The sequence below is a fragment of the Chitinophaga horti genome (genome assembly GCF_022867795.2).
GTDB classification, from domain to species: Bacteria; Bacteroidota; Bacteroidia; order Chitinophagales; family Chitinophagaceae; genus Chitinophaga; species Chitinophaga horti.
On the sequence record NZ_CP107006.1, the window covers coordinates 173,015 to 230,685 of the forward strand.

The window sequence follows — 57,671 nt, forward strand, 5'->3', positions numbered from 1 at the left end:
CCAACGAGTAACTCCGCACCTTCCTCCAAACCGAGGCGGATGTATTGTTGCACCCTTTCGTATTGTTTAAGGCTTACCATAGGGCCAACTGCGGTTTCTTCTTTAGCAGGATCACCTACCTTGATGTTTTCGACGGTGGTTTTAACCAGTGCTTTAACGGCTTCGAGGTGTTTTTCGGGTACGAGCAGGCGGGTAGCAGCAATGCAGGCCTGGCCGCTGTTGTTATAGGCTGCGGCAATAGCGAGTGGGATAGCTTTTTCGAGGTCGGCGTCGTCGAGTAATATATTGGGTGACTTGCCGCCCAATTCGAGCGTTACCCGTTTCAGCGTAGCCGTTGCGTCGCGGGCAATGGTTTTACCTATTACAGTCGATCCTGTGAAGGAGATCTTCGCAATATCGGGGTGGCGGGTCAGTTCGGCGCCTACTACAGGGCCCAGACCATTTACAATGTTAAAGGCGCCCGCTGGCAGACCCGCTTCGTGTAAGGCTTCCATCACGATCTGGGTTTGTTGGGCGCTCATTTCGCTGGGTTTGATGACCGAGGTAACACCTGCGGCCACGGCGGCAGACAACTTGCTGGTGATAAAACCTGCATTACTGTTCCACGGGGTGATGATGCCCGCCACGCCCACAGATTCGAGGCGTACGCGCGACTGCCCCACGGTGCGTTCAAATTCGAAGTGCTGCAGGGTGTTAATCATTTCCCGGGGATTGTTGATCGCCATATTGATGCTCGCCCTGGTGAATTGCAGCGTGCCGCCGTATTCGTTTACCATGGCGTCAATCAGTTGCTCGCGGCGTTTCGCCAGGGCCTCATGCATTTGCTGCAACCAGGTAATACGCTGCGCTTTCGTGCTGCGGCTGAAGCCTGGCCATGCAGCTTTGGCGAAGGCGATGGCGGCACGGGTATCTTCTTCATTGCCTAGTACTACGGTGCCGGTCTGCTCGTTCGTAGCAGGATTGTAAAGTTTAAAAGTGTCGGTGCCCTGCGGTGTCACAAACTGTCCGTTGATGTAAATCTTATCGATCGTTTTCATAATCATCTTGTTTTGTTACAACAAAGCTACCGCCAATACGCCCCTCGCTGGTTTGTTGAAAGATCCAATCTTACTTTGTTAAAAAGTTCAAAAAAAGACGAAACACTGCTGACATACTGTTGTCATTAGCCGGTATTTACTTTGTATCAACAAAACACACCACACCATGATACAGGAAATACCTACCCCCGCTGTTGCACAGGCTTCTATTGCCACTGCCATGAAAAATTATGCGAACTATAATTTCTGGGCCGCCAGCACCCTGGTGAAATGGCTGCGCACGAAACCTGCGTATTTGCTCGAACAGGAAGTCGCCTCCAGCTTTCCCAGTATTCGCTCAACGCTGGTACACATGTGGCAAACGCAGTGTTATTGGCTGGCCATGATCAAACGTGAAGCCCCATTCATTCCGGAGGAATTTACCGGCGACATTCTCGAAGCGATCGTTGATCAGTCAGAAGAACTGGCTTATTACATCGACAGTCTGGATACGGAAGATATTGAAGCTAGTAACCTCGTAGTAAACCCCTGGTTCGAATGTGACTTTCAGAACTTTGAATACATCATACAGGTGGTGAACCACAGCACTTATCATCGTGGACAGGTGATCTCGATCGGCAGACAGCTTGGGTTTACAGATGCGCCGATGACGGATTACAACTTTTATAACGTGTATGGGAAGTAGCGAACGGTCGCTGAAGGGAGTGACACAACGGCGGTTGAGAAAAGTTCCATCGTTGGCTACAAAAAAAGGGACCGACCCAAAGGCCGGTCCCACAAGGTATGCAGTTAACAGGTTATGCGTTATTCAGCGGGCACTTATCAGTTACGGAGAAGCCTACCGCTTTTACACCATACCATGGGAAGGTGGTGGAGCTGTTGAGGATGACGCGGGTGCGCGCAGCCAGGCTCACGGTATAACCGCAATTGTCCATGGCGCTTACATCCACACTCCATGCAGCGTTTTCGTCACCATTATCATTTATGTCGCCCAGGTTGCCAATGTCGCCGGCGTTAGGCAACGCATCGTAATAACGGCTGGCCGGATCAGGCACGGTGCCGTTCGTATGCGATGCCGGCTGCAGATCGAGCGACCAGAGGGCAAAGTAAGGATGTACGGCGCGCAGGTGACCGTTTACAGTATGATTGGTAGCAGTTTTGTCGTAGCAATGACAGTCGCCGCCATCTATCACCAGGTCGAGGTCTTTGGTTATATCTACCGCTAGGTTCGCAGTGGTGCTGATGCTCATTGGTTCGTTGTTAACGATCACCGAGAAGGTGTCTGCCACTTGCTCCAGGCCTAACGCATCTGTATAGGTGAAACGAATGGTGTAAGCGCCGTCCGCCAGTCCGCCGGTACTCCAGCCACCCAGGTAATGAGTTTGGTTATACAGGCCGATAGCCGGATTTTCTTTGTAGATAAACCAGCCATCCGCGGGCGTTTGGGTATCTGCATATTCCAGGTTCGGATCGGGCGTAAAGTCGATCATCTGGAAGGTTTCGGCGGTGGAGACAGACGCATAGGTGCTGTCGGCCGCCCCGAATTTTTTGTACTCCAGCTTATACTTGATAATACCGTTAAAGCCGTTGCGGTTAATAATACCGTTAAAGCTGATCCAACCGCCGTACGGACGGTTGTTCTGCATGGTCGGATTGCTGGTGTCGGCATTTACCAGGAAGCTTACCGGGTCTATAAGGTCGCGGTCCACACTGCCTACGTGTGTCAGTTCCGCTTCTACGCGTGCCGCCTGGGCCGGACGAATCTGCACTACGGCATCTACGCGGTTGCCCCAGGTGTTAAGAGCGTTAGGGTCGGTGGTAGATGGGAGTGATTGCCAGGAAAGTACTGCGCGAATGCGTATCACATTAGGAGTTACGCAGCTCTTCAGGCGCTGGTGCAGGCTAATGGGAAGGTCCACATTGTAATACAGGCCGTCGGCAGGGATGTTGCCAATGTCATGCACTTTAATGCTGGCCGTACCGAGGTACTGATCAAAAGAACCATTGTTGTCCCAATCGGCCCAGAAAGCCACATGCTCCTGCGAACCCTGGGTGCAAAGATCACCGCTGAAACCACTGTTCTTCTTGATTTTGATGACGGCCCCGAGCGTATCCAGCGGCGTGTTGAGTCCTACACACATCAATTCTTCAAAAGTCACATCCGCTTGCCCGACAGGTTTGATCAGGAAGTCTGCGATAGACTTGATATCCACCTGCAACTTTTGAATTTCTGCAAGATTGTAGCTGGTCAGGCTTTTAAACTTGATGCCATTTTTGATCGACGGCGCTACCGCGGAGAAGAAGGTGCGATGATCCGGCACCTTCGCTCTCTGGTAGGCTGCATGTAGTGTTTGAATGGGCGGAAGGGGCGGCGTAGGTATATTAACTTCTGCTTTTAAATTGATGTTTTTGAGGAAGTCGGGCAGTTCTTTTACCTGCAACGCATCAAAAATATCTTTCCAGATGATGAGTCTTTTTCGTTTCAGCTGGATGTCGGCATTCAGCACATTGCCGTAATGCGGCGTATCGTTGGGGTTAGTGGATGGAATGCTGTTCCATGACAATACTGCCCGTACGGTGGGAATAACAGCAGTGTCGCAATTTAGAAAGCGACGATATTTTTCATCATCAATAAACAAGTGGGTCATGTACTTTAACGGATGTTGCGGGCCTGCGGGCACTTCTGAAATGTCGGCCACTTTAAAGCTGGAGTAGCCCATATCCTGGAACCCGTTGCCATCTTTAAAATCGACGAAGAAACGTACGTACTCTTTGGAGCCATTCGTACATAAACCGCCGCTATAACCCACGGCTTGTTTAATGCTGACGATGGCTTCCAGTTTTGCTTTCTCCGGGTTGTAGCCCACGCAGGTAATTTCTTCCCAGTGTGTGATCGACTGCGCTGCTGCAGCTTTCAGGAAGAAGCGATTAAGTAAAAAAGTCTGCCTCGTGTTGAGTAGTTCAGACAGTTGTCCCGCCGAAAGATTGGGGATCTTCAGTTTTTCCATGGTGTTGGAGTTTTGAGGTTATCGTAATAAAACAAGCGCTCCTGTCTTGACTCAGTTTTTGGGGCGACAGGAAAAAAATCTGCTAAATAAAGGAAACGAACATTTTGGGGATTAATCTTCGCTAAGCTGCTGTTAGTATGCCATGCTCTCGAAGCACAAAGGTAGGGATTAGTTTGATATGGCAATGCGTATTTTTACGCAATTTCAAGCCCAGTAGGCTTCTCCTGTGGTTTACCGCAGTTTGTATGTTGTCACTTTTTTATCGAAAAGTTGATTACTTTGAGATCATCTCCAACTGCAAAGCCGTGTGTACATCCATGTTTTTGCAAATGACACGGGATAAAATGAAACTATGATCACTCAAAAAAGCATTCGCCTGTATGGCTCTTTTGCCCGCTACTTTGCCGTAGTATCATTCGTGCTCGCATGTACGAGTGCTTACAGCCTCTGGAAGTTCGGGACCGGTACAATTCCCTGGCTCGTATGGATAAAAGTGATGGTAATGGCGCTGGTTGTTTTTTTTACCAACGGCAATAAAAAGAAGCAATTCTATTACTACAGGAACCTCGGCCAATCCATCACCAGACTATGGGTCATATGTTTAAGCGTGGATATGCTGCTCTTCATCCTCTTACTCATTTTTATAAACGCCATCCGATGAAACATACCTTACAGGCAGATAGTATTTTCTTTGAGGTAAGCGGCCGCAATATTCTTAAAGGTGGATGGATGATGGCGGAGACGGGGAGTATCGTAGCGTTGTTCGGCCGGAATGGTTGTGGCAAAAGCAGCCTGCTGAACGTTATATATGGCAGCCTCACGGCCGAAAGCGGCACGACGAGGATAGACGGGCAGTATCTTAAAGTGCCCTATCAACACCCGCACCTGCTGCGCTATTTGCCGGCTTACAGTTTTACGCCGCCCGGATTAACCGTACGCCGCGTGCTGGCTGATTACGGAATAACGCAAGCATTACTGCTCAGAGAGTTCCCAGAATTTACGGACCGCCTGCAACAGCGCGTCGGCAGTTTTTCTTCCGGTGAGCGCCGCCTGCTGGAAATATTGCTCGTGGTTATGTCCAACAGCGCTTTTGTGATGCTCGATGAACCATTTCTTTATCTGTCGCCTATTCATGCAGAAAAAGTACTACAGCTGATACAAAGCCGAAAAGCGCAAACGGGATTTATTATCACCGATCATCAGTATGAATTGCTCTTCCCGGCAGCGGATACAAAAATGGTATTGGTAAACGGGCAGATGAGCGTCGTGCATACGCCGGCGGACCTGGAGGCCAGTGGGTACATTAAGCTATAAAAAAAGAGCAGGCTTAAATGGCCTGCTCTCTAAGTTATCAGAACTTTCTTTCATCCAGCTCTTCATCGAGTTTCAGCATATCAATGCCTTTGTCAAGCCACGCCGGGGCGGGTTTGCCCTTCAGGTGGTGGTCGAAGAACTCCATCATACGAACGGCGTAGTCCTTACGATTTTCGGTTTTAGCGATACCGTGGTTCTCGCCTTTGTACTGTATCATTACCACCGGTTTTTTCAGTCGGCGCAGGGCGTTGTAAAATTCAATGCCCTGGGTAAAATCGACGGCGCCGTCCTTATCGTTATGCAGGATCAGCATCGGTGTATTTACCTTTTTTACGTGATAGATAGGAGAGTTGCGCAGGTACGAATCCCAGTTTTCCCATGGCGCGCCTTTGAAACGGCCTTGCGAAGCTTCGAATATCGCCATATTACCGCCACCGCTGTTCCAGTAGATCAGGTCGTACATGCTCACCATGTTGGTAAGCGCGGCGCCGGCTGCTGCTGCTTTAAACATATTGGTTTGGGTAGACAGGAAGGCTGTCTGGTAACCGCCCCAGCTATGACCGGTAATGCCCATACGCTCTTCGTCGATCACGCCGGTTTTGATAGCCGCTTTCACAGCCGGCAACACACACCATACAGCGCTCATACCCGGATCATCCATTTTGTACACGATATCCGGAATAAACACTGCGTAACCATTGCTGGTGTACATACCCGGGTGCCAGCCGCCACCAGGGAAGCCGGGATCGGAGAAGTTATGGCGCGTTTGTGATAATTTCTCATAATAATACACCATCGTCGGGTACTTTTTACCCTGCACATAACCGGCTGGCAAAAACAGGGTACCCTGCAGTGTATCACCTTTGTCAGAAACATAGTCAACCAGTTGCGTACCTGCACTCCAGGCGTATTTGCCGAGGTCTGGCGCGTTTTTCGTGATCTGCACCACATCTTTCAGCAATGCATCACCCGCGAAAAATTCGGTTGGTGTGCTGAACGTTTCTTTGGTATACATGTATACATCGGCGTTCTTCGCTTTTGACAAGCCGGAAATAAATGCATCGTCCCAGTTAAGCACGGTTGCGCCGGATTTGCCCGCCTGCAAACGAACAATGCCGCTTTTTTTCGTCCACTCGCCATATTGGCGGAAGTAGATCGGCTTTTTAAGATCGATGCCTTTTTCTTCGGGGTCGAGTACAAACCGGCCCTGGTAACGGATTTTCTGACTGCGACCATTACCTGTAAGGTTAATTGCATTGCCTTTGCCATTGGCCGGCACCTGCCATACGTCCCACAGGTCCTGGATGAGCAGGTATTTGTTGTCGCTACTCCAGTCCACCACCGGTGTAAGTGGTTTCACTACATTGTGATCGTCTTCTGTATTTACAAAAGAAGTAGGAATGCTAGCGGTGATGTTGGTGTTCGTTTTAGCTACCATGTCGTAGACATAGTAGTGACCATCCTTACCGTATACAAACTTCTGCCCGTCCGGTGAGCCCTGCGGTACGCTTGAGTAAGAAGGGATGTAGAACTTGTCGAACAGTTTTTCTCGCGCGCCTGTTTTCAGGTCTACGATGTAGATATCCACATAGTTCTGGCCGTCCAGGTTCTGGTCCAGTTCATACGCACGACCGTCTACCGCGTACGCATACACTTGTTTCGGGAAGGCGGTGATGGATTTGATAGAGCTGTCGTTGTACTGTACGAACTTTTTGGCTGCGAGGTCGAAGCCGGCGAGATCGGTATAGTTTTTATCGGTGCTGCCAGTCACCTGCTGGCGGCTTTGCAGGCGTTTATCGCTGCCATGCCAGATCACCATGTCCGGCTTAGGAATGTCGTCCTTGTTGGCCGTAGCGGGTGCTACAGGTGATTTGGTCGTATCCAGTTTAGCGATCGCTTTCTTCAGATCGTCGAGCGATTTGATGCTGGTATCGCTTTTCAGCTTGCTGAGGCGCGCCAGTTCTGCTTCTGCAGATGGTTTGGCCGGTTTCGCTTTGCCGGAAGTATCGGCTTTGGCAGGTTCTTTCTTCGCCAGCTCCAGTGGGGCGATGCCGAAGAACACACGGTCAAGGGCTTCTGCAAACACCGGTTTGCGGTTGGCACTGATGGTTTTGCCTTTAGGGAAGTTCAGCGAATCCTTTAGTGGATCATAGATGGTAACCGAGGGTGTACCGGTGAATTGTTTTACCGCTACTACGGCACCTTTCTCCGTTTTGTATTTCTCGTCCTTCACCATTTTCAAAAGCGTAAAGCCGTCGCCGTCGCGCGTCCAGCCGAGGGATTTGTAGCTGGCTTTGTCGTTGTCCAGTACGGAGGTGCTGCGATTAGCCACGGTGTAAAGGTATACGCCGTTGCCCGCTTGTCCGGCTGCGTCGATGGTGTAGGCCAGCAGGTCGCCTTGTTTATTGAACTGGAACTCGCTTACGTTACCAATGTTCTGGCTTTTACCGCTGGACAGTTCCACGATCAGCAGGTCGCTGCCTTGCGGGGCGTCGGGGCCGCTGCGTTCTTTCGCCATATTGATCACGATATGGCTGCTGGTTTTACCGTTAAAACTGAAGTTACCAGCTTTTTCGAAGGTAGTTTTTTTGCCGGAGGAAAGTTCTACGATGTGTAGTTTGTCGAACAGCATTTTACCGGGCGTTTTGCTTGCGGCTCTTCTTTCCTTGAAAGAAACGGCTTCTTTGTAAGCGAGCCATTTGCCATCTTCCGAAAAGCTGAACTGCGGCATTGCCTGGTTACCAATGGCATACTGTTTTTGCGCAGTGTCCTTCACGCGTTTCACAAACAGTTCACCATCGCCTTCCCTGGTGGTGAGCGCGTAGGCAGCCCATTTACCATCGGCAGAAAGTGTGACGGTGCCAGGGTTTACGGAGCGCCAGGAGGAAACGTCCTTCCAGCTCATAGCCTTCGGCGTTCTGGCGCTGTCGGGTTTGGATTGTGCCATAACGGCTGTTTGCGCCAGCAGGGCCAGTGCGAGCGTAAACATGTTTTTTCTTACTCTCATAAGTTTAAATAATGGTGGATTGGGTAGTTAGCATATTTAGTTGAAGGTACTGAAAAGCCGCTGTACTGTCAATATTGCCAAATAAACACGGGGGCCATGCCCAGTATGGCGCCGATCATTGACGCAACGGCATCCATAAAGTCGTAGTGGCCGTATCCGGTAACCAGCGAAAACAGCTCGAAGCCGTAGCTAATGAGCCACGATACTATAAAAGCCGCTATTGTGGCGGCCAGGAGTGTAGCGAACCACCAGCCGGCCGCGATTTGCAGCACAGCGCCCATGGCAATGCCTACGTAAAAGTGTCTCCATTTATCAGGTGCTATTTTCAAATCGTTTTCTTTATGGGTGTATAAGCTGCTCATCACAAATTAATCATTCGGCCGTTTTTTTGCACTATTTTGAACACATCTTATTTTTAACATGATATGAAGAAACTACTCTTTTCGCTGATCTGCCTGCTTGTGGCCTTTGGTTCATTCGCCGGCGATAAAGCCCCCGCACGTCAGTACTACCAGCTCAAAATCTACCATTTGAAGTCCGCCGCCCAGGAACAACGCGTGGCCAGCTTCCTGCGCGATGCTTACGTTCCGGCCTTACACCGCGCCGGCATCAAGCAGGTGGGTGTATTCAAACCCGTACAGCAGGATACAGCTGACCTCCGTGTATATGTACTGCTGCCATTCCGCACATTGGAGCAATTCGGAAAACTGGAAAAGCAACTTGAGGCCGACAAAGCCTTTCAGCAGTCCGGCGCCGATTACATCGATGCCCTCCACAATAATGTGCCCTTCGCCCGGTTAGAGAGTATTATGTTACAGGCATTCGAAGGTATGCCTGAACTGGCGGTGCCGCAACTCACTTCCCCTAAAAGCGAACGCGTATACGAACTGCGCAGCTACGAAGGCCCTACCGAGAAATATTTCAGGAACAAGGTGCAGATGTTTAACAAGGGCGATGAGATTGGCATCTTCAAAAAACTGGGTTTTAACGCGGTGTTCTATGGTGAAGTAATTGCCGGCAGTCACATGCCTAACCTTATGTACATGACGAGCTTTAATAATAACACCGAACGCGAGGCGCACTGGAAAGCTTTTGGTGCCGATCCGGACTGGAAGAAATTATCCGGCATTGAATCTTACAAAAATAATGTATCCCATATCGATAAGTTCCTGCTCCGGCCGGAAGCTTATTCAGATCTTTAAAAAAGATAAGCCGGGCATGGGCCCGGCTTTTTTGTGCCTGTTAATAGTTCCGCCGTCAGCGGTATAGTTGGTATAGATTAATGTCGTAAAAAGGATAGGTGGTGTTATAGGGAAAAGAAAAAAGTTACGGATGTAAAATGCGCCGCATAGCACTGATCACTTCGCCCGAGGCCAGGGATAACTGGAAACGCACTACATCGTCGGACCTGCCAATGATCTCCGCAATTTTCTTTGTGCTTAACCCATATGCGTAACGGTACTCGAATATCATCCATCGTCGCGGTTGCATTAACGTGGGAATGCGGTAATGGTACAGCTGCCGGAAAAGAGAGGGAATGTTTTCAAAGTCGAGGTCGATCACCATCACAGGATGTTTGGCGTTTGCCACATACGTTTCCCACTTTGCGCGGGCGTCAATGGTTTGCCGGATGCTGCTGATCGCACGGTTGCGGGCAGCGGTGTAAAAAAACGCCTTCGGATTCTCAATACGTGCGTAAATAGGCGTGTCGAAAATACGGACCATCAGTTCCATTACATCCTGTGTAATATCGTCGACGTCGTTGTGGGTAGTCCCTAAAGTCTTTTTTACTGCATTACGAACTACGGGATAAATGTCTTTGAGGGCTTCGTCAAAAGTAACCCTCCTCGCTACAGGACCTACAACTGTGGGCATAGCTTGTATTTTTGTCAAGTTAACAGATAGCTAACCGGCTTACCTCTGCGAAATAATTTCCTGAGAAATAAAAAGTGATGGCTTGGGATATTATTATATACGTAGTGATAATGGTATGAGATTTAATATCTGCATAATTTTTTATTTAATGTATAATGTATGTGTTGGCAGGGAGAACGAAGAAAAGGGCATTGTAGTCAGGCGCCAGTGGTGTACTAGTTTTTCCCAAAACCATCACTTTTACCTGATACAATGCCCTGTAAATTGGAGTCAGAAGGAGCCTTCCCTTAGGGGATATACAGCCGCATTCGCAAAATGCGGCTGATGGTATCGTAATAAAAGACGTAGGAACAAGTGGAAATGTTATAGCAGATCGGAAAAAAAGTAGAAATTATAGCCGGTAAATCCTGAAACGGCTGATTAGTTGGTGCGACCACGTACTTCTAAAGCCGAAATGCCCTTTGGTTGGTATATTCTTATCCTTATAATGAAACAGCCGCTCGCCATTTACCCAGCAACTCGTAGAATCTTTTTGTACAATAATCCGAATATGATAGGTAACGTCCGCCTGCAACAAATGTGCACTGTCATTTTTTTCCTGCAGTAAAGTTTTGCGCCCGTCCCCTTCGTATAGCCGGAACCGGGTGGTGGAATTGTAATTGCCGCCCATTCCAACGTAAAACATGCGCAGCGAATCGTACGCTTCAAAAACACCATTACGGGTAAACAGGTCAGAACGATGCGGATCTGTCGCCAGCCAAAACTGGTTCATGTCGGACAGGCGGTTATGGTTGCCTCCGCTAGTAGGGATCGTCCGGTCAAATTCTATACAATAGTTACCGGTCAACGCAGGCTTAAACCACACGGTCACACCACCCTTCGTGTCTAATATCAGCTTCCCCTGCCGCGCTATCACACCGGAAAGATCGTCCGGAGCGGCCTCCACCACCCACTTCGCTGTATCCAGTACCGCAGTGAAATCATCTTTGTACAGCAACCGTTTTTTCGGTTGTGCTGCTGATGTTAGTATTACGAATTGTAGTAAAAAATATAGAATCGCTTTTGGCATCACTTAAAAGATCAGATAATGAAATGGTGTACCTTTGCAGTGCAGATGACCAACCCTATTTTGTGGAGCCTTTTCCACTCGACAGTAACAGACCGGCCATAATTCGTTGCTCATTTTACAGGTTTTCTGGTGTAGAACTCCACTTGCGTAAAGTGGCTTCAATTTTGTACTTATTCTAGTAGTGAATGGTTATATAGTTCAGAATTCTTAAAAACCCTTTCTTTTATGCAAACATTGAATGCCCCCGGTCAGGTTAAGACCATTAAGCCAAATGGCAGAACAGCAGTTGTAACGGTAGACGTGCCAAGCTTTACAGTTAATGTTGGCAAGGAAGAAAAGTTAGCAGCTGGTGCCTTAAATTCCCACGTTTCAGATCGAAAATGGGTTTCCATTATCAGGAAACCAACACGTAAAGGCGGTTATAGCGGCCTTTAATCGTTGCATTTGATATAAAATATAGAAGCGCAGAACGCCATTTGTTCTGCGCTTTTTATTTGCAGTTAGGGTGCCTGCAGGTACTCCAGCATAAATACCGCGGTTAGTCCCCATTGCGCCACCGCGTTCGTGGAAATGCCTTCTGCCTCCTCTATCGGATTCAACACATCTGGCCCCGATAACTTCCTGATCACTGTTTTGGTATTGCCCAGATCGCCGGGGGAACTCACAAATTCTTTCCAGGCACGGGCCGCCAGCGCCGGATCTTTTTTACGGTTGGCCGCAAAGGCGGTGAGGCGTGCATGTCCCTGCCGCAGGTTCAGTTTGCCTAAACTACGACCCAGCACTGCCTGCTGCTCTTCTGCACTGGCGTTATACATTTCACAGTATTGTAACCAGGCCTTTTCGAAAGCAGGCATCTTTACCAGGTCTATCAACTCCAGGCAAATCTCGGGAAGTCCGAAAGAAGCGCTGAGGTGCGATACAGAAAAGGCTTTGCTGGGAAGGAATTTACCGCTGCTAAGCTCCATCTGGGAGGCGCCGGTGAAAAAGCCGTTCGTTTGAGAGGCGATGGTTTGCATGCTATTCAACAGCCTGTCCTTCGCTATTTTGTCACCGCCACGTTCCCACTCGGTCAGCCAGGCGCCTGCCAGCGATCCCCAGTCGGTACCGAACGACACATAAGCCAGATCGCCAGTGGGATTGCCTTTCGGTGCGCCCACTTTTCGGGTGGGCACGATGTCGCGGAGGGTTTTGGCCGCATCTACCTGCTCGCGCATCAGGTCGCCCGCGCGTTCGTCGCCGGTAAGGTAGTAATAGAACCTGCGGTTTGTCGCAGTGCTGATGCGCAGCTGTTTAGCGCTGCAGCCCCAGTGTTGTACGTTATGGCGGGACCCGAGCGGTGCAAAACCCCCGATGTGATGTACATCCACTTCTCCCGTGTGGCGGGTCATCGCCTCGGCCATACGAAATACGTCGGCCCGGCCGCTGCGCAGGAAGTAGTACCATAACCACATGTCGGTACTGAGTTCTGAATTGTCCCAGGCAAAGCCGCCCACGTCGTAACGCCATTCGTGACGATCTTCATCGTAACTATGCATCACATCGCCATAATTCCAGAAGCCGTACCAGTGGCGCTGCTCTACTTCTTTATGGTAGTGATTGAAAAAGAAATCAAGTTCCTTTTCCACGCGTTCGGTAGTCGGCGAGGTGGTGGGAGACAGGCTCCAGCAGCTGCCGAACACGCCTGCCTTACGCCAATGCGCCGGTGAGAAGGAAACGACGGACGGCATTTGTACCGCAGCAGCGATCTCCGCCAGTTCCGCATTGGAGGGCGTTGCCGGCAAAATGTGTAGTTGCAGCTCGCTGGTGCGGGCCACGCCCATCGCGGTACCAAATCCGGGTTCATAGTCTTCATAGGTAATTTCCAGCCCCTCCCGCTGTTTCGCGAAAGTATCCTGCCCCATGCCGTCGTGGTAAAAACGAAGGTCCATGGCCGGGGCGGATGGTGCCCACAACCAGGCAGTTACTTCGCCGGTGTCGGTAGCAGCGTTGCGGATGTCCAGCTGCGCAGGATGGCTTTGCCAGAAATTACGGATGCCGAATGCAACGCCCCCGGCCGGTGTGCCAAGGTAAGCCAGTCCGGATGCGCGTTTACCTGCGGCCGCCGTAATCCAGCCGAACCCACTGCGTGTTCTTTTCTGGATACTGAAGCCATCTGCAGTATGTTGCGACAGCGTGTAGTCGCCGAAGGTAGGTATGTAATCCAGGCGGTCTTTGACGGTTGCGGGAAACGTAGCGGCATCGGCTGTTGCTTTACCTTGCACCTGGGCCTGCCGCACGTCTTTACCGGGATCGCGACGTAAGCCGGTAAGCCCTTGAACAGCTTCAGCAAATACGCCATCGTTTTCGCCGGTAAAGCGAACATGCCGGTTGTAAGCAGCAGTTTCCAGCGGTACGGAAAACCGGATGCCAAGGCCGTTGATAAAGTCTTTTTGTTCGTCGCCATCAAAGATGATCGTATGCATCATGCGAATGGCCGCACTATCCTGGTAAAAGTATAGGCGCAGCACAAATGGCAGCCAGCGTCGGTTACCATTTGCATGTTTACCGGTAATTTTCACCACCGCACGTATGGGCCCCTGTTGCTCCAGGACCACGTTTTCGATTTCGCCCGTAAAGTTGTCGCGGGTAATATTCTCCGTATCGGGATTACTGCTGTTGATCAGTACCAGCTTTCCATTGGTAGCTATGTTGCGGTTGCCGCTGCGGATGTTGCGCACGAGTACCGTGCCCGATTTCGCCAGCTCGCAGGTGATTTTACCGGTGTTGATGACGATGTTATCGGCTGTTTCAGTGGCTCGTAAACCATTAGCCGCACTGGAAGAACGCCCTGGTTTCAATACCAGCCGATCGTTTAATCCTGGTTGTGCAGTAATGGCGTGGGCCGTCCATTTCAGGGAGCCGTCGGGCCACCATGCCAATGGCCAGCTTTGCTGCGGAACGGTACGACCGGAAGCATCTTCTAAGACAAATTGATCTTTTTTTACAGCGCCCCGTGGCCACGGAACGCCCCAGGTAACGCCGGAGGTAATGCCCGGCGCTTTTCCATCGAGCCAGTGTAAAGGCACCTGCAAATTTTCGCTGAGATCCCAATCATTGCGGCCGAAAGCGGAAAGTACCGGCAAACCGGCGGTAAGCACCATGGAGTTTTTCATAAACGCACGGCGGGACAAACGATTCTGTTTACTCATCCTCGAAAAAATTAAATCAGCTTATCAAAATAGTTGCGTGGAATAATAGCCGGTATGAATAAATGTAGTCGAAAAGGGACATAAATCAAAGTAAAGTGTCATACTAACAATCAATATTTTCAGGGGATGCTTATCTTGAGTACAAAAATGAGCGATATGGATAAGCCGGAACAGCCACTATACGACCTGGCAGACAAACTCAGAGCACGTATGCAGGAGCAGCGGCCAGAAAAGGTGCCTGAACAATTTAACCAGATCATGCTGGCGGACTTTTTCGTATACAATCTTCACCAGGGCGGATTTGCGCAGTTACTATATAATTCCGGAGGACAGTACCTCTCTGAAATAGAAGATTTGTTGCTGGAGTCGGAAGCGCAGCAAACGCATACTTTTTATCTGCGTGCGATTGAAAGATGTACGGGTGATATTCCACGCTTCCATGCTTTTCTGCAAAGTGACTTTGTATCGGAGAATGAATTGAAGAACGAGTTACAGGCGATCAGTATCGAATACTTTCAGAAGGGTGTTACGTTTATGCAGGAAGCGTCGCACCACGTCGGTAAATTAATGCACGATGTGTCCTGCTTTTTGGACCGGCCGTAATTACAGGCTGGCCGTTTTTTTGTAAGTTCATCAACATAAAAATTAAATTATGAGCACCCCGTTTCTTGGACTACGCACCGTGATATATCGCGTGGCGGATATGAATAAAGCGAAAGAATGGTACAGTAAAGCATTTAACACGGCGCCTTACTTTGACGAGCCATTTTACATTGGGTTTAACATTGCGGGTTATGAGCTTGGGTTGCAGCCAGCGCCTGCGGACGTGGAAACGCTGTCACAGGGCGGTGTGGAAACGTATTGGGGGGTAGAAGACATCAACACTGCGTATAATGAGTTGATCAATCACGGCGCCACTCCGTATGACCCGCCGCGTAATGTGGGAGGCGATATCGAAGTGGCGTTGGTGAAAGATCCGTGGGGGAATATTCTCGGCATCATTTACAATCCTGGCTTCCAGGTGAAATGATCACCAGCCGGTGGTAATGTTTGCTCTTAAGTCGCTTAATATGGAATAGAGTCCGAAGTAGGTGCGGTTTACGTACAGCGAATGGCGGCTTCCGCGCGCTACTTTGGAGTCCCGTATTTCCTTGAGGTTGTACAGGTAATCCATATATGCATAAATTTCAGAGAAGTAAGCTTCATCCCCAAAATCGAAACGATCGACAGTGAACGGCAGCGTGAGCAGCGATATCATTTTCTGGAATAAGCCGGAATAAAATTCGATCTCTTTTTCCGTATCGCTTGGGTGGATCATTTCCAGGTTCAGATAGACTTCCCGCCTGCGCTTTTCATCTTTCAGTACTTCCGCATTGGTAAGCAGGAAGTAATTCACATAAAAATCCTCCGGAATTTCTTTCACGCAACCGAAATCGAAAATACCCAGCGTGCCATCTTCACGTAAGAGAAAATTGCCCGGGTGCGGATCAGCATGGATCTTACGCAGCTTATGCATCTGGAACTGGTAAAAGTCCCACAGCGCCTGCCCGATCTTATTGCGTACTTCCTGTGATGGATTCGTTTCCAGGAATTCCTTCAGGTGTTTGCCCTCCAGCCAGTCCATGGTAATAATGCGATCGGACGATAACTCCGGGTAATACTTCGGAAACACGAGATTAGGAATATGTGCACATTGCTCCGACAGTTCCACCGAGCGGTTTAATTCCAGTTCATAATCCGTTTCTTCCAGCAGTTTGGTTTCGATTTCGTCGAAGTACTGGTTCATATCGACTTCGTTCATGCCCACTATTCGCATGGCGAACGGTTTCACGATACGCAGATCGGATTTTACGCTATTGGCTACGCCGGGATATTGGATTTTTACCGCCAGCGCTTTCCCATCTTTAGTCGCACGGTGCACTTGCCCGATAGAAGCCGCGTTACTGGCTTTCATTTCGAAACGATCGTATAATTGTGTGGGTGTTTTGCCGAGTGTTTTTACGAACGTATTCACCACCAGCGGGCCCGACAGGGGAGGGGCGCTGTACTGAGACATGGTGAACTTTTCGGTGTACGCTTTGGGTAGCATACCCTTGTCCATACTCAGCATCTGCGCCACTTTCAGCGCACTGCCTTTCAGGTTGCTCAGTGTTTCGTAAATATCTTCCGCATTGTCCTGGTGCAATTCCTCTTTTGTAGTGGAAGGGGTCCAGCAGTTTGCGGGTGTAGTGTTTTATATAATTGCCGCCTACTTTGAGGCCGGTGGTCACGAACTTCCCCGCCCTTTCCACCTTGCCGGTAGGGATATTGTTTTGCTCCTTCATGTTCACTGATCTCTATTTGCGGGTGAGAATAAATTTACCAAAGTCCAGCAGGCTGTCGAGCGTATTGCTGCGAATCAACTGGAAGCTGAGGTTCACCGCTTTTTCAATAGCCGCATCTGTCATCTCGAAACGCTCGCTGGTATCTTTGATCCAATAACGTAAAACGAACAGCGCCTGTAGCCAGAAGCCATGCACATACTGGTCAGAAATGTACTTGCGTTCTTTGATCTGTTCATTCTGATAGCCTTCCCGAATGAGGTCAGCCGCGTATTCATAAAACGCCCTGCGGAAGGTTTCCAGCTGCCGCAGTTCCGAACCCGGTACCAGGAAGCGCCCTTTTTGAAGCAGGATGTAGGAGCGATGCTCTTTCAGGTCCTGCACCCACATAAAGTAAAATGCCAGCAGTTTTTCCTGCGCAGTATACTGCTGATAGGTTTCGTCGGGCTGTAACTTGCCCAGTGTGGTTTGAAAAATTCCCAACCAGATGTCGTTCTCCAGTGCGTCGAACGAACTGTAATGATCATAAAACGCTCCTTCTGTAATGTTCAGGGGTTGACAGAAGGCGAATACAGAAACGGGTTGTTTGCCGTTTTGCAGCCAATGTTGCTCATACGCAGAGCGGATCTCACTTTTTTCCATGGCAAATGCGGTTTTAGAATGATGAGGTAAGGGAACGGGCTACAACAAATTTACGGCGGGAAAGCTGAATTAGCGCAGATCGGGGCAAGATTTAGGGGCAATTGCCGCAGATGCAGTATCAGCAAGGGATTCAGGCCTGTTAAAGTATTGTAAAAGTTGGGGAGATGCGATACTAACAGCGATAGCGTCCGCTCCGGCAGGATACTGAGGAATGGCAGGGCGCGGTTTACCGGGAACTGGCCTGGGTATGACTTTGCCAGTTCGGGCCGCGTATTTTGCAGTTGATACTCCTTGCCCTTTTTCGGACGGCTATTTCCGTGGAATTTAGCAGCATATTTATCTTCATATGGAAAATAGCCGCTATAACGTATTCAACCAGCTGCACAAAGGTGTAAGGGCCATGCTGTATCACCTGGCCACTTTAATTCAGCAAACGGATTTTGGGCGCGACGAACAGGCGATAGCGGTGCTGGCCGAACTGGAAGCCTTGTTGCTTCGGCTGCAACGATTGCACCAGCTGGAAGACCGTTTTGTGATACCCGCCGTGCAGGTGTATCATGCCAGCCTGGCGGAAGATTTTAAACAGGAACACCTTACGGCGGATGCGCAGCGCGCCGATCTGAGTGAGCAGGTCGCGCAATGGCGTATTGCCAAAGACGAAGCAGGACGCGTTAAAGCAGGTATGCGCATCTTCTATGATTTTAATGAGATGATCGCCTTTACACTATATCACATGAACAAGGAGGAAAAAGTATTGAACAAAGTGTTATGGTCGCACTATCCTGACAACGCTATTATGCAACTGGAGAGTGCCATGTTAGGTGCTGTATCACCTTGTTACCTGTTGGAGGAAAGTCGCTGGATGTTACGTGCGATCAATGATGCAGAAGTAATCAGCTGGATGGCTGGTATCAAGAACAATGCACCTCATGAAATCTTCAGCGCATTTATGGGATTGGCAGAACAGGAGTTGCCGTATCATCGCTGGCGGATTGTGCAAACAGCCTTGTCAGATGGGATGTTGATCGCTTGAGCAATCCGCGTAATTAGAACAATCGTATATGCAGGAACGGTAGGAATTCTCTACCTGTGATTTCAAAATAAGTTATAACATCGTTCTCTATAATTTAGCATTTTATCAGCACAAAAAAGTTTTTTTTAGTTGTAGTGTTGTGATAATTTTAGTTCGTTAATGGTACTAACGGCATTGTAAACATTAACTGTTCCACCCTTTCGAATTTCTTCAGCATTTGTCCGTCCTTAGTATGTTCCAATGGTCGTTGCCAGTTGTTCCCAGGCACAGCCATCTTATCCCGCATGATGTTTTTTACACCCGGCTTGGGTGATTGATTGCGTTACCATGTCCTGTAAGAATTGTTTTACCGACTGTTTTTTGCCGTGTTTACATGCCGGTGATGCGCTCACCAAGCAAATTTGTCATCAGTAGGCTCACTCAAGGTTGAAGATGTTCAATAGAATTTGAACAGCTAAACGGTTAACAATAACAATTAGTGTGAAAAAAAGGAGGGACTTCTGCCCCTCCTTCTTTTTTATATGCGAACAACTTAGTGGAACAGTGGCATCGCAGGGAAGTAGAAACCTGTGTACGTTACCGTTTTTACCGTAGCGGCAGTTACCGGGTCAACGAACAGCAAATCGTTATACTGCGCGTTCTGACCAAAGCCTGTAATGGTAGTCGCTACCAGTTGCTTCAGATGCGTGCTGTAGCCGATAGCGCGGTAAAGCATTTTGCCGGTGTAAGTAACAAACGTAGCCGGAGCGGCGCCGCCTACGGTGTACTTAAAGATTTCATTACCGTCAGAACCCCATGCACGTTGTTTTACGATAAAGATCGCATTGTGATCAGGCGAGTAGGTGATAGAGCCCTTCTGCCAGGCGCCCCAGGAGGCGAAAGCAGTAAAGGGTAACGCTACGCTGGCAGTGTCTAAAGTAGTAGGGTTGATGCTGAGTAATTTCGTGCCACCTGCTGCCCAAACCTTGCCATCGTTCGACTTCACAAAACCGATGGTCATCCCGGCGATGGTTTTGACGATAGAGTAGTCTGCCGCGTTCAGGATTACAAGGCCCTGGGTAGAGCTGATCAGGTAGATGTAATTGCCGTTAACAAAGATGTCGCCGGTTTGACCGGTAACGCCTGCAACGGTAGTGCCGAGTGTATTCGTCGTAAGGTCAAAACGATACACGCCGCTATTGGCAGTCATCAAACCTCTCGATGCATCAACACCTGCAAAGGCGCGGCCATCTGATGGAAGGTCGGCGATGTTAGCCATCTCTTTCAGGCTGAATTCATCGGCTACAACCAGGTTGCTGGCGCCCTGGTACCCCTGTTTGGAGATCAGGTACATCTTGCCATTGTGAAGATGGCCGTACTGGGTCGTAGTGCCCAGCTCTTTACCGGCGTTCGCCAGCTTGTTTACCCAGGTTTGTACGGTATCGGCACCAAAAGGGTAGTAAGTTACGCTGCCCGCTTCATGTCCAAACCATCCTTCGTTAACGAGGAAAAAGCCGTCTTCATAAGCGCCTGCAACGGTGAAGTCGTATACGGCTGAGTCAATTTTGCCCTGGTTGTCGGCCTTAAATACAATGTGGTAAGCGCCACGGGCTTCGGGTGTAAAGGAGAATTTGTTTTCGGTAACGGTTTGTGCCTGTCCGTTTACGGTCCAGCTGTAAGTCAGTTTGCTCCAGTCGCCGTTAATTTGGGTGATGGGCTTAAATTCGATGGTTTCGCCCACGATCACACGTTCGGCAATTTCGCCCGCATCCACGGTTGGTGCAGGTACAGGTGCGTCTTCTTTCTGGCAGGAAGCCAATAAGGCAAAAGCCGCGAAGGCAAAGGCAAGGTGTAGTTTTTGTTTCATATAAGGTATTTGTTTTTCCTGTTTATGACAACGCAAACGGGTATCAGGCAAAGGCATAGCTCCTTTGGCATACCAGGCTCGTCCGGAATAGATCCGGGCAAACCGGGAAACGAAAATGAAAACATAGGCAGCCCGCTGTCGGACGCGTACATTCATTGCTTTTCTCCCGAAAACGTCGAATGATGAGGCAAGCTGGCAGGTCTTCTGGCTCTCCTGCTTTTCCAAACCGCCTTCCCATTCCTGCTGGAACAGTGGCTGTGGTGTGTTGGAAAAACGCACCCGTTAGGCAACGGGGCAGGATTACAGCTACGGGGATAGCTCCGGTTTTACACCGGATTCCCTTTTAATGTAACTCCCTGAAAGGGAGCAACAACCAAATGCGGCTGCAAACCTAAGGAAAAAACCGGCGACAGCATGTATATTTTTCCGTTTTGCGTAAGTCGTTTTCCCGATTTGATCGATGCTCCAGCTTTTTACGAGTGACCTTTGCCAGGTACGACTACTTACGGGTGCGGCCACGGTGAACCGCCACTTACCATTTGAACACAGTATACCGGTTCTCATTATGAGCGTTAAAAAAGTTATTGGAAAAATTCACCTCTGGCTCGGGCTTGTATCCGGACTGGTGGTGTTCGTAGTGGCCCTCAGTGGCTGTATACTGGCCTTTGAACAGGAGATTAAACACTCCGTTTTTCCGTACCTCACGTCTAAAACGCAGGAAAACGCCAAACTGCTTCCTCCCTCAAAGCTCATGGAAATTGCCGCACCGCATGTGCCCGGTAAACAACCCAACTTCATTACTTACCTGGGCCGCGATAAAAGCGCCTCGGTGATGTTTTATGGTTCGGAGCCGGTGGAGTACTACTACCAGGTATTCATCGATCCGTACACCGGCGAGGTAAAAAAGGTGTGGAACGAGGATGAGGATTTCTTTCATACCATGGTGCATCTTCACTATAACCTGCTGTTGCCGATAGAAATTGGCCAGCAGATCGTAGCCGGTGCCACCCTTGTATTTGTGATCATGCTCATCTCCGGGCTGGTGCTTTGGTGGCCCAAAAACAAAAGCGCCGCCAAACAGCGTTTCTCTATCAAATGGAAAGCCCAGTGGCGCCGCCTCAACTATGACCTGCACAATGTTCTGGGTTTTTATATGATGGCAATCGGGCTGGTGCTGGCTTTAACCGGCCTCGTATGGGGCTACGCGTGGTTCAGCAACGCTTTGTACTATGCTACTTCCGGCGGTAAACAGATAGAAGACCGGATATTCACTTCGGATAAATCACTGGCTTCCACAAAAATTGCGCAGCCACTGGATGTACTGTTCGAAGGATTGGTCGCCAAGTCTACAAAAGACGAAGGCATCTTCTTTTCGCCCCCGCTGAACGATTCGGCTACATTGTCGGCCGGCATCAATCACCGCCCTGGTACTTATTATAAGCAGGATGTGTATACCTATGATCAATACACACTAAAGCCCGTACCACGCGGCGGTGTATTTGATGGTGAGTACGCCTCGAGCAGTTTTGCAGATAAGTTGCGTCGTATGAACTACGACATTCATGTGGGAGCGATCCTGGGGTTGCCAGGTAAAATACTGATGTTCCTGGCCAGCCTTATCTGCGCGAGTATGCCCATTACCGGCATCTACATCTGGTGGGGTAGAAAATATAAAACGAAAAAGAAACCGGCTGCCCGTACCGTACCGCAGCTGGCAAAAGCATAAATAAAAGGGCTGACCCGAAGTAATGGTCAGCCCTTTTATTTGGGCACCTCATGATGCCCTATGATCGTTTAAGCGGTGCGCACAACTTTAAGTTGCGTTTCAGCGCCTATCGTTATACTATTCCTCCGATCTTCCTGCCTTCAGCACATTGCCCCATTTAACAAGCGCCTGCAACATCTGAGCGGTGGTGCGTTCAATCTGCTCCGTCGGTTGAAAGTTTAATTCCTCGTCGAAGTACTGCGTAAACATCGGGATGGTTACCGCCTCGTTCACCACCGTTACGCTAAGCGACGACAATACCAGTCGAACCGCCTGTTGCGCACGGGTGCCTGCGGAAATGCCGCCATAGCTGAAAATCGCTGCCGGTTTATGTTTCCATTCGAAGTGCAGGTAATCTACCGCATTCTTAAATGCAGCGGTGAAACCAAAGTTATATTCGGGAGTAATGAATACAAACGCATCGGCGTCTTCGATTTTGGCGCTCCAGTTGCGTGTATGCTGATGTTCGTACTTACGCATTGCCGGGTGATTCGCCTCGTTCATCATTGGCAGATTGATCTCTGCCAGGTCCAGCAACTCCACGTTAAACTGGGGCAATTGTTTCGCCACTTCGGTCAGCCAGTTGCCAAATATGATGCCCTTACGGCCAGGTCGTGTACTCGTTACAATAATTTTCAGATTGAGCATAAGTAGATTTTAAAAAGCCAAAATTAATAGAAGCCGGTGGTATTGTGCTCCCCGCTATCCTTTCGGATACCACCGGCGAAAATAATACCCGTTAACTATTTCTGGTACTGAAATGTTGATTTCATCAATATAAACCACGATCGGTGAAACAGTTATTGATTAAGTTTACGCCATGGAAAAACATACTGCCGCCTACTGGATAAACACGCTGCAACTGCAAAAACATGTAGAAGGCGGCGCATTCCGCGAAACCTACCGCGCCCCGCTCACGCTGCCACAACAGGTATTGCCAGGTACGTTTAAGGGCGACCGTAATGCTGCTACGGCTATTTATTTCCTGCTGGAAAAAGGGGATTTCTCCGCCTTTCACCGTATTGCGGCAGATGAAATGTGGCATTTTTATGCGGGAGATACGCTACACATCTATGAAATAAAGCCCGATGGAGCGCTTATTATACATGCGCTAGGACAAGATATTGCAGGCGGTGCCGCTTTCCAGGCGTTGATACCGGCAGGCAGCTGGTTTGCTTCCCGTGTTGAATCGGGTAGCTATGCACTGGTAGGATGTACCGTAGCGCCGGGATTCGATTTTGCAGACTTTGAGCTGGCGGAACGGGCGGCATTGTCGGACGAATATCCGCAGCATCAGCAGCTGGTCGTGGAATTAACGAGATGACAATAGCGTCTTAAACAGTTGAAGGTATTGTGAGGTGATGTAATCGATGTTATGTTGTGTAACCGCATAGTGATGCGCTTTTTCCGTAAGTTCGGCGCGCAGGGCGGGGGATTCCAGTAAGGCATGCATGCCTTCGGCCAGTTTACCGGCTTCCCGCACATTACACATAATACCGCGGCCTTCGCCCACGAGATCTATCAATCCGCCGGCGTTGGTAGATACGGTGGGCACTTTATACAGGAAGGCGTCCAGTACACTGCTGCCCAAACCTTCTTCTTCCGAACTCATCGCGAATATGTCAAGCACGGAAAACACATCTTCAACTTCGCTATAAAAACCCATGAGGCGGTAATAAGGTTCGAGTTGATATTCCGCGATCTTTTGTCGCACGGCCTCTTCCAGGTTGCCTTTGCCGAAATGCAGGAATACAAAGTCCTGCCGGGTGGCCGCCAGCTGACGAATAGCTTCCACCATCGTAAGCGGATCTTTATGTTGCACCAGCGCTGCTGTGGTACCAATGATCTTTTTGTCACGAGGCACCTGGTGTTCTTCCAATATTTTTACTGCGCGCTCTTTATTCAACGTTTTGCCCACGATGGCGCTGGATATGAGCGGCACGTCTTTACCCGAAAAGTTCTCCACGATCTTTTTAATAGCGGAGCTAATCGCCACTACTTTATCCGTCAGCTTATACTTCAGCAGCGTCATGCGGCCTTTGGGAACAAAATCCACCCGTCGGGTAAAAACGATCTTAGCACGATGAAAAGGTTTAGACAGGATACAGTACGTCAGAAAGTGAGAGGTTTGCGTATGCAGGATGTCGTATTTATGCCCGTTGAAGATGAGGTAAAAGAGGGCGCCAAACACACTCTTAAATCCATACACCCGCACACCTTCAGCAGCCGCCTTCTCCGCCATGGGAAAGTCTTTGCGGCAAAGCATGCGTACATCGAGTTCCGCTTTTTGAAAGCCCTGCAGCGTATACAGCGTTTGCCGTTCGCCGCCACGCCAGCCGCGTTCAAAATTCATTTCCAGTACTCGTAGTGGGCGGTTTGCCATGGATTATGTGTTTAAACGGCACAAAGAAAGGGTATTTTTCCAGCTCTTAACATAGCGGAATAAAAATATATCTCTTCCGGAAAAAATCTATCTTGTGCGCGTTATTTCCTACTATAACTGCCTGATTGTTACATACAAACTACGATGAAGATTCTTTTTGCGGGTAAATTCGACCGCGCCTATAACAGGACCCAAGTACTGCTGGATGGACTACACACCATTCCGGGTGTAGAAGTTTCATTCTATAATTACAAAGAAGAATCGTTCCGTATCGGTAAACTCAAAAAAGCGATTAAAGCGGCGGATGTGGTTTTTCTCCCGTCATTCACACATGCCAACGTTGCCCTCATTAAGCTGTTAACGCGTAAACCGGTAATTTTCGACCCGCTGATTTCCCGTTACCTTACTAAAGTATTTGACTATAAACAGGTGAGCCGTTACTCCATCCGTGCGTATAAAAACTACCTGAAAGACCGTATTTCCATGAAGATGGCCGACTTGGTGGTGTGTGATACCGAATCGCACCGGCAGTACTTTCACGAGGCTATCGGCATCCCGCTGGAAAAAATGAAAGTGTTGGAAGTGGGTGTTAACACCGACGAGTTTCGCCCCCAACCAGTGCAGAAAACAGGCGATCAGTTTGTAGCAGGTTTTTATGGCGGATTTATTCCGTTACAAGGCGCTACCAATATTGTAAAAGCGGCAGCATTGCTGAAGGAAGTGCAGTTTCACCTGATAGGGACCGGGTTTGAATTTGAGAAGATAAAAAAGCTCATTGCGGACGAGCAGTTGGATAACGTAAAATTGATGGGCTGGGTGAAGTACGATGAACTGTCGGCGGCCATCAACCAGTTTGATATTTGCATGGGTATTTTTGGCGATACCCATAAGGCGGACCTGGTGGTGCCGAATAAAGTTTATCACTACGCCGCTATTCGCAAAGCCATTATTTCGAAAGATACGCCTGCCATCCGCCACCTCTTTACCGATCACAAAAACATACTGCTCACCGGCACAAACGCGCAAGATATTGCAGCCGCTGTGCTGCGTTTAAAAAATGATACGGCATTTCGGGAAAAGATCGCCGAAAATGGTTACCAGGTAATTACTACGAATTACAACCACCGTATCATCGCGCAAAAGTTGGTAGATATGGCTGCGGAACTGCTCGCCAGCCCACGTTTCGCCGGGGCATAAAAATGGGGCTGACCAAAAAGTAAAATGAAGGCTTTGTGAATCGCTTACATGATGACACGTCTCCATCAGGTACCCGAATAAATTAGGGCTGACCAGTACTTTTTGGTCAGCCCCGCACTCTCACTATACGATAAAAGGATCTACGATTGCTAACACCGCCTCTTTGGTCAGCGGTTCGTCAAATGCTTCTGATGCTGCATTTGCAGAAATCGAGAAGCCGCCGATGTTCACAATGTTCACGGTTGCCTGGGTCGTTAATTCCTCCCCATTATAAACCGCCTGCACCGCAGCGCCGATGCCGGCAGTGCTGTTCATGGTGATCCACGGTTTAATTGTGCTGTCGGCCGCGGCAGCGCGTCGCATGCTGCGGATGTGTGCAGCGTGGCGGGCTTCCACAGAGTGAATATTGAGCGCAGCGGTCAGGATATCGTTATTGGATATCAGGTTGGCCGCCTGTCCCTTATACGCCCTCACGCCCGTGTCCTCAAACGCCTGCGCTACGGCCAGGAACAAACCATAGTCGGTAAATACGTTCTTGAACGGACCATTATTGCTGCCATTGCCGGCAGAGAAGTCGAAGGTAGGTGTTGCTACTGGCGTACTGCCCAAATCACCGATCACTTTTTTCAGCAGGGCCACGTGTGCATTCTCATGGTCGCGAATGGTAGTGATGGCTGCTTTAGCAGCTGCAGTCGGCAGCAGGGTAGCAGAAGCTACGGCTTGCGTATAGAACGCAGCTTCCAGGTATTCGAGTGTGAGTGCGTATTGCAGCACGCCTACAATCGTGGAAGTTGACTGACCGTACGCCTTTTTAAACATGCCGCTTAAGGCGATGGGCACGGCTGCCAGGGCCAGTTTGCCGCCGATGTTGGCGAACTGCTTCATCGCAGAACGGCGACTGTCCAGCTTCTCATAGACTTCCGGGTCTACCTTTTCTATATCTTCCAGTATCTTGATAATGTTCATACAATCATGTTTTTAGAGGATCAGGAGGTGGGCAGGTTATTAGCGTTCAGTTTCGATTTCAGGAAACCGGAAGCGATGCTCAGTACTTGTTTGGGCGTAAGTGCTTTATCGAGGCCGTTAGCGTCTATCACGGAGCTGTCTGCAAATGAGCCGTTGCTGATAAGGTCGCGGATGTAGGCAGCGTGGCGGGCTTCTACAGATACGATCTTACCGGCCAGCGCCAGGTAGTTCGGATCGGTGATCAGTTTGCCGGCACCATTATATGCCTGCACACCCAGGTCTTCAAAAGCTTTGGCGGTGGCCAGCACACTTTCTCTCTTGCTAAAATCGATCTTGCTGAAATTCACTTCAAGGGCTACGATGGCGCTGGTTTTCAGGGCTGCCTTAAAGAACTCGCGATGCGCAATTTCATGGTCTCGGATGTCGGCTAACAACTGGGTTTCGTCAGCGGTGATGCCTGCGTACGGGGTGTCGGTCACTTGTTTGTAAAACGCCGCTTCCAGCTGTTCCAGGGCGTAAGCATAGTTCAGGATGCCGATGTCGCCGGTGCCGAGATTAATACCGCCGCCGCCGTTATCGTCTTTGTCGCTGCAACCGGAAATAACACCTACTACAGCCGCTGTGCCGGCCATCTTAGTCAGGAATTGCCTGCGAGCCAGGCCTTTAGGGGACAAAGCATCCCCTTCCCCTTGGCCGGAGGCAAATGGAATTTCTTCATAAATCGTTTTTTTAAATGGTATTGATCGGAATGAGTTTCACTGAGTTTTAATAATAGCCAGTACTAAACCGCGTTTGTACGCAGTGTAAGTTTTCTTCACGTAATCTTAAAGGGCAATAAAATCCAATCCCGCCTTGTGGCAAAACATATCACACGTACTCCATCAGGAGTTTTCTATAAAACAATTTGGGTAGAGGAATGAATCGGAATGTTCAGATAATCAATAGTACTAAGGTTTCTCTCATCATCTACGTGATATAGTTGTATATCGGATTTAAATGCTGGAAAATTAGCTGGCACGGTTTTGTGCGGAGGGGAAAGCCTTGCCCAGTATGGGGTTAAATAAAAGCGGGAGTCGTGCTCCCGCTTACGTTATGTCTTTGCAATCGCATTCGGTGTATAAACTGCGCCCAAGGCTTAGTTGCCGGTGAATTACTTGTCTTCCGACAGTTTCTTAGGAGTTCGGACTTAGCAATCACCGTCGGGCGTACAAACAGCGCCTGCGGTTTCGTTGCCGGCAGATTTTTCTTCTTCCAGCACTTTATGAAAAGTTTGCGTAAATACTTCGAGCGGCTGTGCGCCGGAGATGGCATATTGACGGTTGAACACGAAGAACGGTACACCCCGTACACCGAGTGAGGCACCTTCCGCAATATCTTTACTTACTTCCTGCTGATACGTATCGCCAGCCAGCATATTCCTTGTTTCCGCTTCAGGAATGCCCGCCTTCGCGCCGATCTGCACCAGCGTTTCAGCATCGCCCACGTTTTTACCTTCGGTGAAGTAGGCGGAGAAGAGTTGTTCCTCCACTTCGTTCTGTACACCATGTTTAGCCGCCAGGTGCGACAACCGGTGTGCATCCAGCGTGTTGGCAGGAACTGCTTTGTCGAAGTCATATTGTAAACCCAGTTGTGCGGCCATGCCGGATACCTGGTTGCTTACATCTTTCGCATAGTCGGTTGTCCAGCCCTTTTTCTCGGCCAGCATTTCGTGGGTAGTGCGGCCCGGCACGTATTCCAGGTGCGGGTCCAGCTGAAAGCTTTTCCAAACTACTTCTACAGGCTCGGTAATGCCTGCATGCTCCAATGCCTGCTCGAACCGGCGTTTGCCGATGTAGCAAAAGGGGCACATAATATCAGACCATATTTCTACTTTCATATTATTCCATTTTAGGCAGATGGGCGACCGCGATCGGCGGGCGCCACTATCTACTGCAAAAATATTGTAAGTTTGCTATACTTTGGTAACCACTATACTTTAGGATACCGCAACCTAAAAGCGCTCGTTATGTCCAGGATAAAACAGGCGGAAGCTTATCCCGCCAACGCAACGGAAGTTTGCAAGAAAAGTCTCACCGCCATCCGCGACGCCATGTACGTCATGGGCGGAAAGTGGAAACTGCCGATCATCATCGCCCTGCTGGAAGGTGGGCCGCAGCGTTTCAAAGAGTTGCAACGGTCGGTGCAGGGCATCACCCCTAAAGTATTGTCTAAAGAATTAAAAGAGCTGGAACTAAACCAGTTCGTAACCCGCACGGTATACGATACGATGCCCGTAGCCGTAGAGTATAAAGCCACCGCTTACAGCCGCTCGCTCGACAAAGTGATATTCGAAATGAAGGAATGGGGAGAACAGCATCGCAGGCGCATCATGTCAAAAAACAAACTTAAAAAAGCCTGATTCCCGCTATGGATAACGAAAACAAGCCAAATGCCTACTTCATTACCCGATGGCAGTCCCAGATAAAAAAGGGGCTTTTCGAGTATATTATCATGCTGCTGCTGCAAACGAAGGAGCGGTATGGTTATGAGCTGATCAGCGAGATAAAAAAGCTGGCCGATATGGATATTGCAGAAGGCACGATTTACCCGCTGCTCAGCCGCCTGAAGAAAGAAAAGCTGGTCGACAGCCGCTGGGTAGAAATGGAAGAAGGCGTACCCCGCAAATACTACAAACTTACCGATCAGGGTAACGAATACCTCGAAGCCATGTATCAATACCTGGGAGAACTGATGCAGGCCATCAGCGACATCAAGAAAATCTAACCGTTATGAACAAATCCACTCAATATATACTTTCGCTCGACCTCAGCTCCAGTGCAGCAGGCGTTGTACTGTTCAATCACGAGGGAAAAGTGGTAAAGCAATTACAGAAAGAATACGACAAATATTATCCGCAACCCGGCTGGATAGAAGTTGATCCCAACGAGATCTGGTTCACGATGCTATCGGTGATCGAAGAGCTGTGGGAAGAAACCGGCGTGCAGCCCTCGGCCATTGCCGGTATCGGCATCGCCAACCAACGCGAAACCACCGTAATATGGGATAAGGCCAGCGGGTTGCCCGTGTACAATGCTATCGTATGGCAGGACAGGCGCACCTCCAAACTGTGCGACGACTTCCGCTACCAGGGCTTTACCGAAATGATCCGAGAAAAAACCGGGTTAATTCTCGATGCTTATTTCTCTGCCAGTAAGATCAGCTGGATACTGGATAACGTAGAAGGTGCGCGCATCCGCGCTGAGCAGGGACAACTCGCATTTGGTACCATCGACTCCTGGCTGATATGGAAACTCACCGGCGGTAAAAAACATGTGACCGATGTAACCAATGCCTCGCGCACCATGTTGTTCAACATTCATGAATTGAACTGGGACGCAGACCTGTTAAAGCTTTTCGGTATTCCATATCGTTTGTTACCCGAGATCTGCAGCAATAGCGAAATCATTGCCCATACCGCCCCGGCATTGTTCGATGCCGCTATTCCCATTGCAGGTGTGGCCGGCGACCAGCAGGCAGCTCTGTTCGGACAACTATGCCTGGAACCGGGAATGGTGAAAAATACTTACGGCAGCGGATGTTTCGCCCTCATGAACATTGGTAGCGAACCAATCATCTCCCGTCACAACCTGCTCACAACCGTCGCCTGGAAAATTAATGGCCAGGTCACCTACGCCCTGGAAGGCAGCGTGTTCGGCGGCAGCTCTGTGTTCCGCTGGATCCGTGATGGCCTCGGCCTTATCGAATCAACCGCCGAAATAGAAGCCCTTGCGCAAACCGAGCCCGATAACGGCGGCGTGCTGTTCGTACCCGCCCTCAGCGGACTTGGCGCTCCCTACTGGGATCCCTACGCCCGTGGTATGATCATCGGCATTACCCGCGGCACCTCCGCTGGTCACATTGCCCGCGCTTCGCTGGAAGGCGTGGCCCTCGGCATTTATGACGCATTACAGGCTATGGAAAAAGACAGCGGCCGCACCATCTCCGAACTCCGTGTAGACGGTACTTCCGCCGGTTACGACTTCTTCATGCAGATGCAAACCGACATCCTCGAATATCCCATCACCCGCCCGGAAGTAATGCCCGTAGGCGCCGTTGGCGTGGCTTACCTGGCAGCGCTGGCGACAGGCTTCTGGGAGCTGGATGATGTGAAGGGACAATATCGTGCAGGTAAAACGTTCCATCCCGATGCAGGGAATGACGCTGCGGCGGTGAAGCAGAAGTGGCAAAAGGCGATTGCGCGGGTGAAGAATTGGGATTTGTAGGGGATTATAGTGATGTAATCAACATAGTCAACTTTATGTTCAACGCCTGATTCGTTTTTACAAGTTCTTTTCAGGCACTGCAACCTGCGGTGCCTTTTTCACGATACTATTTCGCTACTAAGAGTATCAGCTTGCTGGAAAGAAGCATGCACTGCCTCTCCGCATTGCTTTTTCATTAATACTATTTTACCCCCACCTCCCCCAAAATTAACGCTCCTCCAATAAATATCTACATTTTCACACGCTGTATCGTATTCCGATGTACCTTGTATTGAAATGCGAGTATCTTTACAATGTACTAGCTAAAATCAAACAATGGTATGACCAGGGAAGCGGCTATCGGAGAATTGAACAGCAAGGTGAATGCAGGCGACGAGTGGGACTTAGTGATCATCGGCGGCGGAGCTACCGGCCTCGGTGCCGCTTTGGAAGCCGTTACACGCGGATACAAAACGTTACTCGTAGAACAGTCGGATTTTGCGAAATCAACTTCGAGCAAAAGCACGAAGCTGGTGCACGGCGGGGTGCGTTACCTCGCACAGGGTGACGTAGCACTGGTGCGCGAAGCCAGCATCGAGCGCGGATTACTTACCAAAAACGCACCGCACCTGGTACATAACACTTCTTTCGTCATACCGGCTTACTCGCTATGGGATAGCATTATGTATACAGTTGGCCTTAAGCTGTACGACTGGATGGCAGGACGCTTAAGTCTTGGCCGCTCGCGGCATATTTCGAAACGCGAAACGCTGCAACGCCTGCCCACACTGGCTACCAATAAACTATCTTCTGGCATTCTTTATCACGACGGGCAGTTCGACGATTCACGGCTGGCGATTAACCTGGTGCAAACCATCGCGGAGCATGGTGGATTGGTGCTGAACTATATGAAGGTGACTGGTCTGCAGAAAAATAGTAACGGCCGCATTGAAAAGGTAAAGTTGCAGGACGTGGAAACGAATACTACGTACGAAGTAAAAACCCGTGGAGTTATTAATGCCACGGGGGTTTTTGCGGATGATGTGTTACGCATGGACAATCCGGAAGCGCGGCATAGCATCGCTGCCAGTCAGGGTGTACATCTTGTGCTGGACCGCGAGTTCCTGCCGGGTAACGACGCGCTCATGATCCCGAAAACAAGTGACGGCCGTGTGTTGTTCGCAGTGCCCTGGCATAACAAAGTGGTGGTGGGCACGACGGATACGCCGGTAAAGGCGATCAGCCTGGATCCGGAAGCGCTGGAGCAGGAGATCAGTTTTATCCTGGCGACAGCGGGAGCTTACTTATCTAAACCGCCACAACGTGCCGATGTACGTAGTGTATGGGCCGGACTAAGGCCATTAGCTGCGCCGCAAGGCAATAATGAAAAGACAAAAGAGATTTCGAGAAGTCATAAAATTACGGTGTCGCCGGCTGGCCTGATTACGATCATCGGCGGTAAATGGACGACCTTCCGCAAAATGGCGGAAGATGTGATCGACAAACTGGAAGAATCGCATGGATGGCCCGTTACCAGGTCTGTTACAGACCGCCTGCCCCTGCATGGTGCCACAGAACGCGTGGATTTTGATAGCCCGATGTACTTCTATGGTGCCGACGCCCCGCAGGTGGAAGCACTGGCGAAACAGGAACCGGCCCTTGAAGAGGTGCTGAGCAGCGGGTTAGGCATCATAAAGGCGCAGGTAATATGGGCTGCAAGAAACGAAATGGCGCGCACCGTGGAAGATGTGCTGGCGCGCCGTATCCGTGCGCTGTTCCTCGACGCCCGCGAAGCTGTGCGCATCGCGCCGCAGGTGGCTGCTATGCTGGCCGCTGAACTGGGCTACGACCAACAATGGGAAGCGCAACAACTCAGGGAATTTAATGAACTCGCAAAGACTTATATGTTGAACTAAAGGACTGATAGAACAGGCATTCACGTCATGCTGAATTGAAGACCACGTTATCGGGAACAACCAAAAATCTGATATATCCTTTTACGCCGCGGCCGCAGGCATTCACCACGTAACAACAGGCCGGCCGCAGCTCTCCGACGAATGTTAAGAATAACAGCCAGGCTCCGCCAGGAAGAAAAACCACGCACGCCGGTAACAGAACTTAATACAAAAATCAATTGTTGAATGAAACACTTTTTACTATTCCTCACCTGCCTGCAGCTGTGTATTGGCGGCATGGTGCACGGTAACAACACAACACATCCCGCCTCCGGCCAACAGGAGGGAGATGTGGTGGTAAGGGGCACGGTTACAGGCGAAAAAGGCGAAGCGCTGTTCGGAGTGTCCGTGCATCTCAAAGGCTCTACCAAAGGAGCTACTACGGATAAAGACGGTAAATACCTGATTACACTGCCTTCCACAGGCGGTGTGCTGGTGTTCTCTTACATGGGCTTCATCGCGCGCGAAGAGAATATTAAAACAACGCGGGTGTTTAATGTTTCTCTCAAACAAGATCCCAAGGCACTCAACGAAGTGGTGGTAACGGCGCTCGGCATCAAACGGGATGAAAAGGCGCTGGGTTACGCCGCTACGGTGGTGAAAGGCGATCAGCTGACGGAAGCATTGCCGAGTAACTGGACGGATGCGCTGTCCGGTAAAGTGGCCGGTCTTAACCTGGTCCGCTCGAACGGTGGCCCCACAGGTTCTATCAAAATTATCCTCCGTGGTGAAAATAACCTCACCGGTAACAACGAAGCGTTGGTCGTAGTAGACGGTGTGATCGTTAGTGGCGGCGGTGTTGGCGGCAGTGGCCGGCGCACGGCGCAGGTGGGAGAGGCGGCTTACGGTACAGGCAGCGATAATATGCCGGCCGACTATGGCAGTGGTCTCAATGACATTAACCCGGAAGATATTGAAAACATTACGGTGCTGAAAGGCCCGGGTGCAGCGGCTTTGTACGGACAAAACGGCGCAAACGGAGCGATCATCATCACTACGAAAGCAGGTAGCACTAAAAAGAAAGGACTCGGTATCACAGTAAACTCCAACGGTTCCATGGAAACGGTTAACCGCTGGCCCGACCTGCAATATGAATATGGCCAGGGTACGGGCGGCAGCAGTTATTACTCGTACGGCGCCTCGGCCGACGGTAACAGCACATCGGCCACCAGCTCTGCTTACGGCCCGCGTTTCGCCGGACAAATGTACTTCCAGTACGACCCAACGATCCAGGACCCCGGTAAGGAAAGAACGCTGTGGAAACCGTACGTGAACTCTACCCGCAAATATTTCCAGCCTGGTAAAACACTTACTAATTCTATCAGCATGGACGGTGGTAACGACAAAACATCGGCACGTTTCTCCATCACCAATGTGCAGAACAGCTGGATCATGCCTAACACCGGCTACAAACGTACCACCCTGGCCTTGTCAGTAAACTCCAAAGCAACGGACAAGCTCACGATCGCTACCAAGATCAACTATACCAATAAGAACAGCGATAACCTTCCCGGCACCGGTTATGGTAACCAGTCGATCATGTACTGGTATATCTTCTGGCAGCCGAATGCTGATCTTAACTGGCTGCGTAACTACTGGCAGATTGGTAAAGAGAAACGGGCGATCGAATTCCCGTTCAGCTCTTTCCCGGAAAACCCTTATGCTATCGCGTATGAATTCCTGAACCAGTCTGACCGTGACGCAGTAACCGCGAATGCGACAGCTACTTATACTTTTAGTAAGGAGCTCAGTTTGCAGGTGCGTGCGTCGACTGACCTCAGTTACGAGCGCCGTGCGCAGTTGCGGCCTTATGATGCAGGCAGCCGTCTTCCCAAAGGCAGCTACCGCACACAAAATATCTTCTCGCAAGAGGTAACGGCCGACTGGTTACTGAAGTATGCGAAAAAGCTGAATAAAGACTTCGACATCTCTGCTACATTAGGTGGTAGCGCAATGCGAAACTTTTACAATAAGGATGAAGTGCGCGCGGATTCTCTCACGGTGCCTGGCGTATACAACATGGCTAACTCAAAAGGTCCTAAAATCACCCTGCCGATTGTTTCACGTTTCGGCCTGAACAGCTTCTATGGCTTGTTTTCCGCTTCTTACAGAGATTATTTGTTTGTGGATGTAACCGGCCGCCAGGACTGGAATAGTACACTGGCTACACCGCAGCGTACGGATAATGCCGGCTTCTTTTACACCTCCGCAAACCTAAGTTTCGTGCTCTCCGAAGTAACGAAACTGCCGTCGATGTTCGATTTTGCCAAGCTGCGTTTCTCCGCATCCAGCGTAGGTAGCGGCGGTACAATACCCTATTACACAGCATATGGTTACGAAAGCCCGTTGAACTTCGACGGTTATGCACAAAACCCCAACCTGATCACTAACCCGAACCTGAAACCTTTGCGCACAGTGACCTACGAAGTGGGTGCTGCCGCCAAGTTCCTGAAAGGCCGGGCCGGACTGGATGTGGCCTACTACATTGGTACTACGAAAGACCAGATCCTTACACGTACGCTGGATCGTTCTTCCGGCTGGCCATGGGCAGTGATCAATACCGGTACGGTACGTAACAAGGGCTTTGAATTATCGCTGAACGGCACACCGGTATCTACCAAAAACTTTAAATGGAATACCAGTGTTAACTACTCCACCAACCGTAACCGCATCGTAGATCTCCCGGATAGTTCGGTAGTGTTACGTACCGGCCCTATCGGTGGCGGACAGATCGTGGCAAAAGTAGGCGGCAGCATGGGCGACCTGTACGGTCGCGGATATTTAAGAGCGCCTGATGGACAAATCGTATACGATCCTACCAATGGCTTCGCACGATTGGCGAATGATGTACTATATCTCGGTAACACGATGCCTAAAGGTAAAATTGGCTTTAGCAACGATTTCAGTTACCGCCAGTTCCGTTTAAGCATGTTGTTCGATGCACAGTGGGGAGCAGTTGCACATTCACTCATGCATCATAAATTATCGGAGCAGGGTAAAACGACCAACACGCTGCCCGGCCGCGCCAGTGGCCTTATTGGCAAAGGTGTAATGGAAGACCAGGATGGTAAGTACGTACCTAACACAGTGGTAGCGACCGACGTGGATTATTACTATCGCTCTCATTGGGGCATTGATAACGCGGAAGGTAACACGTTCTCTACCGACTTCATCAAGTTCAGGGAAGCGCGTATTGATTATACCATTAAACCCGCCGTGTTGAAGAGAACTGGTTTACAACGTGTAACCGTTGGGGTGTATGGACGTAACCTGTTCATCTGGTCGCCATGGCCGATGTTCGATCCCGAGTTTGGTACCATCAGCGGTACAGATATCGTACAGGGATTTGAGATCGCGCAATTCCCGTCTACCCGCACCTTTGGCTTCAACGTGATTATCGGACTTTAATCTGCATGAACATGAAACAACTTACTTATAAGCTATCTGCGGCGTTCGTATTGGCAGTACTGCTGCTGACCGGCTGTACCAAAGATTTCAAGAAACTGAATACGAGCCCGAACAATACTACTGATGTATTGCCCGGACAACTGCTGGCGCCCGCTCTGGTAAACACGCTCACGTACAACCTGTCGCGCAACCGCAACTTCAACAATGAACTGATGCAGGTGACGGTGGATATGAACGATGGCGAGGGCCGCGTGTTCCGCTACGACTTCAATAATACCTGGGCCGATTACCTGTATAACAACTGGTACATCCAGCTCACCAACTTAAAGGATATGTACCGCCTGGCTGCCGACACAACCAGTCCGGAGTACAATAAAACGTATATGGGCATTTCGCTCATCTGCCAGTCATGGATCTATTCCCTGCTTACAGATGCCTATGGCGACGTGCCTTTCCGCCGCTCTAACCTGGGCCGCGACAGTCTCATTTATGAGCCGCAGTTTGATCAGCAGAAGGATATATACGCCGGCATCTTCGACAACCTGGAGCGGGCTAACGTACTGTTGAGTACCAGCCAGGCTATTGATCCCGCGTTTGATCCGGTGTATAACGGTGCGGTGTTAAACTGGCGTAAGTTCGGCAACTCGCTCTACCTGCGACTGCTGCTGCGTATTTCCGGTAAACAGGAGGTGGCGCAACAAGCGATCGCCAAGTTCCAGGAGATTGCAGGTGATCCTTTGGATTACCCGATTATCACGACTACTGCGGAATCTGCGATACTAAAGTGGACGGGCAAAGCGCCCTTCCAGAACCCGCTCACAACCGCAGTGCGTGAGCAGGACTACCGCGCACCAGGTATTGCGAGTTTCTTTATTGATCATCTCGTTGCCTGGAACGATCCGCGTATCAACATATCACTTGGTGCAAACGGGATTAACCGCTGGGGCATCGCACAGTCTACAGAAGGCTTTAAAGGCGTGCCCAGTGGTTATTTACCAGGACAAGGCGGCGCGAAGAAATCATATTTCCTGTCTAACACATCTACCACCTCCATGCAAACCGATCCGCTGGCAGGTATGATCCTGAATGTGGCAGAAGTAAAACTGATGCTCGCCGAAGCAACGGTGAAAGGCTGGTTGACAGCCACGCCTGCAGCTACTTACTACAACGACGGAGCGCGACTGAGCATTCAGCAATGGATGCCTACCTGGAACGTGGATATTGTGACGCACCTCACCAATGCAGATATGCAATGGAATGATGCGGAAACGCTGGAGGAGAAGATGGAAAAGATCCACCTGCAAAAATACTACGCACTGTTCATGACCGACCTGCAACAGTGGTTCGAGTACCGTCGCACCGGTCATCCCAACCTGCCGAAAGGCCCGGGGCTGGCGAACAATGGCGTAATGCCGGCACGCTTCAATTACCCGGTGTATGTGCAATCGGCTAATCCAACGAATTATAAACTGGCCATAGCAGCGCAAGGTCCGGACGACATCTCCACACAAGTATGGTGGCAGAAACCGTAAATCAACTCATGAAACAACGCATTATGAAGAATTTGCTGAAATATATCATCATATTGGTACTGGCGGCTGGCTGGTTCGCCTGTAACAAGGAGGGCAACTACCCCGGTTCCTCCATCTATCCATACCTGCCCATCTTCGATCTCAGGAACGTTTACCAGGGCAAGGATGTAACGCTGTCGAAAGAAACGATGCTCGGCTGCGATAAGATCACGGGCGTAGTGATTTCTGATCACTCGGGCAAAAACCTGCCCGAAGGGTTACTGATTATGCAGGACTATCGCCGCCTGAACCTGCTGCGCGGTATTGCAATTGAACTGGGTGCGGCTGCGGCTGACTATGTGCCGGGCGACTCCATCGTGGTAGAGCTGGACGGCGCGGTGCTTACCCGTAAAAATGGCATTCTGCAGATTACCGGGGTGACAACGACTGATATCACGAAAGTGGCGGCGAATGGCAGTATACCAAGGGTACGGGTGAACAGTAACCTCATCATCAACAAACCGGAGGATTATGAAAGTGTAATGTCCGTGATCGTGAAAGGTACATTTGTTCCGCTACCGGCACCTGGCGACCAGTTTACGGGAACGCACATACTGAACGACGGGTTTGGTAACCTGCCACTGGTAACCGCAGCTGGAGCTACGTTTGCGAGCGAGTTACTGCCTGCTATGTCTAATTACTCGGTGATCGTGCTTCGTAATGAAGCAGGCGAACCACAACTGCATATGCGCACGAAAGCAGATTACGAGGTGTTCAGCGCTTCGCTGGAGCTGCAATCGCTGATCATCACCGGCTTTTTGAACGACCCCACCATGGACCCTGCGTCCGACGGTAACTATGAATACGTGCAGTTCAAAGCTACGAAGGATATCAACTTTGCTACGACGCCATATTCTATCGTAGTGAGCAATAACGCCGGCGCCTCTACGCCGATTGGTGTGCCTGCACAGGGCTGGGCTACGGGCGGACAGCGTACCTACAAGTTTAATATCGCCACCGGTTCCGTTACAAAAGGTGAGTTCTTTTATGTAGGCGGCCGGTTCAAAACCATTAATGGTGTGAACTCTACGGATATATCTGCCGCGAAATGGGTGACCAATTATGACTACGTAGCCAAAGCCGGTGAAGGTTTCGGAAGTGCCAAGACCAACCTGATGGCCAATAGCGGCAATGCCTTTGGCATCGCGGTGTTTGAGGGCACAACGGTAACAGCCGCTTCCACGCCGGTGGATGTGATTTTCATGGGCGGCGGCGGATCGCTGTATGCTGCGCCGGCTTCCGGTTACCGCATCAGTAATAATGATTGGTACGATATACTCAATCCGTTGCAACCGAGTGTGCAACAGCCTTTCTTCCGCATGGGTACCAACAACCTGTTCCTGGCCTACAACGCCGGCGATGCAGGTGCGTTCGTGATGCTTGGCGGCGAGTACAGCATTCCCCTCCGCAAATGGACGCAGGTGCGCTCGCAGCGGAATATTTTCCTGACTAAAACATCGGTGCTTACAGAGATCCAGAGCGATTCACTGTCGACGAAGATCGTGGAGTAGCTTAATAATGATTGCACCAGCTTTACCTTTTTCCCCAACCGCCGTTGTGTCACTCCCTTCAACATCCGTGCAGGCCCCGGCCAGCACGCTGCCAAATGGATGTAGCCAACTAGCGGACAAAAATAAATCGTCATTGCGAATGAAATGACGCAAACTTCCGCGCTGATCTTCGCGTCCGTCTTCAGGCGGTTTTAGCGGAGACGGCACACGAAGTTTGCTTCCCGCCGGTCGCAATGACGATTTTTAAACATTCCCGAAACTTAGTGATTTCATAACACGACGTACATCGCCGCTAAATAGCCACCCGCTATTTTTGCGGCCTAATTTCTTCATATGCACAGGCGTAATTTTCTTTACCTCACTTCCTTATTAGGTGCAGGTATACTTACAGGAGCAGACAAAGCTTATTCAGCGATCGTGGGTGGTCGCGCTACCAAAGTAACCGGTAAAGTCACCGCGAAAGGTAAAGCGCTGAAAGATGTAGTTGTGAGCGACGGCTTCTCCGTAGTAAAAACCGACGCCAAAGGCCGTTTCGCTTTTACTGCCAGCGAAAAGGCAGGCTTCGTGTTCATCAGCGTGCCCGCCGGTTACGCCATACCGGTAAGTAAAGAAGGCATGGCGGCTTATTACCAGCCCCTCGAACCGAAAGATGCACAAAGCTTCGACTTCGCTTTAACACCACTTACAAAAAACGACAACGAACATAACTTCATCGTGTGGGCCGACCCGCAGATCAAAAATCAGCAGGATACACAACAACTGCTCACCGAATCGGCGCCCGATACCCGCGACCTGATCAAAAGTTATCCCGCCGACACGCTGTGGCACGGCATCGGCTGCGGCGATCTGGTTTGGGACGAGCACGACCTGTTCGACGAATACATCCAGGCCGCCGGTATGACAGGCGTTCCCTTCTTCCAGGTGATTGGTAACCACGACCAGGACTACCGCCAGGGTGGCGATGAAACCAGTGACCGCACGTTTAAAAAAGTATTCGGCCCAACCTATTACTCCTTCAATCGCGGCAAGGCACACTATGTTGTGCTCGATAACGTGTATTACCTCGGTAAAGAGCGCGAGTACAAGGGAATGATTACGGACGAGCAGCTGGACTGGCTGGCGAAAGACCTCGCTACGGTGAAGCCCGGCAGCCTGGTGATCCTCAGCGTGCACATTCCAGTGTACAACGAAGTCTGGAAACGCAGGGGCTACGAAGCGCCCGGTACCGGCTCTGTTACAGAGAACCGCGACAAACTGTACGCACTGCTGAAAAATTATAAAGCACACATCATGAGTGGTCACACCCACTTCAACGAAAACGTGATCAACGAAGGCGTGTTTGAACACGTGCATGGCGCAGTGTGCGGTGCCTGGTGGACCGGCTCCATCTGCGAAGACGGTACGCCCAGCGGTTATGGTGTGTACGAAGTGAAGGGAGACGAACTGAAATGGTATTATAAAGGAGTAGGTAAACCGAAAGATTACCAGATCAGCATTTTCCAGGACGAAATTGATCCCACCAACATCATCGCCAACGTGTGGAATTATGATCCGGAGTGGAAAGTAGAACTGTCGGCCGACGGTAAGTCGCTCGGTGCTATGAACCGTTTCGTTGGTTTTGATCCGCTGGCAGTAAAACTGTACAAAGGTGCCGGCATGCCGGTGAAGCGTAAGTTTGTGGAGCCTAACGCCACCGACCACTTATTCAGGGCCAATGTAGCGATCAACACCCAGGCGATCACCGTTACCGCAACCGATCGTTTCGGCACTGTATATACACAAACGCTAGAGCTGGGTGCCACCGGTAAACAGCCTAAAAAGTAATAAAGCCATATGAAGAACGCTATTAAAGGAGTATTGGCCGCCTGTCTCCTCATCGCCGCCTGCACCTCGCCTAAAAAGGCCACCACGCAGACTGACGTCGCCTTCCCTGCTTTCGATAAGGAAGGCCACCGCGGCAGCCGCGGCCTCATGCCCGAAAATACTATCCCGGCCATGAAAAAGGCCATCGACGTCGGTGCCACCACTTTAGAAATGGATGCTGCCATCTCCAGGGATAAACAGGTGATCGTATCGCACGACCCGTACTTCAACCACCTCATCACCACTACGCCGGATGGCAAGTCGTTCACCAAGGCGGAGGAAAAGCAGTACGCCCTCTATAAGATGACCTACGACGAGATCAAACGTTTCGACGTAGGCGCCAAGGGCAACCCTGGTTTCCCTGAGCAGCAGAAGATGGCCGTACATAAACCCCTGCTCGCCGATCTTATCGCCGCTTCCGAAGCCTACGCGAAGGAGAAAGGTGTAAAGCCGGTTTGGTATAACATCGAAACCAAATGCCAGCCCGCTACCGATAACCAGCTGCACCCCGCTCCACAGGAGTTCGTGGATTTGCTGGTGAAAGTGGTGGACCAGCAAGGCGTTACGGACCGTACAGTCATCCAGTCGTTCGACAGGCGCACGTTGCAGGTATTACACAAGCAACACCCGGCCATTAAAACCAGCTACCTGGTTGCCGCCACCGCCAAAAAGTCCCTCGGCGAATACATCGCCGAACTTGGCTTTACGCCTTTTGCCCTCAGTCCCTACTACACGATGGTAGATGCCGATATGGTAAAAGCCTGCAAAGCCGCCGGCATAAAACTCGTACCCTGGACAGTCAACGAAAAGGCAGAGATCATCCGCCTGAAGCAACTCGGCGTAGACGGCATCATCACCGACTACCCCAACCTATTTGCGGAAGCCGGTTTTTAACACACACTAACACTCAAGCTAATCGGCTGGCCAGGTAGGCTGGCCGATTTCGTTTAAGGCAATATTCCATCAGGATTATCCAATACTTCGCGCTTTTCAGTAGCCTTTTCGCCTCCGGTTCTAGAGGAGAAGGGATGGTTGGGTGATGGTTCAGTGATGGTTGGGTGATGGTTGAGCAGCAGGGTTTTACCCCGGAATGCACGTGGAATCGGGCGAGGTGTAGTAGGGGCGGGGCTTTTCAGGAGGAGTAGAGAGGGAATGATTGATTGGGGAGTGATGATATTTTACCATTTTTCCGCTACGGCCAGAAACGGGAACCGCCTTACAGGCTTGTGCGAACACCGCGCACGATGATGGCTTCACTTCGCTCGCGCTCGTGACGGATGAACGCGCTGCCGCTTCGCCGAAAAGCGAAACTGCCGTACAAGTGAGTGACACAACGGGGGCTGATCAAAGAAACAAAAGCCGGCTCCATAAAAAAGAAAACCGGGCATCCAGCTGGAGGATGCCCGGTTAAGCAGTATTATAAGTCGATTTACATCCACTTGATCTTTTGCTCCAGCGGGATGGTGCGTTTGCCGGGAGCGAGGGTGATGTCGGAATAGCCGAAATAGATCACGCCCAGTACTTTGTCTTCCTCGCGCAGGCCCAGGTATTCCTTCATCGAAGGGTGGTAGGCCATACCGCCCGAACCCCAGTAAGCAGAAATGCCTTCGGAAGCGGCCCCCAGCAGCAGGTTTTGCGTGGCAGCAGCGGCGGAAGCGATTTCCTCCAGTTCGGGGATGTTCGGGTTGGCACCGCGGCGCATGCACGAAATGATTACGTGCGAAGCCGTGTCGCCCATAGTGGCCAGCTTGTCGTAAGTGCCTGGTACATACGCTTCGCCGCGTACTTTCTTATACAGCTCGGCGTGATCCTGGCAGAACTGTTTTACCTTATCGCCGGCGAATACGTAAAAGAACCAGGGTTCCGTATAAGCGTGGGTAGGGGCCCAGTCGGCCAGTTGCAGCAGTTCCTGTATTTTCTCGTTCGGGATCTGTTGCCCGTTCATGCTTTGTGGCTTTACCGTGCGACGGTGAGTGATCACGTGCTTCAGGTAAGCAGGTTGTTCTGTAAATGTTGTCATCTTATGCTTTTTCTCGTTATCCTATCAATTTTGCTTTCAATGCTTCCGGCAGGCGCGTTACTTTGCGCTGTCCGTAATCGAAGCAGATCATCCCGGTTTTGCCTTCAGCAATGGGATGCTTTTTGCCTTCCCGCTCCGTACTCAGGCGATATACCAGGTCGAACCCGAAAGGGCTGAGTTCATCTGCCGTTACTTCCACGAGGAATACATCCCCGCGAAAGCCTTCGCCTTTATATACGATCGCCACGTCAGACATGATCATACCTACGCCGTATGCATCCAGCTCGGTACAACCAATATTGCCGAGGAATTGCAGGCGGGCTTCGTGCATGATGGAAAGGATGGCGTCGTTGCCTACGTGGCCGCCATAATTCACGTCCTGTATGCGAACAGGGATCTGTGTAGAAAATGTAAAGTGTTCGGGTATTGCGATCTTAACTCTTGCCATGTGTCTTAATTAATGTGCCTGCAGAAATGCCACCAGCTTCCTAAAAGCCTTTGCACGGTGGCTATAACCGTTTTTTTCGTGTGTCTCCATCTGTGCGAAGGAGCGGTCGGCGCCCGTTGGTTTAAAGATCGGGTCGTACCCGAAACCTTTGCCGCCGGTAGTGCTATCCAGTATCTCGCCTTCACAGATGCCTTCGAACTGGTGTTCTTCCCCGTTCAATATTAAAGAGATCACGGTACGGAAACGTGCCTGGCGATTCGTAACGCCCTGCATATTGGCGAGCACCTTCTTTATATTATCCGCAGATTCCTTCTGTTCACCGGCATAACGGGCCGACAGTACACCGGGTTCCCCGTTAAGCGCGTCGATTTCGAGACCAGTATCTTCCGAAAAGCAGCTTTTACCTGTCATTTTAAAGATCACGGTCGACTTTTCCCTTGCATTCTCTTCAAGTGTATCATGCGGCTCAGGTATGTCGATATCGATGCCCGACTCCTTCAGCGTAATGATCTCAAATTCATCACCCAGTACGGCACGGATCTCCTTTACCTTGTTGTCGTTATTGGTCGCAAAGACTAATTCCATTCCTTTTATATATTAAATAGTTTCTGAAGTCCGACCCACAAACGCCCTTTCAATGTTTTGTCCGACCCGATAAAACTGAGGTCGTGCGAGAACAGGGCGGTTACCTCGCCGAACGTGGTCAGCTGGTACACTGGTGCTTCTACGGCCAGCTGGTCGGGACCAATACCGAAGATCACACAGCGGGAAAACGGGATTACCTTTTGCCAGTCTGCCAGTGATAATGCAGTATAGTGAGCTACATTTGCCAGTGCCACGTCCTGCATGCCCAGCTTACATGCGTTTAATATATTGGTGAGCAGATTGAATGATTCGTCGTTTAAATACGCATCATTTTCATTTTGTATGAGCAGCAGTATGTTTTTTTGATTTTCGCCTAAATATTTCACTTTAGGCAGCTCTTTTTGCACCACCGGCCCTGCCTGCTTTTCTTCCGGAATAATAGGCTGGGTATACATTTTAGCCAGCAGGTATGGGTCCAGTTGCACCGAGGAAAGGCTCATATATATGTTGTTAATTGGTTATGCGAACGCCCCGGCTGGGGAAAAATCAGTTTATTTGCAGATCATTTAAACGGGTAATGATCCGGAAAGTGTAAAAATATTGAGATAAAACCGATAAACCATGATGATTGCAGATTACCCCGCAAAATCGACGTTAATGGAAGAAGCGTTAAAGAAGATAAAAGTGACCAGGACGACACAAAGCCGCGTAGGTGAAGTGGACTTTAACAACCTGGTTTTCGGAAAGAAGTATGCCGACCACATGCTGGTGGCCGATTTTGATGGTAAGGAATGGCATAATGCACAAATCCTGCCTTTCGGGCATATTTCCGTAAGTCCTTCTAACGCTGCCTGGCATTACGGGCAGGCAATCTTTGAGGGCATCAAGGCTTATAAGGACCAGGAAGGTAATCCCATGATCTTCCGTCCACACGATAACTATAATCGTTTTAATATATCCGCCGACAGGATGGGGATGCCCGATGTGCCCGAGTGGCTGTTCATCGGAGGTATGTCTATGCTGATCGACCTCGACCGTGACTGGGTGCCTTCCAACGAAGGTTGCTCCTTTTACCTGCGTCCGTTTATGATCGCTGCGGATGAGTTCATTGGCGTTCGTCCGTCCGACACGTACCGCTTTATGATCATTAACAGTCCGTCAGGCCCTTACTTTAATAAACCTATTCACCTGCTGGTGCAGGATAAATACATCCGCGCATTTCCGGGTGGTGTGGGATATGCCAAGGCGGCCGGTAACTACGGTGGCACCATGCAGCCTACCATGCAGGCGCGCAAACAGGGCTATGATCAGATTCTTTGGGTAGATGGCTTAGAGCACAAATACCTGCAGGAATGTGGTACCATGAACGTATTTACCATTATCGGCAACACTGCCATCACCCCCGATCTTACCCAGGGCACCATCCTGGCCGGTGTAACCCGCGCCAGTGTAATGACCTTATTAGAGGAGATGGGATTGACGGTGGAAGAGCGGCCTATTTCTATTGAGGAAGTAGTGGCAGCCTACGAAGCCGGTACCCTGCGGGAAGTGTTCGGTACAGGCACCGCCTCCAGCGTGGCATATGTAGAAAAGCTGGACTATAAAGATAAAAGCATCCGTTTGGATACGACGAAATATGAAGTAGGTGCGGAAGTGATCCGTCGCCTCGATGCGATCCGCACCGGTAAGGTGGAGGATGTGCGGGGGTGGAACTTCCAGGTGCCTGCTATATTATAGGATAGTTGTTATGTGTTTTAGCTATACATAGGCCAGGCAGCGATGCCTGGCCTTGTTTTTTGCAGGAAAAATGGAAACTTCCTATCTTTCGGGCATGACTTTACCGGAATTTATCGCATCTTTGCAGTCCGCTGAACCTCCGCACGGTTTACAACCGGCGTTAACCGCTATGTGGTGGGATGGAAAAGGGGACTGGGACATGGCACACGACATCGCCCAGGAAATGGCAGGCAGCACTGGATCTTATATCCATGCTTACCTTCATCGGAAAGAAGGCGACCTGGGAAATGCCGCTTACTGGTACTCCAGGGCTGGCCGAAGCCTTCCAAAGGTGAGCCTGCAGGAGGAGTGGAGCCAGATAGTGGCAGAACTGCTGTAGTACCGGAGATGTGGAAAACTGCCTCTGGAGAAAAAAATAGAGAACAATTTTGTAATTATAAACATATAGTCTTACCTTTGCCCTCCCAAAATCCCTATGTGGGGAATTTGGAAGTAATTGTAAACAGACGAAAAAAAACATAGGTAAGAATGCCTACTATACAACAATTAGTAAGAAAAGGAAGAGAAATTATCCGGGCCAAATCCAAGTCCAGAGCGTTGGATGCCTGTCCTCAGCGCCGTGGCGTATGTACCCGTGTGTACACTACCACGCCTAAGAAGCCTAACTCCGCTTTGCGTAAGGTGGCCAAGGTTCGTTTGACCAACAAGATAGAGGTGATTGCCTATATCCCGGGTGAAGGTCACAACCTGCAGGAGCACTCCATCGTACTGATCCGTGGTGGTAGGGTAAAAGACCTTCCAGGTGTACGTTACCACATCGTTCGTGGTTCCCTGGATACTGCTGGTGTGAAAGACAGGAAGCAGAGCCGTTCCAAATATGGTACTAAAAAGGAAAAGGCTAAAAAATAATTAACAATAACTAGTTGAAATTTTTCAATAAATGAGAAAGCAAGCTGCGAAAAAATTACCGCTGGCTCCAGATCCTAAATTTGGCGACAAACAAGTAACCCGTTTCGTGAACAACATCATGGAACAAGGTAAAAAATCTATCGCTTACAGGATTTTCTACGATGCGATCGACCGCGTTAGCCAAATGACTAACGAAAATGGTTACGAAATTTGGAAAAGAGCGTTGGTGAATGTAACACCTGCTGTTGAAGTTAGAAGCCGTCGTATCGGTGGTGCAACTTTCCAGATTCCTGCAGAAGTTCGTGCCGACAGGAAAATTTCCCTGTCCATGAAATGGCTGATCCGCTACGCTGGTGACAGAAATGGTAAGAGCATGGCTGAGAAACTGGCGAACGAAATCGTTGCAGCTAGCAAAGGTGAAGGTGCTGCTTTCAAAAAGAAAGAAGATACTCACCGTATGGCTGAGGCGAACAAAGCCTTCTCTCACTTCAGAGTTTAGTAGTAAGAGCCCCGGCTCTACAGCATATAACTATGGCAAACGTTCCTTACGGAGCGTTTGCCTTTTTATTTTAGAAAGTCACGTATCAGCGTGTACACCTCATCGAAGTGGGTTTCCAGTAACATATGTCCCCCGTCGAGCAGATGCACTTCCACATCCGGCAGGTCGCGCTGGTAACAATGCGCCTCTTCCACGCTGAAGTAGATCTCGTTTTTACCCCATATCACCAGCGCCGGCGGCTGGTATTGCCTGAAGTACTCCTGGAAAACCGGGAACATCGCAAAGTTCGATGGGAAATCACAGTTCAGCACATATTGCATGTCCATATTGCCCGGCCGCTGCATCAACTCCCACTCCAGCCGCCATGACTCCGGGCTGATATTAGCCACGTGGTCATCCGGCGTACCCGCGAAATACTGGGTTTTGACACCGTCCTCACTAAGAAACGCGTAGTTTTTAACCTTGCCTTCGGGAGTAGGATGTTCCCAATATGCCTTGATCTCGTCCCACTGCGGACCAATACCTTCTTCGTATGCATTCCCGTTCTGCACAATGATCCGCTCCATCTTATCCGGCCGGTTCACACAGATGCGCAGGCCGATCGGGCAGCCATAGTCGTGCAGGTAAATGGTGAAAGAAGTGAGGTTGATCGCATCAGTGAAGCCGTCCATGTGCGCTGCGATATTGTCGAACGTGTAGTCGAATCTATCTTGATCGGGGAACTCGCTAAAGCCAAACCCTGGATAGTCGGGCGCCACCAGGTAATATTTATCGGACAATGCCGTCATCAGGCTTTTGAACAGTACCGATGACGACGGGAACCCGTGCAGCAGCAGTAGTGCCGGGTTACTACGGTCACCAGCTTCGCGGTAAAAGATGTCAATACCGTTTACCTTAACAGTCTTGTTAGCGATCTGGCGGGTCATATTGGATAATTTTCCGGGAATGGTGCAATTAACAGGCCAGCAATGGATATAATAGCAGAAGCCCGCTGGAAAGCGGGCTTCGCTAAGTACAACCATAATTAAAACGTCGAAACCGTACTGCAGTGCCGGCCGCAGTACATCTATTGAACTATTATTTGACGTTTACAAGTACTTTGATCTTTCCCTCACCGGAGAGGTGTTCCTGCAAAGCTTTACCAAGCACCTGGCCAGGTTTTACTTTATCAGGATCGGCTTTCATCGCATAACCTGCTTTGCTGGAAGTTACCAGCATGTCGCCACGTTTGATCGGGCCGCCTTCCATACAAACTTTGGTGGGAATTACACCTACTACACCCATCGGGGCTTTATCGTCGATGTTGGTGTCGATATCTTCTTCCGTTAACAGTACACCCGGTTTGGTAGCGTACACGCCTGCCACCAGGGTAGAATAAGGTTCGGAAGATTTTTCTACCATACGGTCGGTCGTAGTGGAGATTACCAGCACATCGCCGGCTTCGTAGGCGGAAATAGATCCCTCTACATCAAATGCTTCTGCCACGTCGGCACCGCTGTTTTGGGTACCGCCATTAAAGAAACCGCGGCCTGCTTTGTTGATACGTGCTACGTTAGTGCTGGCGCTTTGGAAAACTGCCACATTGCCGCTTGGCCCTTGATGGTTGACCAACATACCGCTACCAGTACCTGTAGTGGTGATGTGCACTACGGGTTGCGCGTTGGCATTGTTAAAGTTGGCGAACCTGCCTGCTTTACCTGATCCGAAATTGGGAATGAAACCGGAAACAGCATTGCCTGTACCATCACAACTGGCTTCGATACCGTCGCCATTGCCACCCGCGTTCGCAGTAATACCGTTGCCGGCACCTTCTGTGAGTGCCAGCAAAGCAGGACCGTTACCTGCGGGGTTAGAAGAATAGAACAGTCCGGCATAACCGCCTGTACCCGATGATTCACCGAATACGCCGGCAGTGCCGAAGTTGGCGAAAATAGAGTTTACCTCTCCTTTTATAGCCGGAGAGGTGCCAGTCGTGCGATCTACAATGAAATTGCCCGCAGTACCGTTACCTACTGTTTTTACAGATATTACACTGTTCTCATTGTCTTCGTTAAAAATCTCAAACCTGCCTGCACGACCTGTGGCGAAGGTAGGGACCCATGCATACAGCGCAGTACCGGCCCCGTCTATGTTGGCTTCCACCGCGTTGCCGTCTTTACCGGCGTTAGCGGTAATGGCATTACCGTTACCATCAGTGAGCGCCACCAGCGCACGGCCATTACCAGAAGGGTTGGATGCATGGAACAGGCCGGCAAAGCCGCCCGTACCGGATGATACGCCGAATACACCGGCAGCACCAAAGTTGCCGAAGATGGTTTTCACTTCCGAACGTACGCCTGCAGCCACACTGTTAGTGTTGTCAACTAAGAAGGATGCCGCGTTACCGAGGGTATTGTCCGGAATATTACCGTTACCATTGGTTTCTACTTCCAGGGTGTTACCGAGTGTATTATCCTGGTTGGTGTTCTCAAAACGACCTGCACGACCTTCACCGCCATTGAGGCCTACCTGGCCGAATACACCAATGGACGTACCGGTGGTGTTGGTGGCAACGAAGCCCCTCACACCGTAACCGCCACCATCATTACGTCCTACTACTGCACCGGCAATGTCAGAAGTTGTACGACCAACGATCGCTTCACCGGCGCCATTGTTGTCGCCCACGATGCCGGCGCTGGTCTGTGCGCTGGTAATGCCATGCACACCGAAGCCTGCACCGGCAGATGACAGTATACCTGCTCCATTACCACTGGTGCTCACGTTGATTACTGTACCATTACCAACTGTGTTGGCTGTTAACACCGAATTATTATTGGCATTGTTGTTAATCGAAATATTGGCGGCAATGCCGTTGACGCTCGTTGCATTAAGGCCGATGCCCGAGTTGCTGTTCGCAAAAACGCCGTAACCGTTGGCCGACGAATTACCGTATACGCCCAGGCCGTTCGGCGTAACGCCGTAAACACCCCAGCCGCTGCCAGCCTGTGAGCCCCACACGCCAATTCCCAAACCGCCGGTACCGTTGTTGATACCTCGTACGGCAGACGAAAATCCACCCGGCGCAGTGCTGTTCACGATACCACGTACGGCTGCAATGCTGGAAGTAGTCGTATTGTTAATGCCCTCGATCGATGTTCCATCGCCCTGGTTGGTGATAGAGAACAGGGTAGAAGGATTATTCTCGATTGTAATGTAGGGCAATGTGATACTACCACCGCCACCTGGCAGGGAAGCAGGTACCCAGTCGGTACCGTTGAATTTCAACACCTGGTCAAGCACCGGGGGGGTAGCATTTACCGCAACACCCTGGATGCGGGCAACGGTCGGATTAGGATAGTTGCCACTCAGGTCGCCACCGGCTGCTGCCGCGTTCAGGTCGCCGGGAGGGCCTTGTATGCCGGCAGGGCCGGCAGGACCAACAGGGCCCGCGGGACCAGCAGGGCCGGCAGGACCAGGAAGGCCGTTTGCTCCATTCGCACCGGGTGCACCGGCAGGGCCTGCAGGACCAGCAGGGCCAACCGGGCCAACAGGACCAGCGGGGCCGGCAGGGCCAGGAGCACCGGGCGCGCCGTTGTTACCGTTTGCACCGGGCGCACCATCAGCACCCTGCGGACCTTCCGGGCCGGCAGGGCCAGCAGGGCCAGGGTTGCCGTTCGCTGCATACAGCGCGAAAGGCACGCTTAATAACTGGCTGGTGCCTAATTCTACAAAGGAGCCACCGCCGATGGCCACTTCTACTTTCAGGAACTGGTTAGCATTTGCCCAGGGAACGGCCGCATAGGTGCCGGACACTGGCGTACCACGACCGATCTGCAGGCTGAAGAGGCCCAACTGGTTCGTGTTAGCATTATGCGTTTCCTGGTATTGCACTGGGCCGTTGGCTGCACCACCGAGAACGGAGAACCTTACCTGGATGGCCTGGTTAGCGTACACTGTGCCATTAGCGTTACGCGCCACGGCCTGGTAGTTGGTGCCCGTGAGGCCGCTCTGCGCATGCGCATATTGGGCGGCCAGGAGAAGACAAAAGAGGTATATAACTTTTTTCATGGTGATATTCGGTTTACTGTTGTTTGATGGTTTTAGGGGATTTTACCGGTTGCTGTGGTGTGGCTGGCTCTTCGCTGCCTTGCGTAGGAATTTCCATTTTCACTGGCTGCATTTTAGCGCGGGTGGCTTCGTCCATTTGAGGAGCGGCCGTAGCGGAAAGCATTTTACTACCACCCTGTGGCTGCACTTTTTTCATGCTGTTTTTGGGCGCAGCGGATTGTGGCTTATAGTCGGTGAAGATTTGCTGCCTGGGCGTTTTGGCGGCTGCCGGGGCGGCCTGCCGGGTGTTCTTTTCCTTCTCGGCCTTCAGTCGCTGAACGTCTTTATCGAAGTCGGGGAACAAGGTGTATTTGGTAGACTGGCGGCCGCTTTGCTGGGCGTGTGCACCGAAGGCGCCGATTGTCAGCAGCGCCAGGAGCATGAATACTTGTTTCATATACAGTTATTTACAGGTGAGTAGCGTTATTTTTCCGGTGAAAGTGTGTACAGCAGGCTAAACTTCAATGTTTTACGCCTGAACTGGCTGTTGTCGGTCGGCATCAGGTAAGCGAGATCGAACTGGATCGTTTTGATCCTGGCGCCAATGCCTGCGGCAAAGTGTTGCCGGTGCCCTTTGTTCGGATGTTCGCGGAAGTAGCCGGCGCGTACGAAGAACTGGTGCTGGTAAGCGTATTCCAGTCCGCCCGAAGCCGTAAACTCCCGGATCTCCTCGCGAAAGCCATCTGGCGCATCCCACAGGGAAGAGAACAGGGCTTCCGCAATACCGCGGTCCGGATCTTTACCTTCGGCGATTTCATTGGTAGGCACACCGTTGATGTCCTCCACATAGCGGGGCGGGGTGGGGACGAGCAGTTTGTTCACCTCTGCTGCGAGGGTAAACATATGATCCGTGGTATTCACAAAGCTGTAGCCGCCGCCAATACGCAGGTTCATAGGCAAAAAGGTTTTGCGCTGCGCATCGTCGGTGTATTTCAGTTTGTTACCGATATTGGTAAAGCTTACGCCCCAGCTATAGCGGTTGTTGAAGTCGATGTGATTGGCGTGGCTCTGGTAATAGAGGCCAATGTCGCCGGCACCCGCCTGTGCAGGCTTTTGTTGCAGGCCGTTAAAAGTACCGCTACCAAGGTCGCTGCGAATATACCGGAGCGAAATAGCAAGTGCCAGGTGGTTGCTTAACTTACGGGCATAACTCGCATCAATGGCGAATTCCTTTGGTTTGTATTGCTGCATCATGGCGCCGTTGTCGTCGCGAAAGGTCACTTCCCCATGGTGGAAATATTTCATGGAAACGCCGATACCTTCTTTTTCGCCGAAGTTTTTGAAGCCTGCCAGGTAAAAGAGCGCGGTGTTTGAGCTCCCGGGATTCAGCTCCCACATCCAGGGCGAGTAGGAGGCACTTACCCCCCAGTCGCCGGCGAATACGATCTTGGCAGCGTTGTGAAACAAAGCGTTAGCATCTGGTTCCACGCCGGTAGGCGCATCGCCCATGCCGCTGGTGCGCGCATCGGGGTTGATCTGCAGGAAAGACGCACCTACGCTGGGTGGCTTTTCCTGCTGCTTTTGCGCCTGCACCTGTACTGCGGGAAGCAGTATGCCGCTGCAAAGCGCGAAGGGTATGATGTACTTTTTCATGAGTTTTGGTTTGAAGGAGTTACTGGACGATCAATTTGTCCATGAACACATGTCCGCCTGCTTTCAGCATCACCGTGTAAATGCCGGCAGCGAAGCGGTTGACGGGCAGCGTAATGAGGATTTTGCCCTGTGCGTAGCGTCGCGCTTCCTGGTACACCACCTGTCCGGCGCTGTTAATGAACAGCATCTGGATGTTGGCGGCGGCCAGCAGGTCGAACTGGATCTTCACGTTCGCCACGGCAGGGTTCGGGAAGATAATGGCATTGATCAGCGGGTTCACGCCCTGTCCGGGGTGGGGGATCACTTCCGGCTGGTTGAAGCCTTCTGTTAACATGTCGCCATTGGCAAGGGTCAAAACAGCGACTTCCCCGATGGTGTATTCGAAGGATACGTTGCCTGCCGTGGCACTACCGCCAGCCGGGCTATTCACCTGTCTTACGAGGATCTGCGACCGGGCAGGCAGGCTTAGCAACAGGGCAAATCCTGCAAATAAGAGGTACCTGGTAAAGGTTTTTTTCATGATGATTGAAATTGTGGGATTTAGAAACAGTGTGCACTCGGGTAGGGGCATAGCAAAGCCATTACGTGCCTGGGAGGGTACGTTGGTACATGGCATGAAATGCCCTACGGGGAGTAATTCGTTATAAAGGTGGAGGCTTACGCGGTGGCCGCGCAGATAGCAGGTGTAAAACTGGTTTCATATGTTTTTTGGTTTTATGGTTGCAAATTTCTCTGGCCGCACGAGAATAGCGTTCGATCAGGGAATGAACGATCTATCCCAACTACTGAGACGGTTTTAATTTTAAATAGGCCGAAATAAACTGCTGTGCTCTTCCCTGGATGCTGGTTACAATGCTCTCAAAAAACGCTGGCTGCACATCCCGGAGGGGTCCTTGAGGGGCAATACTGCACGGTTCTTAAAACAGGTAGTGACTGCTTACTACCGGGAATAAAAATACTATTTTCGATAAATCACGGGTATTTAGATTGGCGAATGGCGGTTTTTTTTTAATTCCCGGCTTTATTTTGCGTTTTTCTGGACGAATAAGTATTTAAACAGATTATCGTTGATATAGAAGGTATGTGAACAGAAGTGTTGAGGGTGGCAAGGCCATTTTGCTGAGAGGATGACAGGATACGCGGAAAATGGCGCGGAATTAACATTTCGGCAAAGTATAACTCCTTTATTTATTGTTAAAAATAGTTTACCTTTGCGCCCTGAATTGCATTATTTATAGCATTTAAATTTATGGCAGACTTAAGATTTCAACGAAACTTTGGTATTGCGGCGCACATCGATGCCGGTAAAACCACTACCACAGAGCGTATCCTGTATTACACAGGTAAAACCCACAAAATAGGTGAGGTTCACGAAGGTGCAGCTACCATGGACTGGATGGCGCAGGAGCAGGAGAGAGGTATTACCATCACATCCGCTGCGACTACCTGTTTCTGGAACTTCCCTACACAACAGGGTAAAGCTACGCCAGATAGCAAACAATATAAATTCAACATTATCGATACTCCCGGCCACGTGGACTTTACCGTAGAGGTGGAGCGTTCACTGCGTGTACTGGATGGTCTGGTAGCGTTGTTCTGCGCCGTATCCGGTGTAGAGCCTCAGTCTGAAACCGTTTGGCGCCAGGCTAACCGTTACCGTGTACCCCGTATCGGTTTCGTTAACAAAATGGACCGTTCCGGTGCAGACTTCCTGAACGTGGTAAAGCAGATCCGCGAAATGCTGGGTGCTAACCCCGTTCCTTTGACCCTGCCTATCGGCGCAGAAGATACTTTCAAAGGCGTGGTTGACCTGATCACCATGAAAGGTATTATCTGGGACGAAGAAGGTAAAGGTGCTACTTACCAGGAGATCGACATCCCAGCCGACATGGTAGACGAAGCGAACGAATGGAGAGGTAAACTCGTAGAAGCAGTAGCTGATTACGATGACAAACTGCTCGAGAAATTCTTCGAAGATCCGAACTCTATCTCCGAAGCAGAAATTCACGAAGCGATCCGTAAAGCAACCATCGATATGGCGATCATCCCGATGATGTGCGGTTCTTCCTTCAAGAACAAAGGTGTACAGAAAATGCTGGATGCCGTTTGTCGTTACCTGCCTTCTCCAATGGACATCGAAGCTGTTACCGGTACTAACCCGGACAATGGCGAAGAGCTGGTTCGTAAACCAGATGCTAAAGAACCATTTGCTGCCCTCGCGTTCAAGATCGCAACCGATCCGTTCGTAGGCCGCCTGGCATTCTTCCGCGCTTACTCTGGCCGTCTGGACGCTGGTTCTTACGTTCTCAATACCCGTACAGGTAAAAATGAGCGTATCAGCCGTATCATGCAGATGCACGCTAACAAACAGAACCCTATCGACTTCATCGAAGCGGGCGATATCGGTGCTGCTGTTGGTTTTAAAGATATCAAAACAGGTGATACCCTGTGCGACGAGAAAAACCCGATCGTACTGGAATCAATGACCTTCCCTGAGCCGGTAATCGCTGTAGCGATCGAGCCTAAAACTCAGGCAGACGTTGATAAAATGGGTATGGCAATCGCTAAACTGGTAGAAGAAGATCCTACCCTGAAAGTGAAAACCGACGAAGAAACCGGCCAGACTGTATTGAGCGGTATGGGCGAGCTTCACCTGGAAATCATCATCGACCGTATGAAACGTGAGTTCAAAGTGGAAGTTAACCAGGGTAACCCTCAGGTAGCTTACAAAGAGAGCTTCACTAACAAAGTTGAGCACCGCGAAGTGTTCAAAAAACAAACGGGTGGTCGCGGTAAATTCGCCGACATCCAGATCGAAATCGGACCCGCTGATGCTGAATGGCTGAAAGAAAACGACGGTAAGAGCTTCCAGTTCATCAACGATATCTTCGGTGGTTCTATCCCGAAAGAGTTCATCCCGGCTATCCAGAAAGGCTTCGAAGCTTCTATGAACCAGGGTGTACTCGCAAACTATCCGCTGGATAACCTGAAAGTTCGTCTGTTCGACGGTTCATTCCACCAGGTGGATTCCGACGCTATGTCTTTCGAGCTTTGCGCTAAATCCGCATTCCGTGAGGCTGGCCGTAAAGCGAAACCAGTTCTGCTCGAGCCGATCATGAAAGTAGAAGTAACCACTCCAGACCAGTACATGGGTGACGTAACAGGTGACTTGAACCGTCGTCGTGGTATGCTGGAAGGTATGGAAGCTAAAAACAATGCACAGGTAATCAAAGCTAAAGTTCCGTTGAGCGAAATGTTCGGTTACGTAACGCAGCTGCGCTCCCTGTCTTCAGGCCGTGCAACTTCTATCATGGAGTTCTCTCACTATGCTCCTGCTCCTAACAACATCGCCGAAGAGGTGATCGCGAAAGTGAAAGGTAAAGTGAAAGCTGAATAGTTAGTAAGATCCAGATCGATCTATACCAAAAGGCCCTGCTGAAAAGCGGGGCCTTTTTATGTTTATCCAGCTACAATATCAACTGAATAAAAGTTAAATATTATTGTTATTTGAATATCTTTACCCCGCAACCGGGCATCGCCCTGTTTGTTACCAACATCATTTATTATTTAAATCATTCCTATGAAAAAGTATTTACTGCTGTCGCTCATGGCAGCAGCCGGCATCATGGCCTGCGGAAAGGACGATGCAAAAGAGACCGTAAACACCGCTAATCCCGATGCGCTGACTTCCGCTACCAAAGTTTACTATGGCGCCCTGGTTGACGGCAATATTGCCGAATGGACGGCTGGCGGCCCCGTTATTTACCGCACCGAAGACGACAGCACCCTGCAGCGCGTGGTACTCGCCGGCGGCTATATGGTGTTAGACGTAGAGGCAGACGCAGCCAGCGACGTTACAGGTTACCTCGTACAAATCGAAGGTGCAAAATCACACTTCAGGATCGACTACACAAAACCACGCGGTGCCCGCAAAGCACCTGCTTCCGGCCTGTTCAAAACCCAGGAAGCCGCCGATTCGCAGATCGTGATCAAACTCCCTGAAAATGCAAAGGACGGAGAGTTTTGCGTGAAAGCAGCTGCCTACAATGCCGATGGTAAAGTGGGCAACAGCATCAAATATTGTGTAACCGTTTCCAAGGCAGGGAATAACTCCGCATTAAGTGGTACCTGGTACAGAACGGGCGAATACGATTCCGAAAAAGAAAAGTGGAGCACGAAATATGATTCCAGCGTAAGCAACATATTCTGTGTAGAGAATAAACTGACGTGGATTTGCCCTCCAGGACAGAACTGCCAGGGACCGGATGTATTGTGGGGGCTGAAGATCGACTCCAGCACCTTCGTATTCTCTGCGGACGGAAAACTGGTACTGCAGGAAAGGCGCCGCATCAATGAACTGGACCTCGAAGCGTCTACTTGCAGCAACCTGAAATACACTTCCCGTGTGGCAGAAGAAGCAGCACAAACCGTTTATTGGAGCTACGACGCAACCGGTAAAAAGTTGCTGCTTACCACCGATCCTGCTAACGACCAGGAGTGGATGTTTACGACCATGGGGCTCGAGATCAATGGTAATAAACTCATTCTCACCGAAGCGGGCGGCGATAAACAGGAGTACACAAAGAAATAATCA

50 protein-coding genes and 1 riboswitch (1 of these 51 cut by a window edge) are annotated in these 57,671 nt (G+C 50.3%); of the genes, 26 read left to right on the plus strand and 24 right to left on the minus strand.

All coding sequences use genetic code 11. The features are described 5' to 3' along the window. Positions 1–1,037: the 5' portion of an aldehyde dehydrogenase family protein gene (locus MKQ68_RS00750; protein WP_264281673.1), read on the minus strand. The gene continues 379 nt to the left of window position 1, outside the view; the window shows 1,037 of its 1,416 coding nt (coding positions 1–1,037); its start codon is at positions 1,035–1,037; the stop codon falls past the left edge of the window. Positions 1,038–1,203: 166 nt separating this feature from the next. Between MKQ68_RS00750 and MKQ68_RS00755 the strand changes: the two genes are divergently transcribed. Then, complete coding sequence (locus MKQ68_RS00755) at positions 1,204–1,722, plus strand: DinB family protein (RefSeq protein ID WP_244837362.1); 519 nt, start codon at positions 1,204–1,206, stop codon at positions 1,720–1,722. A 112-nt stretch (positions 1,723–1,834) separates the two neighbouring features. Here MKQ68_RS00755 and MKQ68_RS00760 read toward each other — a convergent pair whose 3' ends face one another. Beyond that, positions 1,835–4,045 carry a hypothetical protein gene (locus MKQ68_RS00760; RefSeq protein ID WP_264281674.1) on the minus strand — a complete coding sequence of 737 codons (2,211 nt, stop codon included), beginning with the start codon at positions 4,043–4,045 and terminating at the stop codon, positions 1,835–1,837. Positions 4,046–4,397: 352 nt separating this feature from the next. Here MKQ68_RS00760 and MKQ68_RS00765 point away from each other — a divergent pair, with 352 nt between their 5' ends. Together MKQ68_RS00765 and MKQ68_RS00770 are read left to right on the plus strand one after the other, a co-directional pair. Further along, positions 4,398–4,706, plus strand: a complete 309-nt coding sequence (locus MKQ68_RS00765; protein ID WP_244837358.1) for a hypothetical protein — start codon at positions 4,398–4,400, stop codon at positions 4,704–4,706. Next, positions 4,703–5,359, plus strand: a complete 657-nt coding sequence (locus MKQ68_RS00770; protein WP_244837357.1) for an ATP-binding cassette domain-containing protein — start codon at positions 4,703–4,705, stop codon at positions 5,357–5,359. Before MKQ68_RS00765 ends, MKQ68_RS00770 begins: the two co-directional genes overlap by 4 nt. Before the next feature lie 37 nt (positions 5,360–5,396). On the opposite strand, the gene MKQ68_RS00775 is transcribed toward MKQ68_RS00770, so the two are convergent. Both MKQ68_RS00775 and MKQ68_RS00780 read right to left on the minus strand, forming a co-directional pair. Beyond that, positions 5,397–8,366: a S9 family peptidase gene (locus MKQ68_RS00775; RefSeq protein ID WP_264281675.1), complete on the minus strand. Its 2,970-nt coding sequence runs from the start codon at positions 8,364–8,366 to the stop codon at positions 5,397–5,399. Between the two features lie 68 nt (positions 8,367–8,434). Next, positions 8,435–8,695, minus strand: a complete 261-nt coding sequence (locus MKQ68_RS00780; protein WP_264281676.1) for a hypothetical protein — start codon at positions 8,693–8,695, stop codon at positions 8,435–8,437. A 96-nt stretch (positions 8,696–8,791) separates the two neighbouring features. On the opposite strand from MKQ68_RS00780, the gene MKQ68_RS00785 reads away from it, so the two are divergent. After that, the gene (locus MKQ68_RS00785; RefSeq protein WP_264281677.1) at positions 8,792–9,568 is read left to right on the plus strand and encodes an NIPSNAP family protein; all 777 of its coding nucleotides are present in this window, start codon (positions 8,792–8,794) and stop codon (positions 9,566–9,568) included. Between the two features lie 124 nt (positions 9,569–9,692). On the opposite strand, the gene MKQ68_RS00790 is transcribed toward MKQ68_RS00785, so the two are convergent. Together MKQ68_RS00790 and MKQ68_RS00795 are read right to left on the minus strand one after the other, a co-directional pair. Then, positions 9,693–10,241: an RNA polymerase sigma factor gene (locus MKQ68_RS00790; protein WP_264281678.1), complete on the minus strand. Its 549-nt coding sequence runs from the start codon at positions 10,239–10,241 to the stop codon at positions 9,693–9,695. A 391-nt stretch (positions 10,242–10,632) separates the two neighbouring features. Beyond that, entirely contained in the window at positions 10,633–11,238 is a 606-nt protein-coding gene (locus tag MKQ68_RS00795) for a DUF6250 domain-containing protein (protein WP_244837351.1), read from the minus strand. A gap of 297 nt (positions 11,239–11,535) precedes the next feature. Between MKQ68_RS00795 and MKQ68_RS00800 the strand changes: the two genes are divergently transcribed. Beyond that, complete coding sequence (locus tag MKQ68_RS00800; RefSeq protein WP_244837350.1) at positions 11,536–11,745, plus strand: hypothetical protein; 210 nt, start codon at positions 11,536–11,538, stop codon at positions 11,743–11,745. 65 nt (positions 11,746–11,810) lie between these two features. Here the strand turns inward: MKQ68_RS00800 and MKQ68_RS00805 are convergent, their stop codons facing one another. Next, on the minus strand, positions 11,811–14,498 hold the full coding sequence (locus tag MKQ68_RS00805) for an exo-rhamnogalacturonan lyase family protein (RefSeq protein ID WP_264281679.1): 2,688 nt from the start codon (positions 14,496–14,498) through the stop codon (positions 11,811–11,813). A 156-nt stretch (positions 14,499–14,654) separates the two neighbouring features. On the opposite strand from MKQ68_RS00805, the gene MKQ68_RS00810 reads away from it, so the two are divergent. Both MKQ68_RS00810 and MKQ68_RS00815 read left to right on the plus strand, forming a co-directional pair. After that, on the plus strand, positions 14,655–15,101 hold the full coding sequence (locus tag MKQ68_RS00810) for a DMP19 family protein (protein WP_264281680.1): 447 nt from the start codon (positions 14,655–14,657) through the stop codon (positions 15,099–15,101). Between the two features lie 49 nt (positions 15,102–15,150). Then, complete coding sequence (locus MKQ68_RS00815) at positions 15,151–15,528, plus strand: VOC family protein (RefSeq protein WP_264281681.1); 378 nt, start codon at positions 15,151–15,153, stop codon at positions 15,526–15,528. Here MKQ68_RS00815 and MKQ68_RS00820 read toward each other — a convergent pair whose 3' ends face one another. After that, positions 15,529–16,683, minus strand: a complete 1,155-nt coding sequence (locus MKQ68_RS00820) for an ABC1 kinase family protein (protein ID WP_264281682.1) — start codon at positions 16,681–16,683, stop codon at positions 15,529–15,531. 151 nt (positions 16,684–16,834) lie between these two features. After that, the gene (locus MKQ68_RS00825) at positions 16,835–17,461 is read right to left on the minus strand and encodes a TetR/AcrR family transcriptional regulator (protein ID WP_264281683.1); all 627 of its coding nucleotides are present in this window, start codon (positions 17,459–17,461) and stop codon (positions 16,835–16,837) included. 346 nt (positions 17,462–17,807) lie between these two features. On the opposite strand from MKQ68_RS00825, the gene MKQ68_RS00830 reads away from it, so the two are divergent. Beyond that, the gene (locus MKQ68_RS00830; protein ID WP_264281684.1) at positions 17,808–18,494 is read left to right on the plus strand and encodes a hemerythrin domain-containing protein; all 687 of its coding nucleotides are present in this window, start codon (positions 17,808–17,810) and stop codon (positions 18,492–18,494) included. 532 nt (positions 18,495–19,026) lie between these two features. Here MKQ68_RS00830 and MKQ68_RS00835 read toward each other — a convergent pair. Then, entirely contained in the window at positions 19,027–20,340 is a 1,314-nt protein-coding gene (locus MKQ68_RS00835) for a DUF5074 domain-containing protein (RefSeq protein WP_264281685.1), read from the minus strand. A gap of 177 nt (positions 20,341–20,517) precedes the next feature. Continuing rightward, positions 20,518–20,733: riboswitch (cobalamin riboswitch) on the minus strand. Positions 20,734–20,905: 172 nt separating this feature from the next. Between MKQ68_RS00835 and MKQ68_RS00840 the strand changes: the two genes are divergently transcribed. Further along, positions 20,906–22,066: a PepSY-associated TM helix domain-containing protein gene (locus MKQ68_RS00840; RefSeq protein ID WP_264281686.1), complete on the plus strand. Its 1,161-nt coding sequence runs from the start codon at positions 20,906–20,908 to the stop codon at positions 22,064–22,066. A 117-nt stretch (positions 22,067–22,183) separates the two neighbouring features. On the opposite strand, the gene MKQ68_RS00845 is transcribed toward MKQ68_RS00840, so the two are convergent. Beyond that, complete coding sequence (locus tag MKQ68_RS00845; RefSeq protein ID WP_244837335.1) at positions 22,184–22,753, minus strand: NADPH-dependent FMN reductase; 570 nt, start codon at positions 22,751–22,753, stop codon at positions 22,184–22,186. A gap of 172 nt (positions 22,754–22,925) precedes the next feature. On the opposite strand from MKQ68_RS00845, the gene MKQ68_RS00850 reads away from it, so the two are divergent. After that, entirely contained in the window at positions 22,926–23,429 is a 504-nt protein-coding gene (locus MKQ68_RS00850) for a cupin domain-containing protein (protein ID WP_264281687.1), read from the plus strand. Here the strand turns inward: MKQ68_RS00850 and MKQ68_RS00855 are convergent. Further along, the gene (locus MKQ68_RS00855; protein ID WP_264281688.1) at positions 23,418–24,488 is read right to left on the minus strand and encodes a glycosyltransferase; all 1,071 of its coding nucleotides are present in this window, start codon (positions 24,486–24,488) and stop codon (positions 23,418–23,420) included. The two genes, MKQ68_RS00850 and MKQ68_RS00855, sit on opposite strands and share 12 nt — an antisense overlap. A gap of 144 nt (positions 24,489–24,632) precedes the next feature. Here MKQ68_RS00855 and MKQ68_RS00860 point away from each other — a divergent pair, with 144 nt between their 5' ends. Continuing rightward, the gene (locus MKQ68_RS00860) at positions 24,633–25,685 is read left to right on the plus strand and encodes a glycosyltransferase (RefSeq protein WP_264281689.1); all 1,053 of its coding nucleotides are present in this window, start codon (positions 24,633–24,635) and stop codon (positions 25,683–25,685) included. 123 nt (positions 25,686–25,808) lie between these two features. Here MKQ68_RS00860 and MKQ68_RS00865 read toward each other — a convergent pair whose 3' ends face one another. From MKQ68_RS00865 to MKQ68_RS00875, 3 genes are all read right to left on the minus strand, one after another. Beyond that, complete coding sequence (locus MKQ68_RS00865) at positions 25,809–26,651, minus strand: ferritin-like domain-containing protein (protein WP_264281690.1); 843 nt, start codon at positions 26,649–26,651, stop codon at positions 25,809–25,811. Positions 26,652–26,671: 20 nt separating this feature from the next. Beyond that, positions 26,672–27,283, minus strand: coding sequence for a ferritin-like domain-containing protein (locus tag MKQ68_RS00870; protein WP_264281691.1), 612 nt, complete (start codon positions 27,281–27,283; stop codon positions 26,672–26,674). Positions 27,284–27,837: 554 nt separating this feature from the next. Then, entirely contained in the window at positions 27,838–28,527 is a 690-nt protein-coding gene (locus tag MKQ68_RS00875; protein WP_244837328.1) for a DsbA family oxidoreductase, read from the minus strand. 129 nt (positions 28,528–28,656) lie between these two features. Between MKQ68_RS00875 and MKQ68_RS00880 the strand changes: the two genes are divergently transcribed. From MKQ68_RS00880 to MKQ68_RS00920, 9 genes are all read left to right on the plus strand, one after another. Then, a complete protein-coding gene (locus MKQ68_RS00880; protein WP_264281692.1) occupies positions 28,657–29,049 on the plus strand; it encodes a winged helix-turn-helix transcriptional regulator in 393 nt (130 codons plus the stop codon). 8 nt (positions 29,050–29,057) lie between these two features. Further along, positions 29,058–29,414: a PadR family transcriptional regulator gene (locus tag MKQ68_RS00885; protein WP_264281693.1), complete on the plus strand. Its 357-nt coding sequence runs from the start codon at positions 29,058–29,060 to the stop codon at positions 29,412–29,414. Positions 29,415–29,419: 5 nt separating this feature from the next. Beyond that, on the plus strand, positions 29,420–30,913 hold the full coding sequence (gene glpK, locus MKQ68_RS00890; protein WP_264281694.1) for a glycerol kinase GlpK: 1,494 nt from the start codon (positions 29,420–29,422) through the stop codon (positions 30,911–30,913). Positions 30,914–31,233: 320 nt separating this feature from the next. Beyond that, positions 31,234–32,808 carry a glycerol-3-phosphate dehydrogenase/oxidase gene (locus MKQ68_RS00895; protein WP_264281695.1) on the plus strand — a complete coding sequence of 525 codons (1,575 nt, stop codon included), beginning with the start codon at positions 31,234–31,236 and terminating at the stop codon, positions 32,806–32,808. Positions 32,809–33,033: 225 nt separating this feature from the next. Further along, complete coding sequence (locus tag MKQ68_RS00900) at positions 33,034–36,255, plus strand: SusC/RagA family TonB-linked outer membrane protein (protein ID WP_264281696.1); 3,222 nt, start codon at positions 33,034–33,036, stop codon at positions 36,253–36,255. An 11-nt stretch (positions 36,256–36,266) separates the two neighbouring features. Then, positions 36,267–37,787: a SusD/RagB family nutrient-binding outer membrane lipoprotein gene (locus tag MKQ68_RS00905; RefSeq protein ID WP_264281697.1), complete on the plus strand. Its 1,521-nt coding sequence runs from the start codon at positions 36,267–36,269 to the stop codon at positions 37,785–37,787. 8 nt (positions 37,788–37,795) lie between these two features. Then, entirely contained in the window at positions 37,796–39,337 is a 1,542-nt protein-coding gene (locus MKQ68_RS00910) for a DUF5689 domain-containing protein (RefSeq protein WP_244837319.1), read from the plus strand. A gap of 333 nt (positions 39,338–39,670) precedes the next feature. Then, on the plus strand, positions 39,671–41,161 hold the full coding sequence (locus tag MKQ68_RS00915) for a calcineurin-like phosphoesterase family protein (protein WP_264281698.1): 1,491 nt from the start codon (positions 39,671–39,673) through the stop codon (positions 41,159–41,161). A 9-nt stretch (positions 41,162–41,170) separates the two neighbouring features. Next, a complete protein-coding gene (locus MKQ68_RS00920) occupies positions 41,171–42,094 on the plus strand; it encodes a glycerophosphodiester phosphodiesterase (RefSeq protein ID WP_264281699.1) in 924 nt (307 codons plus the stop codon). Between the two features lie 535 nt (positions 42,095–42,629). On the opposite strand, the gene MKQ68_RS00925 is transcribed toward MKQ68_RS00920, so the two are convergent. From MKQ68_RS00925 to MKQ68_RS00940, 4 genes are read right to left on the minus strand one after another with little or no spacing between them, the layout of a single operon-like run. Further along, complete coding sequence (locus MKQ68_RS00925) at positions 42,630–43,220, minus strand: nitroreductase family protein (protein ID WP_264281700.1); 591 nt, start codon at positions 43,218–43,220, stop codon at positions 42,630–42,632. A 16-nt stretch (positions 43,221–43,236) separates the two neighbouring features. Continuing rightward, the gene (locus MKQ68_RS00930; protein ID WP_244837314.1) at positions 43,237–43,668 is read right to left on the minus strand and encodes an acyl-CoA thioesterase; all 432 of its coding nucleotides are present in this window, start codon (positions 43,666–43,668) and stop codon (positions 43,237–43,239) included. Positions 43,669–43,677: 9 nt separating this feature from the next. Continuing rightward, on the minus strand, positions 43,678–44,253 hold the full coding sequence (rdgB, locus tag MKQ68_RS00935; protein ID WP_264281701.1) for an RdgB/HAM1 family non-canonical purine NTP pyrophosphatase: 576 nt from the start codon (positions 44,251–44,253) through the stop codon (positions 43,678–43,680). A 5-nt stretch (positions 44,254–44,258) separates the two neighbouring features. Next, complete coding sequence (locus MKQ68_RS00940; RefSeq protein ID WP_264281702.1) at positions 44,259–44,753, minus strand: hypothetical protein; 495 nt, start codon at positions 44,751–44,753, stop codon at positions 44,259–44,261. 121 nt (positions 44,754–44,874) lie between these two features. On the opposite strand from MKQ68_RS00940, the gene MKQ68_RS00945 reads away from it, so the two are divergent. From MKQ68_RS00945 to rpsG, 4 genes are all read left to right on the plus strand, one after another. Next, positions 44,875–45,990: a branched-chain amino acid aminotransferase gene (locus MKQ68_RS00945; protein ID WP_264281703.1), complete on the plus strand. Its 1,116-nt coding sequence runs from the start codon at positions 44,875–44,877 to the stop codon at positions 45,988–45,990. A 70-nt stretch (positions 45,991–46,060) separates the two neighbouring features. Next, positions 46,061–46,369 (plus strand): hypothetical protein, encoded by a 309-nt coding sequence (locus MKQ68_RS00950; protein WP_244837310.1) that lies wholly within the window; start codon positions 46,061–46,063, stop codon positions 46,367–46,369. A 149-nt stretch (positions 46,370–46,518) separates the two neighbouring features. Beyond that, complete coding sequence (gene rpsL, locus MKQ68_RS00955) at positions 46,519–46,899, plus strand: 30S ribosomal protein S12 (RefSeq protein WP_027318727.1); 381 nt, start codon at positions 46,519–46,521, stop codon at positions 46,897–46,899. Positions 46,900–46,930: 31 nt separating this feature from the next. Then, positions 46,931–47,398, plus strand: a complete 468-nt coding sequence (gene rpsG, locus MKQ68_RS00960; protein WP_244837308.1) for a 30S ribosomal protein S7 — start codon at positions 46,931–46,933, stop codon at positions 47,396–47,398. 65 nt (positions 47,399–47,463) lie between these two features. Here the strand turns inward: rpsG and MKQ68_RS00965 are convergent, their stop codons facing one another. The 5 genes from MKQ68_RS00965 to MKQ68_RS00985 all read right to left on the minus strand — a co-directional run bounded on the left by MKQ68_RS00965 (position 47,464) and on the right by MKQ68_RS00985 (position 53,597). Further along, on the minus strand, positions 47,464–48,324 hold the full coding sequence (locus MKQ68_RS00965; protein WP_244837307.1) for an alpha/beta fold hydrolase: 861 nt from the start codon (positions 48,322–48,324) through the stop codon (positions 47,464–47,466). Between the two features lie 151 nt (positions 48,325–48,475). Next, a complete protein-coding gene (locus MKQ68_RS00970; protein ID WP_264281704.1) occupies positions 48,476–51,445 on the minus strand; it encodes a beta strand repeat-containing protein in 2,970 nt (989 codons plus the stop codon). A 13-nt stretch (positions 51,446–51,458) separates the two neighbouring features. Further along, the gene (locus MKQ68_RS00975) at positions 51,459–51,881 is read right to left on the minus strand and encodes a hypothetical protein (RefSeq protein WP_264281705.1); all 423 of its coding nucleotides are present in this window, start codon (positions 51,879–51,881) and stop codon (positions 51,459–51,461) included. A 26-nt stretch (positions 51,882–51,907) separates the two neighbouring features. After that, on the minus strand, positions 51,908–53,077 hold the full coding sequence (gene porV / locus MKQ68_RS00980; protein ID WP_264281706.1) for a type IX secretion system outer membrane channel protein PorV: 1,170 nt from the start codon (positions 53,075–53,077) through the stop codon (positions 51,908–51,910). 19 nt (positions 53,078–53,096) lie between these two features. Continuing rightward, the gene (locus tag MKQ68_RS00985) at positions 53,097–53,597 is read right to left on the minus strand and encodes a T9SS type A sorting domain-containing protein (protein WP_264281707.1); all 501 of its coding nucleotides are present in this window, start codon (positions 53,595–53,597) and stop codon (positions 53,097–53,099) included. A 729-nt stretch (positions 53,598–54,326) separates the two neighbouring features. Between MKQ68_RS00985 and fusA the strand changes: the two genes are divergently transcribed. Beyond that, positions 54,327–56,474 carry an elongation factor G gene (fusA, locus tag MKQ68_RS00990; protein ID WP_264281708.1) on the plus strand — a complete coding sequence of 716 codons (2,148 nt, stop codon included), beginning with the start codon at positions 54,327–54,329 and terminating at the stop codon, positions 56,472–56,474. A 183-nt stretch (positions 56,475–56,657) separates the two neighbouring features. Then, on the plus strand, positions 56,658–57,668 hold the full coding sequence (locus MKQ68_RS00995; protein WP_264281709.1) for a hypothetical protein: 1,011 nt from the start codon (positions 56,658–56,660) through the stop codon (positions 57,666–57,668). The last annotated feature ends 3 nt before the right edge of the window (positions 57,669–57,671 follow it).

Bases quoted from the DNA above. Each gene is read 5' to 3' on its own strand.
- MKQ68_RS00920 (WP_264281699.1), top strand. From the start codon at position 41,171: ATGAAGAACGCTATTAAAGGAGTATTGGCCGCCTGTCTCCTCATCGCC.
- MKQ68_RS00765 (WP_244837358.1), top strand. From the start codon at position 4,398: ATGATCACTCAAAAAAGCATTCGCCTGTATGGCTCTTTTGCCCGCTAC.
- MKQ68_RS00810 (WP_264281680.1), top strand. From the start codon at position 14,655: ATGGATAAGCCGGAACAGCCACTATACGACCTGGCAGACAAACTCAGA.
- MKQ68_RS00885 (WP_264281693.1), top strand. From the start codon at position 29,058: ATGGATAACGAAAACAAGCCAAATGCCTACTTCATTACCCGATGGCAG.
- MKQ68_RS00860 (WP_264281689.1), top strand. From the start codon at position 24,633: ATGAAGATTCTTTTTGCGGGTAAATTCGACCGCGCCTATAACAGGACC.
- MKQ68_RS00830 (WP_264281684.1), top strand. From the start codon at position 17,808: ATGGAAAATAGCCGCTATAACGTATTCAACCAGCTGCACAAAGGTGTA.
- rpsG (WP_244837308.1), top strand. From the start codon at position 46,931: ATGAGAAAGCAAGCTGCGAAAAAATTACCGCTGGCTCCAGATCCTAAA.
- MKQ68_RS00870 (WP_264281691.1), bottom strand. From the start codon at position 27,283: ATGGCCGGCACAGCGGCTGTAGTAGGTGTTATTTCCGGTTGCAGCGAC.
- MKQ68_RS00895 (WP_264281695.1), top strand. From the start codon at position 31,234: ATGACCAGGGAAGCGGCTATCGGAGAATTGAACAGCAAGGTGAATGCA.
- MKQ68_RS00965 (WP_244837307.1), bottom strand. From the start codon at position 48,324: ATGACCCGCCAGATCGCTAACAAGACTGTTAAGGTAAACGGTATTGAC.
- MKQ68_RS00815 (WP_264281681.1), top strand. From the start codon at position 15,151: ATGAGCACCCCGTTTCTTGGACTACGCACCGTGATATATCGCGTGGCG.
- MKQ68_RS00865 (WP_264281690.1), bottom strand. From the start codon at position 26,651: ATGAACATTATCAAGATACTGGAAGATATAGAAAAGGTAGACCCGGAA.
- MKQ68_RS00770 (WP_244837357.1), top strand. From the start codon at position 4,703: ATGAAACATACCTTACAGGCAGATAGTATTTTCTTTGAGGTAAGCGGC.
- MKQ68_RS00915 (WP_264281698.1), top strand. From the start codon at position 39,671: ATGCACAGGCGTAATTTTCTTTACCTCACTTCCTTATTAGGTGCAGGT.
- MKQ68_RS00875 (WP_244837328.1), bottom strand. From the start codon at position 28,527: ATGAAAGTAGAAATATGGTCTGATATTATGTGCCCCTTTTGCTACATC.
- MKQ68_RS00970 (WP_264281704.1), bottom strand. From the start codon at position 51,445: ATGAAAAAAGTTATATACCTCTTTTGTCTTCTCCTGGCCGCCCAATAT.
- MKQ68_RS00905 (WP_264281697.1), top strand. From the start codon at position 36,267: ATGAAACAACTTACTTATAAGCTATCTGCGGCGTTCGTATTGGCAGTA.
- rdgB (WP_264281701.1), bottom strand. From the start codon at position 44,253: ATGGAATTAGTCTTTGCGACCAATAACGACAACAAGGTAAAGGAGATC.
- MKQ68_RS00805 (WP_264281679.1), bottom strand. From the start codon at position 14,498: ATGAGTAAACAGAATCGTTTGTCCCGCCGTGCGTTTATGAAAAACTCC.
- rpsL (WP_027318727.1), top strand. From the start codon at position 46,519: ATGCCTACTATACAACAATTAGTAAGAAAAGGAAGAGAAATTATCCGG.
- MKQ68_RS00940 (WP_264281702.1), bottom strand. From the start codon at position 44,753: ATGAGCCTTTCCTCGGTGCAACTGGACCCATACCTGCTGGCTAAAATG.
- glpK (WP_264281694.1), top strand. From the start codon at position 29,420: ATGAACAAATCCACTCAATATATACTTTCGCTCGACCTCAGCTCCAGT.
- MKQ68_RS00755 (WP_244837362.1), top strand. From the start codon at position 1,204: ATGATACAGGAAATACCTACCCCCGCTGTTGCACAGGCTTCTATTGCC.
- MKQ68_RS00845 (WP_244837335.1), bottom strand. From the start codon at position 22,753: ATGCTCAATCTGAAAATTATTGTAACGAGTACACGACCTGGCCGTAAG.
- MKQ68_RS00835 (WP_264281685.1), bottom strand. From the start codon at position 20,340: ATGAAACAAAAACTACACCTTGCCTTTGCCTTCGCGGCTTTTGCCTTA.
- MKQ68_RS00950 (WP_244837310.1), top strand. From the start codon at position 46,061: ATGGAAACTTCCTATCTTTCGGGCATGACTTTACCGGAATTTATCGCA.
- MKQ68_RS00850 (WP_264281687.1), top strand. From the start codon at position 22,926: ATGGAAAAACATACTGCCGCCTACTGGATAAACACGCTGCAACTGCAA.
- MKQ68_RS00930 (WP_244837314.1), bottom strand. From the start codon at position 43,668: ATGGCAAGAGTTAAGATCGCAATACCCGAACACTTTACATTTTCTACA.
- porV (WP_264281706.1), bottom strand. From the start codon at position 53,077: ATGAAAAAGTACATCATACCCTTCGCGCTTTGCAGCGGCATACTGCTT.
- MKQ68_RS00975 (WP_264281705.1), bottom strand. From the start codon at position 51,881: ATGAAACAAGTATTCATGCTCCTGGCGCTGCTGACAATCGGCGCCTTC.
- fusA (WP_264281708.1), top strand. From the start codon at position 54,327: ATGGCAGACTTAAGATTTCAACGAAACTTTGGTATTGCGGCGCACATC.
- MKQ68_RS00760 (WP_264281674.1), bottom strand. From the start codon at position 4,045: ATGGAAAAACTGAAGATCCCCAATCTTTCGGCGGGACAACTGTCTGAA.
- MKQ68_RS00910 (WP_244837319.1), top strand. From the start codon at position 37,796: ATGAAACAACGCATTATGAAGAATTTGCTGAAATATATCATCATATTG.
- MKQ68_RS00880 (WP_264281692.1), top strand. From the start codon at position 28,657: ATGTCCAGGATAAAACAGGCGGAAGCTTATCCCGCCAACGCAACGGAA.
- MKQ68_RS00945 (WP_264281703.1), top strand. From the start codon at position 44,875: ATGATGATTGCAGATTACCCCGCAAAATCGACGTTAATGGAAGAAGCG.
- MKQ68_RS00800 (WP_244837350.1), top strand. From the start codon at position 11,536: ATGCAAACATTGAATGCCCCCGGTCAGGTTAAGACCATTAAGCCAAAT.
- MKQ68_RS00790 (WP_264281678.1), bottom strand. From the start codon at position 10,241: ATGCCCACAGTTGTAGGTCCTGTAGCGAGGAGGGTTACTTTTGACGAA.
- MKQ68_RS00840 (WP_264281686.1), top strand. From the start codon at position 20,906: ATGAGCGTTAAAAAAGTTATTGGAAAAATTCACCTCTGGCTCGGGCTT.
- MKQ68_RS00900 (WP_264281696.1), top strand. From the start codon at position 33,034: ATGAAACACTTTTTACTATTCCTCACCTGCCTGCAGCTGTGTATTGGC.
- MKQ68_RS00925 (WP_264281700.1), bottom strand. From the start codon at position 43,220: ATGACAACATTTACAGAACAACCTGCTTACCTGAAGCACGTGATCACT.
- MKQ68_RS00785 (WP_264281677.1), top strand. From the start codon at position 8,792: ATGAAGAAACTACTCTTTTCGCTGATCTGCCTGCTTGTGGCCTTTGGT.
- MKQ68_RS00855 (WP_264281688.1), bottom strand. From the start codon at position 24,488: ATGGCAAACCGCCCACTACGAGTACTGGAAATGAATTTTGAACGCGGC.
- MKQ68_RS00775 (WP_264281675.1), bottom strand. From the start codon at position 8,366: ATGAGAGTAAGAAAAAACATGTTTACGCTCGCACTGGCCCTGCTGGCG.
- MKQ68_RS00985 (WP_264281707.1), bottom strand. From the start codon at position 53,597: ATGAAAAAAACCTTTACCAGGTACCTCTTATTTGCAGGATTTGCCCTG.
- MKQ68_RS00825 (WP_264281683.1), bottom strand. From the start codon at position 17,461: ATGGAAAAAAGTGAGATCCGCTCTGCGTATGAGCAACATTGGCTGCAA.
- MKQ68_RS00995 (WP_264281709.1), top strand. From the start codon at position 56,658: ATGAAAAAGTATTTACTGCTGTCGCTCATGGCAGCAGCCGGCATCATG.